Origin of the sequence: Sphingomonas sp. NFR15 (assembly GCF_900103265.1) — a bacterium.
In the GTDB taxonomy this organism is placed as follows: Bacteria; Pseudomonadota; Alphaproteobacteria; order Sphingomonadales; family Sphingomonadaceae; genus Sphingomonas; species Sphingomonas pollutisoli.
In genome coordinates this window covers 226,851-283,420 of sequence record NZ_FMWX01000007.1, presented here as the reverse complement: position 1 = coordinate 283,420, position 56,570 = coordinate 226,851, and the positions used below count along the sequence as shown (strand labels likewise).

51 protein-coding genes (2 of these 51 cut by a window edge) are annotated in these 56,570 nt (G+C 67.6%); 23 read left to right on the top strand and 28 right to left on the bottom strand.

Going from position 1 to position 56,570, the window contains the following annotated elements; all coding sequences use genetic code 11:
* Together BLS81_RS16445 and BLS81_RS16440 are read right to left on the bottom strand one after the other, a co-directional pair.
* Positions 1–1,668 carry the 5' portion of a serine hydrolase domain-containing protein gene (locus BLS81_RS16445; RefSeq protein WP_093225460.1) on the bottom strand. Its footprint begins 336 nt before the window's first position, so the window shows 1,668 of its 2,004 coding nt (coding positions 1–1,668); its start codon is at positions 1,666–1,668; its stop codon lies off the left edge, out of view.
* The gene (locus BLS81_RS16440; RefSeq protein ID WP_093225524.1) at positions 1,668–4,004 is read right to left on the bottom strand and encodes a TonB-dependent receptor; all 2,337 of its coding nucleotides are present in this window, start codon (positions 4,002–4,004) and stop codon (positions 1,668–1,670) included. Before BLS81_RS16440 ends, BLS81_RS16445 begins: the two co-directional genes overlap by 1 nt.
* Before the next feature lie 123 nt (positions 4,005–4,127).
* Between BLS81_RS16440 and BLS81_RS16435 the strand changes: the two genes are divergently transcribed.
* Together BLS81_RS16435 and BLS81_RS16430 are read left to right on the top strand one after the other, a co-directional pair.
* Positions 4,128–4,784, top strand: coding sequence for a helix-turn-helix domain-containing protein (locus tag BLS81_RS16435; protein WP_093225458.1), 657 nt, complete (start codon positions 4,128–4,130; stop codon positions 4,782–4,784).
* A 51-nt stretch (positions 4,785–4,835) separates the two neighbouring features.
* Positions 4,836–5,834: a dipeptide epimerase gene (locus BLS81_RS16430; RefSeq protein WP_176787205.1), complete on the top strand. Its 999-nt coding sequence runs from the start codon at positions 4,836–4,838 to the stop codon at positions 5,832–5,834.
* A gap of 23 nt (positions 5,835–5,857) precedes the next feature.
* Here the strand turns inward: BLS81_RS16430 and BLS81_RS16425 are convergent, their stop codons facing one another.
* Together BLS81_RS16425 and BLS81_RS16420 are read right to left on the bottom strand one after the other, a co-directional pair.
* Positions 5,858–7,108 carry an arsenic transporter gene (locus BLS81_RS16425; protein WP_093225457.1) on the bottom strand — a complete coding sequence of 417 codons (1,251 nt, stop codon included), beginning with the start codon at positions 7,106–7,108 and terminating at the stop codon, positions 5,858–5,860.
* Between the two features lie 28 nt (positions 7,109–7,136).
* Entirely contained in the window at positions 7,137–8,423 is a 1,287-nt protein-coding gene (locus tag BLS81_RS16420) for an MFS transporter (protein ID WP_093225455.1), read from the bottom strand.
* A gap of 200 nt (positions 8,424–8,623) precedes the next feature.
* On the opposite strand from BLS81_RS16420, the gene BLS81_RS16415 reads away from it, so the two are divergent.
* Positions 8,624–9,556: a VOC family protein gene (locus tag BLS81_RS16415; protein ID WP_093225454.1), complete on the top strand. Its 933-nt coding sequence runs from the start codon at positions 8,624–8,626 to the stop codon at positions 9,554–9,556.
* Entirely contained in the window at positions 9,553–10,386 is an 834-nt protein-coding gene (locus BLS81_RS20980; RefSeq protein WP_218123139.1) for a hypothetical protein, read from the top strand. Before BLS81_RS16415 ends, BLS81_RS20980 begins: the two co-directional genes overlap by 4 nt.
* An 18-nt stretch (positions 10,387–10,404) precedes the next feature.
* Here BLS81_RS20980 and BLS81_RS16405 read toward each other — a convergent pair whose 3' ends face one another.
* The gene (locus BLS81_RS16405) at positions 10,405–11,937 is read right to left on the bottom strand and encodes a carboxylesterase/lipase family protein (RefSeq protein ID WP_176787204.1); all 1,533 of its coding nucleotides are present in this window, start codon (positions 11,935–11,937) and stop codon (positions 10,405–10,407) included.
* Between the two features lie 167 nt (positions 11,938–12,104).
* On the opposite strand from BLS81_RS16405, the gene BLS81_RS16400 reads away from it, so the two are divergent.
* Together BLS81_RS16400 and BLS81_RS16395 are read left to right on the top strand one after the other, a co-directional pair.
* The gene (locus BLS81_RS16400; protein WP_093225451.1) at positions 12,105–12,428 is read left to right on the top strand and encodes a DUF485 domain-containing protein; all 324 of its coding nucleotides are present in this window, start codon (positions 12,105–12,107) and stop codon (positions 12,426–12,428) included.
* On the top strand, positions 12,425–14,128 hold the full coding sequence (locus tag BLS81_RS16395; RefSeq protein WP_093225449.1) for a cation acetate symporter: 1,704 nt from the start codon (positions 12,425–12,427) through the stop codon (positions 14,126–14,128). Before BLS81_RS16400 ends, BLS81_RS16395 begins: the two co-directional genes overlap by 4 nt.
* A 5-nt stretch (positions 14,129–14,133) precedes the next feature.
* Here the strand turns inward: BLS81_RS16395 and BLS81_RS16390 are convergent, their stop codons facing one another.
* Genes BLS81_RS16390 through BLS81_RS16380 form a run of 3 tightly spaced genes read right to left on the bottom strand, consistent with a single transcriptional unit; the run spans position 14,134 to position 15,229 of the window.
* Positions 14,134–14,394, bottom strand: a complete 261-nt coding sequence (locus BLS81_RS16390) for a hypothetical protein (protein WP_143023377.1) — start codon at positions 14,392–14,394, stop codon at positions 14,134–14,136.
* A gap of 23 nt (positions 14,395–14,417) precedes the next feature.
* On the bottom strand, positions 14,418–14,672 hold the full coding sequence (locus BLS81_RS16385) for a hypothetical protein (protein ID WP_143023376.1): 255 nt from the start codon (positions 14,670–14,672) through the stop codon (positions 14,418–14,420).
* Positions 14,672–15,229: a hypothetical protein gene (locus BLS81_RS16380; RefSeq protein WP_093225445.1), complete on the bottom strand. Its 558-nt coding sequence runs from the start codon at positions 15,227–15,229 to the stop codon at positions 14,672–14,674. The genes BLS81_RS16385 and BLS81_RS16380 overlap by 1 nt, the downstream gene beginning before the upstream one ends.
* A gap of 210 nt (positions 15,230–15,439) precedes the next feature.
* On the opposite strand from BLS81_RS16380, the gene BLS81_RS16375 reads away from it, so the two are divergent.
* Positions 15,440–16,333, top strand: coding sequence for a diacylglycerol kinase family protein (locus BLS81_RS16375; protein ID WP_093225443.1), 894 nt, complete (start codon positions 15,440–15,442; stop codon positions 16,331–16,333).
* Positions 16,334–16,336: 3 nt separating this feature from the next.
* On the opposite strand, the gene BLS81_RS16370 is transcribed toward BLS81_RS16375, so the two are convergent.
* Both BLS81_RS16370 and BLS81_RS16365 read right to left on the bottom strand, forming a co-directional pair.
* Entirely contained in the window at positions 16,337–17,242 is a 906-nt protein-coding gene (locus BLS81_RS16370) for an alpha/beta hydrolase (RefSeq protein WP_176787203.1), read from the bottom strand.
* 197 nt (positions 17,243–17,439) lie between these two features.
* Positions 17,440–19,836, bottom strand: a complete 2,397-nt coding sequence (locus BLS81_RS16365) for a DUF3772 domain-containing protein (RefSeq protein ID WP_176787202.1) — start codon at positions 19,834–19,836, stop codon at positions 17,440–17,442.
* Between the two features lie 114 nt (positions 19,837–19,950).
* Here BLS81_RS16365 and BLS81_RS16360 point away from each other — a divergent pair, with 114 nt between their 5' ends.
* Entirely contained in the window at positions 19,951–20,208 is a 258-nt protein-coding gene (locus tag BLS81_RS16360; RefSeq protein WP_093225518.1) for a hypothetical protein, read from the top strand.
* A 70-nt stretch (positions 20,209–20,278) separates the two neighbouring features.
* Here BLS81_RS16360 and BLS81_RS16355 read toward each other — a convergent pair whose 3' ends face one another.
* Positions 20,279–20,917 carry an outer membrane protein gene (locus tag BLS81_RS16355; RefSeq protein WP_093225440.1) on the bottom strand — a complete coding sequence of 213 codons (639 nt, stop codon included), beginning with the start codon at positions 20,915–20,917 and terminating at the stop codon, positions 20,279–20,281.
* Between the two features lie 359 nt (positions 20,918–21,276).
* On the opposite strand from BLS81_RS16355, the gene BLS81_RS16350 reads away from it, so the two are divergent.
* Complete coding sequence (locus BLS81_RS16350; RefSeq protein ID WP_093225439.1) at positions 21,277–22,017, top strand: DUF72 domain-containing protein; 741 nt, start codon at positions 21,277–21,279, stop codon at positions 22,015–22,017.
* On the opposite strand, the gene BLS81_RS16345 is transcribed toward BLS81_RS16350, so the two are convergent.
* Positions 21,987–25,103, bottom strand: a complete 3,117-nt coding sequence (locus BLS81_RS16345) for a helicase-related protein (protein WP_093225437.1) — start codon at positions 25,101–25,103, stop codon at positions 21,987–21,989. The genes BLS81_RS16350 and BLS81_RS16345 overlap by 31 nt on opposite strands.
* Positions 25,104–25,297: 194 nt before the next feature.
* Here BLS81_RS16345 and BLS81_RS16340 point away from each other — a divergent pair, with 194 nt between their 5' ends.
* The 3 genes from BLS81_RS16340 (at position 25,298) to BLS81_RS16330 (ending at position 29,291) form a co-directional block, all read left to right on the top strand.
* Positions 25,298–27,685 (top strand): membrane-bound PQQ-dependent dehydrogenase, glucose/quinate/shikimate family, encoded by a 2,388-nt coding sequence (locus tag BLS81_RS16340; protein WP_093225436.1) that lies wholly within the window; start codon positions 25,298–25,300, stop codon positions 27,683–27,685.
* Between the two features lie 72 nt (positions 27,686–27,757).
* Positions 27,758–27,955: a hypothetical protein gene (locus BLS81_RS16335; protein WP_093225434.1), complete on the top strand. Its 198-nt coding sequence runs from the start codon at positions 27,758–27,760 to the stop codon at positions 27,953–27,955.
* Positions 27,956–28,040: 85 nt separating this feature from the next.
* Complete coding sequence (locus tag BLS81_RS16330; protein ID WP_093225433.1) at positions 28,041–29,291, top strand: dicarboxylate/amino acid:cation symporter; 1,251 nt, start codon at positions 28,041–28,043, stop codon at positions 29,289–29,291.
* Between the two features lie 58 nt (positions 29,292–29,349).
* Here the strand turns inward: BLS81_RS16330 and BLS81_RS16325 are convergent, their stop codons facing one another.
* Genes BLS81_RS16325 through BLS81_RS16315 form a run of 3 tightly spaced genes read right to left on the bottom strand, consistent with a single transcriptional unit; the run spans position 29,350 to position 31,488 of the window.
* On the bottom strand, positions 29,350–30,264 hold the full coding sequence (locus BLS81_RS16325) for a methyltransferase (RefSeq protein WP_256326299.1): 915 nt from the start codon (positions 30,262–30,264) through the stop codon (positions 29,350–29,352).
* A gap of 56 nt (positions 30,265–30,320) precedes the next feature.
* Positions 30,321–31,238 (bottom strand): iron-containing redox enzyme family protein, encoded by a 918-nt coding sequence (locus BLS81_RS16320; RefSeq protein WP_371128297.1) that lies wholly within the window; start codon positions 31,236–31,238, stop codon positions 30,321–30,323.
* 13 nt (positions 31,239–31,251) lie between these two features.
* The gene (locus tag BLS81_RS16315) at positions 31,252–31,488 is read right to left on the bottom strand and encodes a hypothetical protein (protein ID WP_176787201.1); all 237 of its coding nucleotides are present in this window, start codon (positions 31,486–31,488) and stop codon (positions 31,252–31,254) included.
* A 104-nt stretch (positions 31,489–31,592) separates the two neighbouring features.
* Here BLS81_RS16315 and BLS81_RS16310 point away from each other — a divergent pair, with 104 nt between their 5' ends.
* The 6 genes from BLS81_RS16310 (at position 31,593) to BLS81_RS16285 (ending at position 38,882) form a co-directional block, all read left to right on the top strand.
* Positions 31,593–33,506 carry a CocE/NonD family hydrolase gene (locus BLS81_RS16310; RefSeq protein WP_093225430.1) on the top strand — a complete coding sequence of 638 codons (1,914 nt, stop codon included), beginning with the start codon at positions 31,593–31,595 and terminating at the stop codon, positions 33,504–33,506.
* A 63-nt stretch (positions 33,507–33,569) separates the two neighbouring features.
* Complete coding sequence (locus tag BLS81_RS16305) at positions 33,570–35,363, top strand: diguanylate cyclase (RefSeq protein WP_093225428.1); 1,794 nt, start codon at positions 33,570–33,572, stop codon at positions 35,361–35,363.
* 32 nt (positions 35,364–35,395) lie between these two features.
* Positions 35,396–36,073 (top strand): HAD-IA family hydrolase, encoded by a 678-nt coding sequence (locus tag BLS81_RS16300; RefSeq protein WP_093225513.1) that lies wholly within the window; start codon positions 35,396–35,398, stop codon positions 36,071–36,073.
* A 177-nt stretch (positions 36,074–36,250) separates the two neighbouring features.
* Positions 36,251–37,387, top strand: a complete 1,137-nt coding sequence (locus BLS81_RS16295; protein ID WP_093225427.1) for a Gfo/Idh/MocA family protein — start codon at positions 36,251–36,253, stop codon at positions 37,385–37,387.
* Positions 37,384–37,872, top strand: coding sequence for a cupin domain-containing protein (locus BLS81_RS16290; RefSeq protein ID WP_143023374.1), 489 nt, complete (start codon positions 37,384–37,386; stop codon positions 37,870–37,872). Before BLS81_RS16295 ends, BLS81_RS16290 begins: the two co-directional genes overlap by 4 nt.
* Positions 37,869–38,882, top strand: a complete 1,014-nt coding sequence (locus BLS81_RS16285; protein ID WP_093225425.1) for an SMP-30/gluconolactonase/LRE family protein — start codon at positions 37,869–37,871, stop codon at positions 38,880–38,882. The genes BLS81_RS16290 and BLS81_RS16285 overlap by 4 nt, the downstream gene beginning before the upstream one ends.
* Before the next feature lie 177 nt (positions 38,883–39,059).
* Here the strand turns inward: BLS81_RS16285 and BLS81_RS16280 are convergent, their stop codons facing one another.
* Entirely contained in the window at positions 39,060–40,298 is a 1,239-nt protein-coding gene (locus BLS81_RS16280) for a capsule biosynthesis protein (RefSeq protein ID WP_093225510.1), read from the bottom strand.
* A gap of 309 nt (positions 40,299–40,607) precedes the next feature.
* Between BLS81_RS16280 and BLS81_RS16275 the strand changes: the two genes are divergently transcribed.
* Positions 40,608–42,035 (top strand): LTA synthase family protein, encoded by a 1,428-nt coding sequence (locus BLS81_RS16275; RefSeq protein WP_093225424.1) that lies wholly within the window; start codon positions 40,608–40,610, stop codon positions 42,033–42,035.
* Positions 42,036–42,038: 3 nt separating this feature from the next.
* Here BLS81_RS16275 and BLS81_RS16270 read toward each other — a convergent pair whose 3' ends face one another.
* On the bottom strand, positions 42,039–42,809 hold the full coding sequence (locus BLS81_RS16270; protein WP_093225422.1) for an SDR family NAD(P)-dependent oxidoreductase: 771 nt from the start codon (positions 42,807–42,809) through the stop codon (positions 42,039–42,041).
* Between the two features lie 168 nt (positions 42,810–42,977).
* Here BLS81_RS16270 and BLS81_RS16265 point away from each other — a divergent pair, with 168 nt between their 5' ends.
* Positions 42,978–43,586: a sterol desaturase family protein gene (locus BLS81_RS16265; RefSeq protein ID WP_256326297.1), complete on the top strand. Its 609-nt coding sequence runs from the start codon at positions 42,978–42,980 to the stop codon at positions 43,584–43,586.
* On the opposite strand, the gene BLS81_RS16260 is transcribed toward BLS81_RS16265, so the two are convergent.
* From BLS81_RS16260 to BLS81_RS16220, 9 genes are all read right to left on the bottom strand, one after another.
* Entirely contained in the window at positions 43,583–44,773 is a 1,191-nt protein-coding gene (locus BLS81_RS16260) for a glycosyltransferase family 4 protein (protein WP_093225509.1), read from the bottom strand. The genes BLS81_RS16265 and BLS81_RS16260 overlap by 4 nt on opposite strands.
* Positions 44,770–46,278: a capsular polysaccharide export protein, LipB/KpsS family gene (locus BLS81_RS16255; RefSeq protein ID WP_256326295.1), complete on the bottom strand. Its 1,509-nt coding sequence runs from the start codon at positions 46,276–46,278 to the stop codon at positions 44,770–44,772. Before BLS81_RS16255 ends, BLS81_RS16260 begins: the two co-directional genes overlap by 4 nt.
* A gap of 135 nt (positions 46,279–46,413) precedes the next feature.
* Complete coding sequence (gene rfbB, locus BLS81_RS16250; protein WP_093225418.1) at positions 46,414–47,466, bottom strand: dTDP-glucose 4,6-dehydratase; 1,053 nt, start codon at positions 47,464–47,466, stop codon at positions 46,414–46,416.
* Positions 47,459–48,316, bottom strand: a complete 858-nt coding sequence (gene rfbD / locus BLS81_RS16245) for a dTDP-4-dehydrorhamnose reductase (RefSeq protein WP_093225417.1) — start codon at positions 48,314–48,316, stop codon at positions 47,459–47,461. The genes rfbB and rfbD overlap by 8 nt, the downstream gene beginning before the upstream one ends.
* On the bottom strand, positions 48,313–48,858 hold the full coding sequence (gene rfbC, locus BLS81_RS16240) for a dTDP-4-dehydrorhamnose 3,5-epimerase (protein WP_093225415.1): 546 nt from the start codon (positions 48,856–48,858) through the stop codon (positions 48,313–48,315). Before rfbC ends, rfbD begins: the two co-directional genes overlap by 4 nt.
* Entirely contained in the window at positions 48,855–49,736 is an 882-nt protein-coding gene (gene rfbA, locus BLS81_RS16235; RefSeq protein ID WP_093225414.1) for a glucose-1-phosphate thymidylyltransferase RfbA, read from the bottom strand. Before rfbA ends, rfbC begins: the two co-directional genes overlap by 4 nt.
* Before the next feature lie 95 nt (positions 49,737–49,831).
* Positions 49,832–50,428, bottom strand: coding sequence for a histidine phosphatase family protein (locus tag BLS81_RS16230; RefSeq protein WP_176787200.1), 597 nt, complete (start codon positions 50,426–50,428; stop codon positions 49,832–49,834).
* A complete protein-coding gene (locus BLS81_RS16225; protein ID WP_256326294.1) occupies positions 50,419–51,264 on the bottom strand; it encodes a 3-deoxy-manno-octulosonate cytidylyltransferase in 846 nt (281 codons plus the stop codon). Before BLS81_RS16225 ends, BLS81_RS16230 begins: the two co-directional genes overlap by 10 nt.
* Positions 51,257–52,252, bottom strand: a complete 996-nt coding sequence (locus BLS81_RS16220) for a KpsF/GutQ family sugar-phosphate isomerase (RefSeq protein ID WP_093225412.1) — start codon at positions 52,250–52,252, stop codon at positions 51,257–51,259. Before BLS81_RS16220 ends, BLS81_RS16225 begins: the two co-directional genes overlap by 8 nt.
* Before the next feature lie 156 nt (positions 52,253–52,408).
* Between BLS81_RS16220 and kdsA the strand changes: the two genes are divergently transcribed.
* Together kdsA and BLS81_RS16210 are read left to right on the top strand one after the other, a co-directional pair.
* Positions 52,409–53,263, top strand: coding sequence for a 3-deoxy-8-phosphooctulonate synthase (gene kdsA / locus BLS81_RS16215; protein ID WP_093225411.1), 855 nt, complete (start codon positions 52,409–52,411; stop codon positions 53,261–53,263).
* 32 nt (positions 53,264–53,295) lie between these two features.
* Positions 53,296–53,604 (top strand): hypothetical protein, encoded by a 309-nt coding sequence (locus tag BLS81_RS16210; protein ID WP_093225410.1) that lies wholly within the window; start codon positions 53,296–53,298, stop codon positions 53,602–53,604.
* Between the two features lie 7 nt (positions 53,605–53,611).
* Here BLS81_RS16210 and BLS81_RS16205 read toward each other — a convergent pair whose 3' ends face one another.
* Positions 53,612–54,130 (bottom strand): phosphoribosyltransferase, encoded by a 519-nt coding sequence (locus BLS81_RS16205; RefSeq protein WP_093225408.1) that lies wholly within the window; start codon positions 54,128–54,130, stop codon positions 53,612–53,614.
* A gap of 68 nt (positions 54,131–54,198) precedes the next feature.
* A complete protein-coding gene (locus BLS81_RS16200) occupies positions 54,199–55,137 on the bottom strand; it encodes a LysR family transcriptional regulator (RefSeq protein ID WP_093225407.1) in 939 nt (312 codons plus the stop codon).
* A 332-nt stretch (positions 55,138–55,469) separates the two neighbouring features.
* Here BLS81_RS16200 and BLS81_RS16195 point away from each other — a divergent pair, with 332 nt between their 5' ends.
* Positions 55,470–56,570: the 5' portion of a TonB-dependent siderophore receptor gene (locus BLS81_RS16195; protein ID WP_093225405.1), read on the top strand. It continues 1,362 nt past the right edge of the window; only the first 1,101 of its 2,463 coding nucleotides appear in the window; it begins with the start codon at positions 55,470–55,472; its stop codon lies off the right edge, out of view.

The window sequence follows — 56,570 nt, the reverse complement described above, 5'->3', positions numbered from 1 at the left end:
CAGCGGCGAGCGATAGCCGTAACGCCGGCGGGCGAGCGCAACGATCGGCCAGTTCAGCGCAACCACCAGCATCACCGCCAGCGCGGCGAGCAGCACCGGCACGATCCACACCGCGTTCATGCCCGTGCTTGCCGGCACGAACAGGAAGATCGGGGCGAAACCCTGCGGCGCGAACGCGAGTACGCGACCGTCGCGCACCTTGGCGCCGAGCCGATCGGAGCCGCCGACCTCCTGCCATTGCCACGGCGCCACTTCGCGCCAGCGCTTCGGCACCCCGGCCGGATCGGTCAGCGCCGAGACCGTGATCGTGCCGTCCGCGTTCAGCGCCACGGTCGGCTGGCCGATCAGATTCGCGATGCGCAGCCAATTGGTCGTCGAACCGCGACTGCTGACATAATTGCCCGCCATCGCGCGGCCATGTTCGGCCGCGGTGTCGAGTGTCGGCTGCGCGGCAGGCTTGGCGGGGAAGTAACGGTCGGTGAAACTGTCGAACACGCGCTGGCGCAGGACGTGCGCGGCGCCGTCCTTACCCGCGCTGTTGAACGACATGTACAGCCCTACGCCCTTGTCGAGATAGAGGTGCAGGTCGGAGTGGAACCAGTCGGTATCACCGCCGTGGCCGATGATGTTCAGCCCGTTCCGATCTTCGTGATAGAAGCCGAGCGCCATACCCGGCATGCCCGGGATCGGCGTGTTGGCGGTGGCGTACATCAGCCGGGCGGTCTTCGCGTCGAGCAACGGATTCGCCGACGAGAGATGGGCGATCATGAACTTCGCCATGTCCGCGCCGGTCGCGGACAGCGCACCCGCCGGCGATAGCGGAATGATCTCATAAGGCTTGGGATCGTCGGACGCGGTGACATAGCCTTTCGACAGCAGCGGCGCGAGATCGGCCGGCAGGGGCTGTACGAAACTCGACCGGGTCATGCCGAGCGGCGCGAAGATGTGGCGCTGCACATAGGCCTCGAACGCCTCGCCGGAGACGCGCTGGACGATATACCCCGCCAGCGACGCACCGTAATTCGAATAGGCCGGCATGGTGCCGGGCGCGTAGATGCGCGCGGGGATCGAGCGTTTGAGCGCGACATCCAGCGGACGATTGTCGCGCGGATCGGTCGCGATCAGATATTTCGCGGTCTCCTCGAATCCGCCGGTATGCGTCATCAAATTGCGCAGCGTGACCGGCTTGCCGTACGCGGCCGGAATCTTGAAATCGAGATAGGTGTTGATGTCGCGGTCGAGGTCGAGTTTGCCCGCCTGGACCTGCTGCATCACCGCGGTCCAGGTGAACAGCTTCGAGATCGAGCCCGGGCGGAACAGCGTGGTGTCGGGATCGACCCGTTTGCCCGCCTTGCGGTCGGCATAGCCATAGCCGCGCTCGGTCACGACCTGCCCGTCCTTCACCACCACCACGACAGCGCCAGCGATGTTGCCGGTGTCGAGACCGTACGGGAACAGCCCGTCGAGCCAGGCGTCGACATCGGCCTTGGTCAGCGCCGGCACGCCGGTCGCCGCCGTCGCGGCGGGGGCGGTTTGGGTCGCCGCCGCCGGCTTCGCGGGAACGAGGGTCGCGGGTACCTGCGCGGCGATCGGCCCTCCGATCAACAGCAGGGACGGCATGACCAGCCCGAGCAAGCGGGCAACGGCTTGGGTGAGTTGCTTGCGCATCAGAATTCGAATCCCGCTGTGAGGCCGATCGTTCGTGGGCGGATGAGCGCGACGTCGCTCAAGCCCGCATAGCGTGTGCCGTAGGCGCCGGCGTAGGTCTGCCCGCCGGCATTGGCGAGGTTCCTGGCATAGACGCTGAGCGTGAACGGCTTCATCTCGAGGCCGGCGCGCAGATCGATCGTCTCATAGCCATCGAGGATGAGCCGATGCCCGAACGTGGTCTGATAGCCGGTGTCGAAATCCGCCGGACGGTCACTGATCATCGCGATGGTGCCGCCGACGAACGCCTTCACCTTGCCGCCGATCGCCCAGTCGTAATCGGCGGAGAGCGTCGCGGTCCAGCGCGGCGCATAGGGCAGTTGATCGCCGTCCGCGCCGCCGACCAGGATGTCGCCCTTGAGCGCGGTGTAATTGTACGCGGCCGAACCGACGACGAGGAACCCGCGCGTCGGCCGCAGGGTCGCGGTCACTTCGCCGCCGTAGCTCTTCGCCCCCTCGCCGTTGCCGTCGGCGCTGACCGGTCCGATCGAGGTTTGGAAGGTCGTCGTGACCTGCGTGTCCTTCCAGTCGAGATAATAGACGGACGCATCCACGCCGAAGGTGCGGTCGGGGGTTTCGGCACGGACGCCGGCTTCATAGCTGATCAGCGTATCGGCGCGGAACCGTGCGGGGTAGTCCGCTGGTGCGCCGGGTGGAACGACGTTTGGGCCGCCGGGGCGATAGCCCTTGGCGACGCGCGCATATACGGCGACCCGCCGGTTGAGTTCGTAGCGCGGCGAGAATGACCACGTCCACACGCCTTCGGACGATCGCCCCAGCGAGGTTACGTCCGCGCCCTGCACCACCGCGAACGCGCCGCCGAGCGTCTGCGCGGTGTCCTGCTCATTGTGGCTGTAGCGGACTCCGCCGGTGATGTCGAAGGCATGCGTCAGATGCAGCGTGGCGCTGCCGAACCCGGCATATTCCTTATAGGTGGAATCGAGCTGTGCGACGAGGAACTGGCTGAACGGCAGGGGCGCGGCCGGAACACCGGGGCCGAGCAGATCGGCCGGGATCGTCCCCGCCTGCGGCAGAAGCGCGCCGGTCGTCGGATCGAACGGACGATAGAGTTGGAAGATGCGGCCCGGTTCGCGCGTGTAATAGCCGCCGATCAGCCACTCGAACCGGGAGGATTTGGCGGAGGTGAGCCGGATCTCCTGTGAAAACTTCTTCTGACGGATGTCGGAGGGCTGATTGGTGCCGAACGGCGTCGCCGCGCCGTAGAAAGGGCCGATGTCGCCGAGCAACGGGGTCGCATCGATGTCTTCGTGCTGGCGCAGCGTGGCGTAACTCGTGATCGACGTCAGGCTCACCGGCCCGAAATCATAAGCGACCGTCCCCGAATAAAGCCGGTAATCGACGCGGTTTCCTTCCCGCAGCGTCTGGTAGCGCAGCAGGCCCTTGCCCGGTTCGCCGGTGAACGGATCGGCGGTGATCGGCTTGAGCGTCGCCGGATCGACATCGACGGTGTCGCGTCCGTGCGCGCGGATATTCTGCGCGAGCGCGGTCAACCGGATCGAAAACCGCTCGCTGGGCCGGAACAGCAGCGACGCCCGCCCACCGTAATTCGCAGTGTGGTTTATGTCCGAGGCGCGGATGCCGACACTGTCGATATAGCCTGGAATCTCGCGATAAAAGCCGCTCGCGCGCACCGCCAGCGTATCGCTCAGCGGCACGTTGACGACGCCGTTCCCCGACCAGCCGACGCCGCCGCCATCTACGGTCTCGACGCCCCCCTGCCCCCGCACCGAAATCCGGTCGAATTTGGGCTCGGCGGTGACGTATTTGACGAGGCCGCCGAGCGAATTGGCGCCGTACAGCGTGCCCTGCGGCCCGCGCAGCACTTCGATCCGCTCGATGTCGAAGGGATCGATATCGCCGGCCAGATGCGCGGCGTTGGTTTGGCCCGTGCTCGATCCAAACGGCGTGTCGTCGATATAGACCGCCACGGTCGGGCTCGAGCCGCCGGTGTTGATGCCGCGCAGGATGATGCGGCTCTCGCCAGCGTTCTGCTGCTGGATGCCCAGCCCGGGCACAAGCGACGCATAATCGATCAGGCTGGTGGCGTGGCGCTGTTCGAGCACGTCGCCCGACACGACCGAGATCGACTGCGGGATTTCGATCAGCGTTTGCGCCCGCTTCTGCGCGGTGACGACGATATCGTCGATGGTGTCGGAATCGGCAGCCGTCCGATCAATGACCAGCGGCGGACTCGCTTGCTGCGCGTACGCGCCCGAGGCGGTGAGCAACGCCGCGGAGGACAGCCAGCACGCTCTCGCTCGAAATCCGGACGTCATCGCCATACTCCCCTGGATTTGGCCGCATCATGCCGCATGTTTCATTTAAAGCAACATTTTTCTCCTGCGCGCACGACAGTTCCCCACATCCAGGCTTTGCGCTAGGCTGCGCGCGGAGAAGCAATGACGAAACCGGCCCCCATTCCCCATCCCGGCCGCGTGCTGCGCGCCGCCCGCCTCGAAAAAGGGCTGACGCTGAGGGCGCTCGCGGCACGTCTCGACATGCCTTTTTCGACGCTGTCGAAGCTCGAGAACGGCAAGATGGCGATGACCTACGACAAGCTCGTGCGGTTGGCGCAGGGGCTGGAAATCGACATCGCCGGCCTCATCGCCGCCGCGGCTCCCGAGGAGAAGCCCCCTGCCGCGCTGGGCCGCCGCAGCGTCGCGCGCGCCGGAGATCGCCAGGGTGCCACGACGGACCGCTACGCCCATCTCTACCCGGCCGGTGATTTGCTCGACAAGATGATGGTGCCGATCATCATCGATGTGAAGGCGTGCAGCGTTGAGGAGATCGGCGGGCTCGTCCGGCATTCGGGCGAGGAATATCTCTACGTCCTTTCGGGCACGATGGAATTGCACTCCGACTTATACGCTCCGCTGCGGCTGAGCGCGGGCGACTCGGTCTATTTCGATAGCGGGATGGCGCATTGCTACGTCCGGGTCGGCGAATCGCCCTGCCGCGTGCTGTCGGTCTGCGCGGGACCGGGCATGCAGCGCTTCGCCACGCTCGCCCGACAGAGCGCGAGCGCCGACGAAGCGGAAAAATCGGCCGGCCACTGAAACGCTGTTTCTTATATTGAAACATAGCTGCATCCGTGGGATGGAACGGCCATGACCAGCGCCCTCATCCTCGCTCACCGCCGCGACGCCATGCTGTTTCGCGAGCCGTTCCGGATCTCCGGCTATCTGTTCGAATCGATGCCGGCGGTGATCGCGACAGTGTCGGACGGCACCTTCACCGGACGCGGCGAGGCGGCGGGCGTCTATTACCTTGGCGACGATCCCGATCATATCGAACGCGAACTCGAACGATGCCGAAGCGCGGTGGAGACGGGGATCGACCGGCAGGCGCTCCGCACGCTGCTGCCGCCGGGGGGCGCCCGGAACGCGCTCGATTGCGCGCTATGGGAACTCGAATCGCTTCGGACGGGTACCCCCGTCTGGCGGCTCGCCGGCGTTTCTGCGCCGCTGCCGCGCGTTACCACCTTCACGCTGCCGGCGGAGGATCCCGCGGAAATCCTTCGCCGCCTTGCCGGCTTTCCGATGGTGGCGGCGCTCAAGCTCAAGCTCGACGGCGATCTTGCCGCGGATGCCGAGCGCGTTCGCGCGGTGCGCGCCGCGCGGCCGGACGTCTGGCTCGGCGTGGACGCCAATCAGGGCTATGGCGCGACGGACCTGGATGCGCTGGCGGCGATGCTGGTCGACCAGGACGTGTCGCTGCTCGAACAGCCGGTGCCACGCGGGGCGGAGGCGCTGCTCGAGGGTTGGCGGTCGCCCGTTCCGGTCGCCGCCGACGAAAGCATCCTCGACTTGGCCGAACTCGAAACGCGCCACCATCTCTTCCAGGTTCTCAACATCAAGCTCGATAAATGCGGCGGCTTGACCGAGGCGCTGATGATGGTGGAGCGCGCGCGTCACCTCGGTCTCAAGGTCATGGTCGGCAACATGGCTGGCGCAACGCTCTCGGCCGCGCCCGCTTTCGTCCTCGCCCAGCTCTGCGACATCGTCGACCTCGACGGCCCGTGGTTCGTGGCGGACGATCCGCTCGCCGAGGGACTCTATGAGGATGGCAAAATCATGGTGCCGGAACGCCTCTGGGGCGCTGGCTGATCGCCGCCGGCGCGTTCGATGCGTCAGCCAAGCGCGAGACGCACGCCGAGCGCCGCGACCAGAGCCAACGGCATCGTCACCGCGCCGACCTTGAGGAACGCGCGGAACCCGACATCCTCCCCCTCGCGCCGGATCACCTGAAGCCACAAGATCGTCGCGAGCGACCCCGTCACCGACAGATTGGGGCCGAGATCGACCCCGATCAGCAGGGCGTCCGTGACGACGGCGGGTGGATGCGCCTGCGCCACCGCCGTGCTGGCGATCAGCCCGGCCGGCAGGTTGTTCATGAGGTTCGAGGCCAGCGCCACGATCGCGCCCGAGGCCGCGGCGCCGCCGCGTGGATCGCCCGTGGTCCCGCGAAGCGCGGCCGCGACCAGCCCGATCACACCGGTACGGTCGAGCGCTTCGACCAGCACGAACAGTCCCGCGACCAGCGGCAGCACGCCCCACGACACCCCGCGCACCAGGATCATCGGTGAGCGGCGGGCGAGCCCCGACACGCTCGCGGCCGTGACGATTCCGGCGAGTGCTGCGGGCAGGCCGAGTTGCCGGTCGAGCGCCGAGACCGTCACGAGGAGCGCGGCCGTCGACAGGATGCCGGCCGCGGCGACTTTCCCGCCGATCGACAGCGCCGGCCGCGCGACGTCGCTCTCGCAATCGCCCGCCAGCCGTTCGCGCTCGATCACGCGCAGCGCGACGAACGTCACCGCGACCGACGCGAGCGAGGGCAGCGCGAACGATCGCAGCCACTGCGCCAGCGGCGGCATATGTCCGCCGTATAGAACGAGATTGGCCGGGTTCGAGATCGGCAACACGAAGCTCGCGGCATTGGCAATCAGCGCGCAGGCGAACAGCAGCGGCAACGGGTCCGCCTTCGCCTTCCTGGCGGCGGCGAATACGGCCGGGGTCAACACCACGGCCGTCGCGTCGTTGGACATGAAGGTCGTGACGACGACGCCGGTCCCATAGACCAGGGCGAACAGCCGCGCGCGTGATCGCCCGGCGTGGTTGACCGCCGTCGCCGCCACCCAGTGGAACACGCCATGTTCGCGCGCGGCTTCGCTGAGCAGCATCATGCCGATCAGGAACAGATAGACATCCAGCCCCTTGGCAACGGCCATGCCCGCCGCCGCCGCCGGCATCAGCCCGAGCAGGATCAGCAGCGCCGCGCCCGCCAACGCCCAGATCCACTCGGGCCAGCGCATCGGACGCGCGATCACGCCCGCCGTGGCGAGGCCCGCGATCGCCCAGGTCGTGAACGTCCCCACCGTCATCGATCGCGACCGTGCTTTCGAGGGACGTTCATCGTGCGGCGGCCGCCCGCATGCCGGAACAGGCCGGGCGCAGCGTGCCGGCGAAGCCGAGCCACAACGCGAGGCTGGCGAAGGCGAAGCTGCCGAGAATGAAGAACGCGGCGTGATAGCCGAGAAGCTGCGCGAGCCATCCGCCGATCGCTGGCGACAGGCTCGCGCCGATCCCCTGAACGGTCATCACCGCGCCCTGCCCGACGTTCACGCGCCCGGTACCGTCGAGGAGACAGGCGACGAGGCCGGGCACGGCGACGCTCTGCAGGCCGGCGCCGATCCCGTCGAGCGCCTGCACCGGCCACACGCCCCAATGTTCGATGAACGATCCCGCGAGGAACCCGCGCAGCGGCAACGCTGCGAACGAGATCAGCAGCACCAGCCAATAGCCGCGCCCGGCGGCGACCTTCATCGCGACGAGGCTCGCGACGATCATCACCGCCTGCGCAACCATCACCGTCGTCGCCGTGAACATCGCCGCATTTCCCTTGCCCGCCCCGACCACCGCCATGCCATAGAGCGGCAGCATCGCACCATTGCCGAGGTGGAAGCAGGCCAATGCGGCGGCGAGGATCAGCATCGGCCTGTTGCCGAGCAGAGTCCTGAAGCCCTCGGCCTGGCCGCGATGCGTGCCGTCGCCATCCTTCTCCGTCTCGAGCCCACGCGCCGCGCGGTGATCGATCGCGCGCTCGGGGATCGAAAGCACGGTGACGATCGCGAGCACGCCGAAAGCGGCGGCGAGATAGAAGATCGCCGGCATCCCATATTTCCAGCCGAGCCAGCCGGACAATCCCGCGCCGACCATGTTCCCGGCGTGGTTCCAGGCCTGGTTGCGGCCGTTCTGAGCGTTGAAGCCGCTCTGCCGCACGACGCCGAGCGTCATGCCGGTGACGGCGGGGCCGATCGCCGCGCCGGCGACCGCCGTCGCCACCTGGCTTACCGTCACCACCGCCCAGGAATGCGACCATAAGATCAGGAACGACGCCAGCACCGTGCAGATGCCTGTGATGACGACGACCCAACGTTTCTTCTCGGTATGATCGATGAAGGCGCCCGCCGGGACGGTCATGACCATGCCGGCCACGCCGCCGATCGTCATCACCGTTCCGATCGGGCCGGTCGCCCAGCCACGCTGCTGGAGAAACACGCCGAGGAACGGGCCGATCCCTGCCTGCATGTCGGCCATGAAGAAGTTGAGCGCCTGAAGCGCCCCGGTCGCGCGCTTCCGCTCCGCTCCCGCGGACCCTTGCGGGGTGCCGATTCGCGAAAAGGCCGTCGCCGTCATGCTCTTCCCCCTGCTGGTCAGCGCCCAACTCCGGGGATGGGGGAAATATCCGGTCCGAACCTTATCTCGATCAATTTTGGCAAGGCCCACCTTGCCATTTGCAGCCGCCCCGTTCGATCGGCTGCGCCGCTATTCGGGCGACAGCGCAGACGGAACGCGGTACGGGAACGCTAACGACAAGACAAATCAGGAGAGGGTTCATGAGACCGAGGATCCACTGGAGCGCCGTATTGGTAGCGCTCGCGCTGCCGGCATCGGCGATCGCGCGGGCGCCGGCGCGCCCGCCGCTCGCCAGCGTGTCGCACATCGCGGTCTATTCGAGCGACGTCGCAAAAAGCGAGCGGTTCTACGTCCATGATCTGGGGGCGGTGAAACTGCCCGATCCCGAAGACACGACGGGCGCACGCTATCATTTCGCACCCACCCAGTTCGTCGAGGTGCTGCCGCTGCCACCCGGCTATCGCTCGATCAACCGGCTCGCGCATATCGCGTTCGATACGCCCGACGCCGAGGGTATGCGAAAATACCTCTCGGCGAAGGGCGTCAAGGTTCCCGCGCGGCTCACCACCGCGCCCGACGGCGGCCGCTGGTTCGCCGTGACCGATCCGGAGGGAACGACGGTTCAATTCATGCAGCCGCCGGCGACGCCGCCCGCCGTGCCGGCCAACCCGCTGTCGAGCCATGTCATGCACGCCGGCTTCGTCATCCACAATCGCCCGAACGAGGACAGGTTCTACAAACAGATCCTCGGGTTCAAGCCCTATTGGGAAGGCGGGATGCGCGACGATCACCCGACCTGGATCTCGCTCCAGCTTCCCGACGGGCGCGACTGGATCGAATATATGGTGATCGGCACCCCGGACGCCACCGGCATCCCCGCCGACATGAGCGCGGCGAATTTGGGCGTGCTCAACCATTTCGCGCTCGGCGTGCCCGATATCCGCGCGGCCTATACCTTGCTGTGGAACGGCGAACGGCTCGACGGCCAGCAACAGACGCCCAAGATCGGCCGCGACGCCAAATGGCAGCTCAACCTGCTCGATCCCGACGGCACCCGCGCCGAGATCATGGAGTTGCACGCCATCGGCAAGCCCTGCTGCTCGCCGTTCGTGGCGGCGGACCCGGAGAAATGAGGGCCGGAACGCGCATTCGGCTGATCGCCCTCGCCGCCCTCGCCGTGCCGGTATCGGCGCAGGAACACGCCGATGTGCCGGGCAGTTCGCTTCAGAACAGTCCGCCCGGCGCGCCGATCGCGCCCGATTGGGCCTATCCGCAATCGACCACACACACGCAAGTCGGCCCCCCGCCCGGCTTCCACCGCGACAGCCGCGTCGAGGCCACGCCGGTCGGCGTGTTCGAGGGGCAAGCCGATGTCGGCGCGGCGGTCGCGCCCGGCAGCGCGAGCTTCGCGAACGGCACCTACACGATCCACTCGGCGGGCTATAACGTCTGGTACACGCGCGACGAATTCCGCTTTCTGTTCAAAAAGATGTCGGGCGATGTCTCGATGGCGGCGGACATCGCCTATCCGGCGGGCGGGTTCGGCGACCACAAGGCGCTGCTGGTGATCCGCCAGTCGCTGGAAGACGATGCCAAGGAGGCGTTCGTCGCGCTGCACGGTGACGGCATGATCCACCTCGCGCAGCGCGCCGCCCCCGGCAAGCGGATCAGCGACATGGAATATCGCATCGGCAGCCGTGGCGGGTTGCCGGGTGGCAAGTCGCCCGACAGCCTGGTGACGCTGCACGTCAAGCGCATCGGCATCGAGAAGCGCGGCGACCAGTTTACGCTCTGGGTGAGCGAGCAAGGCGAGCCGATGCACCAATATGGCGCGCCGATCACGCTCTCCGTTGCGGCAACCTTCTACGTCGGGATCGGCTTCGCCTCGCACCTTCCGGGCGTGGTCGAGACGGCGACGCTGTCGAACGTCGCGCTGGAGAACCGCGCCGGGCGAGTACGCTGAGGCACGCCCGATCTCGGCTCAGCGGCGGGGATTGTCTTCGTTATGAAGCACCTGATCGAGCGCGCGGAGTGTGGCCGCGCGCAGCGGCCGCGCGTTCTTCAGGCCCGCCGGGCGGAACCACAGTGCCGTTCGTCCACCCGCATAGGGCGCCCAGCGCGGCAGGCCGGGGCCGTTCGGATCGCCGTTTCGCATGAAGGTAACCCAGTAACGCTGCATCACGCCGGCCAGCGCGGTGTCCGCCGCGGTCCAGCGCCGTGCCGGATCGTGATTGCCCCAGACATAATCGAGCTCGTCGGAATGCACCGCGCCGTCGCTGCGCGATCCGTCCGCGCGAGGCGGCGGATTGTCGAACTGATACAGGAACACCGGCGCCGTCCCTCCGATCGCGCGCGCCTCGGCGATGCTCCAGCTCCGCCAGCCGAAGCTGATATCGCTCATCAGGTTCCGCGCGGCGCGCGGCGCCGTCGCATCGCTGTTCGCGGGATACAGCCGCAACAGTTCGGGCGCGATGACCGGATAGGTTTGGCGGGTGTCGGCGAGGTAGTCGGCCAGCGTGCCGCCATCCCGGAAGCGCGCCGCTTCGTTGCTGTTCCAGCCGAGCAGGACCGGCACGCCGGCATCGCGGCGGCTCCGATAGGCTGCCGTGATGTCCAGGGGCACGATCTTGCCGTCGCGGATCGGCGCGGTGGCGATGCGCGGCGCGACCGTCGCGATCAGCGCCGCCGCCGGCATCGCGCGAAGCTGCGCGATCGTGCCGGCGTGAAGCCGCTGCGCAAACGCCACGCCGGCCTGCTCGGCCGAGGCGAGGCCGACGTCGCTCCCTGCCCCCGGTATGCCAAGCGCCGCGCCGCTTTCGAAGATCGCTTTGCGGAACAGCCCGCGCGCCAGCGGAGACACCGTCACCAGCATCGCCGAGCCGCCGCCCGCCGACTGGCCCGACACGGTCACGTTCGCCGGATCTCCTCCGAATTTGGCGATGTTCGCGCGCACCCAGCGCAGCGCCGCGATCTGATCGAGCAGCCCGTAATTGCCCGACCTGGCGTAAGGTGATTCCTTGCTCAGCGCCGGATGCGCTAGATAGCCGAACACGCCGAGCCGATAGTTGATGGTGACGATCACCACGCCCTGCCGCGCCAGCGTGGAGCCTTCATAGGTCCGCTGCGAGCCGGCGCCGGCGGTGTATCCGCCGCCATGAAACCACACCAGCACCGGCAGGCGGGCAACGGTCGCCATGCGCGGGGTCCACACGTTCAGCGTGAGGCAATCCTCGCTCGTGCGATCGAGATCATGCCCGGCCCATCCCACCGGCGCCTGTGGACATACCGGCCCGAACGCGGTCGCCGCCCGCACGCCGGGCCAAGTGCGTGGCGGCTGCGGCGCGCGCCAGCGCAGGTCGCCCACGGGGGGCGCGGCATAGGGGATCGCCTTGAACACCGACACCCCTCGCGTCGTGGTGCCCTCCAGCCGGCCTTGCGCGATGTTCACGACCGGGGCGGCCGATGCGGCGGAGCCGACGAAGCCAGCCAGCAGAGTCAGCAAGCGCACCTTCATCGGTCGATCTCTCCATTTCGCGGCGTGCGGCGCCCGCATGCCATCCGTTGCGACGAGCTTGCCCCAGCAGACACATTCACGCCAGAGATTTCAGAGGCTTAGCACGGCAAATCGACCGTTATCCCGGCAGGCGTTGCCATCGCGGCCGTCCTCGCCGATGATGCGGCATGACGCCACACTCCGTCCCCGACACCGCCCGCGAAGCGCGGATCACAACCGACCCACGCTACCGCGCGCTGGTGCGTGACCGACAACGCTTCTCCTGGACGCTGACGGCGATCACCGTGATCGTCTATACCAGCTTCATTTCGCTGATCGCGTTCGACAAGCCGCTGATGGCACAACCCATCGCCGGCGGCGCGACCAGCATCGCGGTCGTGCTCGGCGTGGCGATGCTGGTGGGAACGGTCGTGATCTGCGCGGTATATGTCTGGCGCGCCAACGGCAGCTACGACGCGCGGCTCGCCGCCTTGTTGGAGAGTATCGCGTGACGGCGCGGCTCGCACGGGGCGCCCTCGCGTTCGCGCTGCTCGGCTGGGCCTCGGTCGCGAACGCGGCGCTCTCGGGCGCGGTGGTGGCGCGATCGACCAACTGGACGGCGATCCTGATGTTCCTCGGCTTCGTCGGGATCACCTTGTGGGTCACCGCCGCCGCCGCGCGACGCACGCGCACCGTATCCGATTTCTACACCGGCGGCGGCATCACCGGCTTCCAGAACGGGCTAGCGATGGCGGGCGACTATTGCTCGGCGGCGTCGTTCCTCGGTATCACCTCGCAGATTTTCAACGACGGCTATGACGGGCTGATCTACGCGATCGGCTTCCTCGTCGGCTGGCCGATCGTGCTGTTCCTCGTCGCGGAGAAGCTTCGCAACCTCGGCCGCTTCACCTTCGCCGATGTCGCCTCATACCGTTTCCTGCAAGGGCCGGTGCGCAGCTTCTCGGCGGTGAGCACGTTGCTGGTCGTGTCCTTCTACCTGATCGCGCAGATGGTCGGCGCGGGGCAGTTGATCCAGTTGCTGTTCGGCCTGCCCTATCTCTACGCGATCATCGTCGTGGGCGGGCTGATGATGGTTTACGTGTTGTTCGGCGGCATGCGCGCGACCTCCTGGGTGCAGATCATCAAGGCGGTGATGCTGTTGTGCGGCGCGACCTTCCTCGTGCTCGGCGTGATGTCGCACGTCGGCTTCTCGTTCGAGACGCTGTTCGCGCGCGCGGTCGCGGTGAAAACCCGGCTCGCGCTGGAAACCGGGCTGTCGCCGGCCGACGCCGCAGCGAAAGGCCGCGCGATCATGGGGCCGGGCGGGTTCATCAAAGACCCGATCTCGGCATTGTCGTTCGGCTTTGCGCTGATGCTCGGCACGGCGGGTCTGCCGCATATCCTGATGCGCTTCTTCACCGTTCCCGACGCGCGCGAGGCGCGCAAGTCGATCCTGTGGGCGACGGTGTGGATCGGCTATTTCTACGCGCTGACCTTCATCCTGGGCTTCGGCGCGATCGTGCTGATCTCGTTCAACCCGGCCTATGTCGATGGCGCGGGCGCGCTGCTCGGCGGCAACAACATGGCGGTGATGCACCTCGCCCATGCGATCGGCGGCAACCTGTTCCTCGGATTCATCTCCGCGGTCGCGTTCGCGACGATCCTCGCGGTGGTCGCCGGGCTGACGCTGTCGGCCGCCTCGGCGATCTCGCACGACATCTACGCCAGCGTTATCCGGAAGGGGCATGCCGAGCCGGCCAAGGAGCTGCGCGTGTCGCGGATCACCACCGTGCTGCTTGGCATCGCCGCCATCATCCTCGGCATCATCTTCCAGAAGCAGAACGTCGCATTCATGGTCAGCCTCGCGTTCGCGCTGGCGGCGTCGGGCAATTTCCCGGTGCTGGTGATGTCGCTGCTGTGGAAGGGCTGCACAACGCAAGGAGCCGCCTGGGGCGGCGCGATCGGGCTGCTCAGCGCGTTCGGGCTGACCGTGCTGTCACCGGTGATCTGGGTCGCGGTGTTCGGGTTCGAACACGCGATCTTCCCGTACAGCTCGCCCGCGCTGTTTTCGGTGCCGGCCGGCTTCGTTGCGATCTGGCTGATCTCGACGCTCGATCGCTCGCCGCGCGCCGCGATCGACCGCGCCGGCTACCCGGCGCAGCGCGTGCGCTCCGAGACGGGCATCGACGTCCACCGCCCGGCGGATCACTGAGCACGCTAGACGCGACGATCAGGCGGTGGCGTCGATCGCTGCCGCCGCCACCGATCGCTGACAGCCACTCGATCGAAGACATGATCGCCGAGCCAAAGCAGCGCGCTGCCGAGGCTGCCGCATAGGAAGCCGATCGCGGCCAGTGCGAGCCGAGGCGCGGCGGCATCGACCCGCGCCACCGCGCCGATCGCGAAATACGCCGCCAGACAGCCCGCAACCCCGCCGCCCCGCACCGCCAGCGCACGCGCGTGGAGAAGGCGCGTCATGCGAGGTCGACGATCGGTCGCGGTCATCGATGCGGGCGCGCGGCACGCCGGCGCGCGCGGATCGCCGAGGCGAGCAGGCGGTGACGGCTGCGCTCGATCCGGACCAGCAGCGCGACACGCTTGCCCTGGAGCATCAGCACGATCGCAAAAATGGCGAGTACGAAGCGAACCACGCCATCCACCCCGCCGTTGCTCTGGCGATCGACCAGCGCATTCGCGCACGCGAGTCCGAACAGGACAGCGCCGCCGCAGCGCCACGCGAGATCACGGCGAGTCATCAGCGCGCTCCGCACCGCGCCGGCGCATCGGTGATGATCCGATGGGCAGCGGCGGCGACGGCGCGGACCACGACCGGCTGCTCGATCCCGGCGGCGTGGCCATGCCAGAGCAGGATGTCCGCCGGGAAGTCGTGCTCGGCGACGAGCGCGGTCATCAGGTCTGCGGTCTCGAAGCTGATGCCGATCGCCGGATCGATCAGCGCGGCGGCGGCGGCGCGGGCGCGGCCGATCAGCGCCGGCACGCCATCGACGCCGCGCGCCTCGATCGCGGTGAAGCCGAGCGCGCGGGCGTGACGGACCGCGTGCAGCAGCACGCTGCCGGCGCCGCAGTCCATGTCGAGGATGCGGATGCTGTGGCGGTTGGCGTGCCGCAGCTCGGCGAGCGCGGCGAGCACTGCAGGCCAGCGCGCGTCCTCGCAGACCGGCGGCGGCGCGAGGCGTGCGGCGCGCCGACCGCTGTCCTGAACCAGCCAGTGCCCGGCGGCATCCTGCCCGACCTGGCGAGTCTCAGGGTCGGGCTCCGGCGTGCAAACCAACGCCACGGCGATGTTCCTCATGCTGTTGCTGAGCGAAGACGCACGACGCCGCCGGACACCGTGGAAACAGCGCGATGAAGGCGGGCGCTCGGTCATGCGTGCAACGAATTATGCGTCGCCGCATAGCAATTCGAGAGCGATTCCGGGCCGCGCCATAGCATTTGCGTAAGGATTGCAGATTCCCTCGCGTCGCCGCCGGGAGCCGGTGCGCACGTCTCGCGTTGTTGCAGCATGGAAATGAAACCGCTGCCGCGCGAGGCCACGCTGATCGTCAACACGCATTCGCGCAAAGGGCAGGATCTCTACGATGCCGCGCGTACCAAGCTCGCGGCGGCGGGCGTGACGCTCCTCGCGACGCACGCCATCGAGGAGCCGAAGGAACTCGCCGCGGTCACGCGCGCGGCGGTGGCGAAGGGCACGCCGATGGTGATCGTGGGCGGCGGCGACGGCACTTTGGCAGGCGTGGTCGATGAACTGGTCGGCAAGGATTGCGTGTTCGGCGTTCTTCCGCTCGGTACGGCGAACAGCTTCGCGCGCTCGCTCGATCTGCCGCTCGACCTCGATGCCGCGATACATGTGATCGCCACGGGTCGCAGGAAGCGAGTCGATCTCGGCATGATCGACCAGGATTATTTCGTGAACGGCGCGTCGATCGGCCTGTCGACGATGATCGGCGAGACGGTGCCGCACAAGCTCAAGAAATATGCCGGTCGTGCCGGCTATCTGGCCTGGGCACTCAAGTCCGCAGTGAGCTTCAAGGCGTTCCGGCTGGAACTCGACGACGGTTCCCGGACGCACAGGCTGTGGGCGACCGACGTCCGCATCCTGAACGGCACGCACCACGGCGGTGTGGAGCTTTCGGACAAAGGCGGGGTGGTTTCACGCGACCTGTTGATTCAGGCCGTCGTGGGGGAGAGCAAGCTGGCGCTGGCGCAGGACTGGTTCGCCAAATTCTTCAAGCTGCGCAATCGGGACGCATGCAGCCGGGATTTCCGGGGCAAGTGCTTCCGCATCACGACGCGGCCGCCACAACGCATCTCGATCGACGGCGAAGTCCTCGCCTGCACCCCCATCGTGGCGAAGGTCGCCCCGGCCGCGATCGAAGTGGCCGTGGCCGCCTCCTGATCCTCAGCGCGGATAGCCGCGCCACAGCCATTCGAGCGCGCCGGGCAAGGTCTGTGCGATCACGTCGCCATCGACATGCACCGCGCCGGCGGCGGTCACGTACCGATAGTCATACCGTTTGGCGCGGAGCGCCGCCGCCATGCGATCATTGGCCATCGGCCAATTGTGATAGGTGGTTTCCGGGTCTTGCCAGTGCAGGTCGCGCTCGCCCACCTCCATCCAGATGCGGATCGGCTTCGCCGGCGCCGCCGGGATCAGCCGGTCATGATAATCCCAGGCACCGTGCGGTGTCGTGGGATCGGCGGGCGACGCCTGATTCACGAACGTTCCCGAATAGGACAGCACCTTGCCGAACCACTCGGGATGGAACCAGGCCATCGTGAATGCGGCCGCAGCACCCGAGCTGCCGCCCATCGCCGCGCGGCCGGCAGGATCGTCGGTGAAGCGAACGCCGTAGAGGTGTTCCACACGCGGCAGCACCTCGGTCTGGACGAACCGCGCGTAACGGTCCGACACGGTATCATATTCCAGCCCGCGCTCGGACCCTTGCGCGTCGCCACCGCCGGACTGGATCATCACCGCCACCATCGCGGGCACGCGATGCCGCGCGATCAAGCCGTCGAGCGCCGCCGCCACCCGTGCCGCATAGTCGCGCCCGTCCTGCACCACCAGCAGCGGCGCCTTGGTGCCCGGCCGATACCCGGCGGGAACATAGACGAAAACCTCGCGTCGATACGGCGCCGGTTCGGACTGCGCCGCTTCGGGCGCGGCGAGCCGGTTGCCATATGGGTCGCGCCGGCGCGTCGCCTCGGTGTCGCGCTGGCGAATGCCCGGATAGATCCGGCTCTCGCGCGAGGTCATGATGAAACTTCGCAACGTTCCCTTGGACTCGCCCGCGCGTGCCGTCATTTCCGGCGCATCCCGATAGGGTGGCGCGATATGAACGTCATCGGCTCGCGCTGGGCCAGCGGCAGCGAGCATCATGGCGATCAGGGTCGACGATCGGGTCCGCATGCATCTCTCCGCTTCTTCGCCCGTTAATCTTGGGTCTGAACACGGATTTGCGCGATTTCGCGCCCGGTGCCAACGCCGAAGTCGGCGCGCGCCTACGGCGTTCCGCCCGTTCCGCCGATCACGCCCTGCGCGCCGGTCGGCTGCGCGCCGATCCATTGCACCTGCTGCGGCATGGTGCCCAGCTCGATGCCGGCTTCCGGCAGCTTGGTAAGCAGTTCGAACCAGATGTCACTGCGCGTCGGATACACCGCGCGTGGCGAGTTCACATAGGCGAAGCTGTTGAAATTGATGCGGCCATCGACGAGCGAGTCGATGAACAGCACCGGCTTGGGATCGTCTAGCACCGCCGGCTGCGCGTCGTAGATCGCCATCAGCATCGCGCGCACCTGCGCGATGTCGCTCCCCATCGGCACCGAGAATTGCAACTGGATCCGCCCGATCGGATCGGACAGCGTCTTGTTGACGATCGACTTGGTGATGAGCTCGGAATTGGGCACGATCAGGGTCGAGCGGTCGGCGATCTGGATTTCGGTGGCGCGCACGCTGATCCGCTTCACGTCGCCCTCCTGATCGCCGATCCGCACCCAGTCACCGATCTTCACCGGGCGCTCGGCGAGCAGGATCAGGCCGGAGACGAAATTCTGCGTGATCGCCTGCAGACCGAAGCCGATGCCGACCGACAGCGCCGAGAGCAGCAGCGCGATCCGCTCCACGCCTATGCCGAGCGATGCCAGCGACCACAGCACGACGAGGATCAGCCCGATATAGCGCGCGACCATCGCGATCGAGTTGCGCGCGCCCGCGTCGAGCTCGGTCGCCGGCAAATAACGCGTGGTCAGCCACTTCTGGATGCCGCGCATCACGAACAGCCCCACCGCGAGCACCGCCGCCGCGCGCAGGATCGCACTCGGCGAGATCGTCACCTGGCCGATCGTGATACCCTGCGCGATCCGGCTGATCTGCCCGAACAGAGTCGGGATGTCCGATCCGAACGGAAACAGCACGAGGCCCATCGCCAGCAGGATCATCACCAGCCGGAGCAGCGCGGACAGGGCCACACCGAACTGGTCGATCAGGCTGCGGCGCACCCCGAAACCGTGATGGACCGCGTCGGCGAGCTTGCCGTCGCGGCGGAACACCGTCGAACAAATGTCGTCGATGCCCACCAACAGCAGATATAATGCCGCCGCGACCACCGCGATCCAGACCGTGAACCGCGCGAGGAAATAGGCAAACGCCACATATCCGGTGGCGAGCGACACCGCGGATACCGCCAGCACCACCCAGGTGGTGAGCGAGAGGAAGGCGACGATCGACTGATCGCCACGCTCCTCGTCCGCCGTCCGCGCTGCGGTCGCGCGCATGCGCGCGCCGGTCAGCAGGATGCCGAGCACGAGCATGAGATAGAGGACCGTGGCGAAGGCTTCGGTCACCGCCTGCACCGGGCCGCTCGCGCCCACGCCGCTGCGCACCGCGAGCAGCAGCACGCTCAGCATCGTCACCGCCGCCGCCGCGAAAGTCCACGGGCGCAGGCGGTTGGCGCTTTCGTCGGTGAGATCGACCAAACGCCACGATGCCTGGCGGCGCTGGAGCAGCGCGCCGCCCAGCGCCGCGATCAGCGCGGCGACGAAGCTGGTCTGTTCGAAGTTCGCGGCCAGCTTGTCCCAGGCCGGCGCGATCATGCCGCCCGCGCGCAGCCCGCTCACCACCGCGACCGAAGCCAGCCACGGCACCAGCGTGCCAACGAACGTAAGCCACAGCGCGAGACCCGAACGTCGGATCCGATTGCCGGGCACCCGCTCGATGACGTAGCGCCGCCCCGCCGCGCGCAGCCCGATCCGCACCGGCCAGATCAGCGCGATGCCGACGATCAGGCCGAACAGCGCCGCCGGCAGGCCACCGCGCAGCGCGCGGGTCCTGATCGCGTCGGCCTCGGCGCCGACGAAGGCGCTCAGCCGCCGCCCGTCACGCGGGAGCGAGCGAATCAAAGGCCCCCAGAAATCCGGCGTCAGCGGCGAGGCGACCTGCACCGACATCCGCTCCGAAAAGGCTTCGGTGCGGCTGCGGCCGATCTCGGCGGAAAGCTGATCCGCCTCGGTGCCGAGCAACTTGCCGCGCTTGATCGCCGAATCGACGACCGAGCGCTGGCGGGTGAGCAACTTGCGCTGCGCCTGGATGTCCGGCGTCTCGATCACGCCGGGCGTGACCGGCCCGAGCTGCGCGACGCGCGCGTCGATGAGCTGGAGCTGTGCCGACAGCGCGGCGACCTGCATCGCGCTATCCTGCTTCACCGCGATCGCCCGGTCCTGCAACGCCTCGGCCTCGACCGGATCGGTATGGCCGTTGAAGGCGGAATCGACCGCGTCGAATTCGCGACCGTCATTGTCGAGCGCGCGGGTGGCGGCGATGATCGGATCGACATCCTGCGCGACGGCGGGGGTGATCGCCAGCAGCATGGACAGCAGCGGCACGAGGAAGCGCGAAATCATGCCGCTCCCTATCGCCTGCCAAACGCCAAGCCCAGATGGAACGCGCATCGCGTTATGGCTCGATCCGCGCCGATCCGGTAGGCGGTGCGGTGACGCGTGTGATGGAGGTGCCTGATGTCCGACGATTACGCGCATGGCCAGCGGGACGGCCTGCGCCTCGCGCTCGCGATCCTGGCGGCGGAGGAGGCCAAATGGGCCGCTTTGCTCGGCGAAAGCCGGTCGTGGCGCACCAACGCGATCCGCGATGTGCGACACAAGACGCTGCAGGTCGCGCAGAAACGGGTCCAGACCGCGCTCAACCGCCTGACACCCAAGGGCGGTACCGAGATCGACGTCGAACTCGCGTCCGCACTTGAGAAGGTCGGCCTCTGAGACCGGGCATGATAAAGGGGCGGGGAATGTCGCATCCCCCGCCCCTTCCAGGCACACCAAGCCGGACGGCTTAGAAGTGCGTGATGACGCCCATCATCGGGCGGAAGCTGTGGAAATCGCCATAGGTGTTGACCTCCGCGCGGATACGGAAGCCCGCGTTGCCGGTGATGCCCTTCAGGCCGATGTCCTTGGGGCCGAACTCGGTGCCGATCCCGTAGGTCATGTCGTTATAGTTCTTCTTGTTCCGGTTGCCGGTCGAATAGGTCGAATAATGGTCGAAATCGACCCACTGATAGCCGACCTTGCCGTAGAACATGCCGCTATCGCCGGCGCGGACACCGAAGCGGCCGGCGGCGCCATATTCCCAGTCGATGTTGCCGGAAACGCCCTTGGCGACGCTACCTTCCACACCGACGAACACCGGCCCGAGCGGAACGTTGACGCCCGCGACGCCCTGCACCAGCGCGCCGGCGAGGCGATAGTTGTTCCGCAGCGAACCATTGGCGTTCAGCGCGCGCGGGATGCCGTGATTCGGCTCGTTGTCGAACTGCTCCCAGCCGCCCATCACGCCGACATACGGCTCGATCCCGAACGCCTTGGTGCCGTCGGGCGCGGTCTCGGTCCCGGCCGGAGCCGCCGTATCCTGAGCGACAGCCGGAGCGGCTGCGAAGACGGCCAGAGCGGCGGCGGCGAGTTTAAGTTTCAGCATCTTTATGACCTTTTAATCTGACACGTCGGGCTGGCCGCCGAGGCGTCCGGTGTCCCGAGGCCCACTGAACTAGGTTCGACCGCGGTTGTTGCACTGCAACGGCGATTAATCGGCAACCGCCGAATTTGTCACATTTCTGCAACGGTTTCTTGCGGCAGGATGAACGAAAGGCGGCGACTTTGTGGCCTGCGTACGCTCAGGCGCCTCAGGACGAAAGTGTGGCGCAGAGACCGGATGCCGGTTTCGGCCGGCAAGCAACGCATTGGAACACGCAACCCCCGGCGTCCGCCCGCCGTTCCAGCAGCAACAGGAACTTTGCGTTATTCCAATATGATGCAAGGTATTGCGGATATGGTGCAATGGTGACGGGAACGGCTTTCAGGATCGGCACGGCAGGTTGGGCGATCTCGGCCGCGACACGCGGCGACTTTCCTGCCCAAGGCAGCGGGCTTGAACGCTATGCCGCGCGACTTGGCGCGGTCGAGATCAACAGCACGTTCTACCGCCCGCATCGCCCATCGACTTTCGCGCGTTGGGCGGCGAGCGTTCCGGCCGATTTCCGTTTCGCCGTGAAACTGCCCAAGACGATCACCCACGGCGCCCGGCTGGTCGGGTGCGACGACCTGCTGAGCGCGTTCGCCGGACAGATCGCACCGCTCGCGGAGCATCTCGGTCCGCTGCTAGTCCAGCTTCCGCCGAGCCTCGTGTTCGACCGGGCGGTCGCGGTTGATTTCTTCGCGACGCTGGCACGGACGATTCCCGCGCGAGCCGTGTGTGAGCCGCGGCATCCATCCTGGTTCGAACCCGAAGCCGACGCTTTGCTCGCCGAACACCACATCGCCCGTGTCGCCGCCGATCCGGCTTTGTGCGAGGCCGCCGCACGCCCCGGCGGGTGGTGCGGTCTCGCCTATCACCGCCTCCATGGCAGTCCGCGAATGTATCGCTCGCCCTATTCGGACGAGCAGGTGCGGACACTCGCCGCGCGGATCGCACACGGCCAAGCGGCGGAAAGCTGGGTGATCTTCGACAACACCGCTTCGGGCGCGGCGCTGCCGAACGCGCTCGCACTTCAGGCCGCGAGGTCTTCCAGCAAAGCGTGAACGCGCTCACTACGGGCGGGGTCGTCGGCGGGCTCGCGCAGCAGCAGCCGCCCGTTCTTCTCGTCCAGCCCCGCCGCCTTCGCATCGGCATCGAACCCGCGCCTGGGCGTGAGCGCGATCGCCGCCGTGCCGGCATCGATCCGCTCGATCCTGAGCGCATGCGCGGCGATCCGGATGCGCGCGCGCAGCATCAGAGCGGCGGCGGCGGGCGGCAGCGGCCCGAAGCGATCGAGCAATTCCTCCTCGAACGCGTCGAGCGCGGCATCGTCCTCGATCCGCGCGTAGCGAACGTAGAGCGCCAGCCGCACGTCGGGTTCGGGTATCCAGCTTTCGGGGAACGCGCCCGCTTCGCCGAGATTGAGTTCGGGCGTCCAGTGCTCCACCGTTTCGCCCCGCGCCTCGCGCAAAGCGCCGCCGAGCAGATGCTGGTACAGATCGGTGCCGATCAGCTTCATATGCCCGGTCTGATCGTCGCCGAGCAGATCGCCCGCACCGCGCATGTCGAGATCGCGCGCGCTGATCTCGAAGCCGGCGCCGAGCCGGTCGAACGTCGCCAGCGTGCGCAGCCGCTTGAGCGTGCGCTCGCCGATCGCATCCTCGGTCTTGGTGAGCAGGATCACCTGCCCGCGCCGGTTGCCCCGCCCGACGCGGCCGCGCAACTGGTGGAGCTGCGCCAGCCCGAAGCGGTCGGCGCGCCAGACGATCATCGTATTGGCGCGCGGCACGTCGAGCCCGGCCTCGATGATGTTGGTGGCGAGCAGGATGTCGCCCTCGCCTTCCGCGAAGCCGACCATCACCGCGTCGATCTCGGCGGCCGGCAGCTTGCCGTGCGCCTGTACCAGCGCGAGGTCGGGCGCGGCGCGGCGCAGTTTCTCCGCGAGCGGCGCCATGTCCTCGATCCGCGGCACCACGACGAAGCTCTGCCCGCCCCGGCTTTTCTCGCGCAACAAGGCGGTGCGCAGCCGCGCGTCGTCATAATGGTCCACGCTGGTGCGGATCGGCTGGCGCCGCGCCGGCGGGGTGCCGATGACCGAGATTTGCTGGAGCCCGACCAGCGCCATCTGCAGCGTGCGCGGGATCGGCGTGGCGCTGAGCGCGAGCAGATGCGTCTCGCCCGATCCGCGCAGCCGCGCCTTGTCAGCCGCGCCGAAGCGCTGCTCCTCGTCGATCACCACCAGCCCTAGCTTGGCATAGCGCACGCCCTTGCCCATCACCGCGCCGGTTCCGACGACAATCTGGATCGATCCGTCGGCGAGCCCGGCCTTGACCGTCTTCTTCTCCGCCGCGCTCGACAAGCGCGAGAGCCCGGCGACGGTGATGCCAGATGCCGCGAAGCGACGGCGGAAGCTTTCGAGATGCTGGCGGACCAGCACGGTGGTCGGCGCGGCGACGATGACCTGATAGCCAGCGAGCGCGGCAAGCGCCGCGGCGCGCAGCGCGACCTCGGTCTTGCCATAGCCCACGTCGCCGACGACGAGCCGGTCCATCGGTTTGCCGCTGGCGAGATCGGCGCGCACCGCATGGATCGCGCGCGCCTGGTCGGCGGTCTCGTTGAACGGGAAGCCGTGGACGAACCGCTCATAGGCGGCGGGATCGGGTTCGATCACCGGCGCGGTGAGCGTCTCGCGCGCGGCCGCCAGCTTGGCCAATTGCCTGGCGCTTTCCGCGATCGCCGCCTGGATCGTGCCGCGCCGCTTCTGCCACGAGGAGCCGTCGAGCTTGTCGAGCGTGACCGCATCGGCATCCGCGCCATAGCGCCAGATCCGGTCGGCATCGTCGATCTCGACCAGCCGGCGCGCGCCGTCGGCATATTCGAGCGCGATCATCTCGCGGCCCGCGCCACTCGCCTCGGGCGCGGGTTCGAGGCCGGCGACGCGCGCCGCGCCGTGATCCTCGTGGATGACGACGTCGCCGATGCGAATGTCGCCGACACCGCCGTTCCAGCGCTCCGACGCCAACGCCGGTACATCATCGAGCACCGCGCGGCTGCCGAGCAGGTCGCCGGCAGCGATCACGATCCGCTGCGCGTCGACAAACCCGCACTCGACCGGCATCACGATCGCGCTCGCCGCGCCGGGCGTGAGCGCGGCAAGGTCGGCGAGACTGTCAGCCTCGCCGATCTCGATGCCGAGCCGCTTGGCGATCTTGCCGCGCAAGAAGCGCAGGTCGCGCCGGCTGCCGGCCAGCACCAGCGCGCGCGTATCGAGGCGTGGCGTCGCGAACTTGGCGAGCGCGGCCAGCGCGCCGCGCTTTTCCGCGAAACGCGGCACAGGCTCGAACTCCTCACCGATTTCGGCGATCTTCCAGTCCGCCAGCGCCGCCGTCCAATCCGCCTCCGCGATGGCATCGACCGCGCCGCCGCCGCGCTCCGCAGCATCCGACGCCAGTTGCAGGAACCGCGCGCGCCGCCGGTCGGCCTTGTCAGCCAGCACGATCGCGCCGGTGGTCAGGTGCGACAGGATCGGCACCGCCTGGCCGAGCGGCGGCTCGGCGGCGCGACCGATTTCGAGCGCGTCGAGCGTTTCGACGGTGCGCTGGGTGGCGGGATCGTACGATCGGATTTCGGTGATCCGCCCGTCGGCGATGTCGATCCGCGCCGGCAGCCCGGCATCGGCAGGATAGATGTCGATCACGGCGTCGCGGATCGCCATCTCGCCCGGCTCATCGACGCGATCGTCGGCGAAATAGCCGAGACCTTCGGCCAGCGCGGCGAAAGCCTGCGCGTCGATCGACGCGCCCGCGCGCAGTTCGGGCGGCGCGCTGTCGAACGCCTCGGCGGGCGGATAGCGCCGCGCCGCCGCCTCGCCACTCAGGACCAGCGCGACATGCGCGCGGTCCTGCCGCTGTTGCGCCAGCCGCAGCCGCCGCAGCGCCGCGACGCGCTTACCGGTATTGGCCGGGGACGCTGGCGAGCTGTCCCCCGGCAACGCATCACTCGACGGCACGAAGATGACGCGATCGTCCGACAGCAGCGCGCCGAGCGCGGCGGCGAGCGCCTCGGCCTGTTGCTCATCGTCGGCGAGGAACACGACATCCGGCTCGGCCAGCATTTCGGCGAGACGAAATGCGGTGAAGGCGAGGTTCACGCGCGGGCGTCCGCGTAAATTTCCGCGACACAACGCTTTTTCGGGGAATCGGCCATTATCTCTCCACTTCAGGCAGGCAAGAACAGGAGAGCGCGAACGGTGTTCCACGCGGGAGATGCGCTAACCTGAATCGCATGGCGGAACCATCGCGCCGCCGCGATGGTATTGCGGCAGTCGCTTCGCGGAGTCTCCCCATGCCCCATACCAGCCATCCTGCCCGGCTGCCGCATATCCTCGCCGTGCTGATCGGCACGGTCGGGGCGCTCAATCTGGTCGGCGGCGGGTGGCTGATCCTGCTTGGCGGAAGCCTGTTTTACGCGGTCGCCGGTCTCGCGATGCTGGCGACGGCGGTGCTGCTGTGGTGCCGGCACGTCGCGGCGCTCCATCTGTTCGCCGCGCTGGTGCTCGGTACGGTGGTCTGGGCATGGGCCGAAATCGGCGCGGACTGGTGGCCGCTGGTGCCGCGCGGCGACCTGATCTTCCTCTTCGGCATACTGCTCGTGCTGCCGTGGACGGTGAAGCGCCTCACGCCGCGTACCGGCTGGCTGCGCGGCGCGGGGCCGCTGGCGGCGATGCTGGCGCTCGCCGCGCTGTTCGGCGGCGTATCGCTGGCGCGCGATGTGCATGACCTCGAAGGCACGCTGCCCGGCCCGCGCAACGCGCTCGCCGCGAACCTGCACGGGGTTCCCGACGACGACTGGCAAGCCTATGCGCGAAGCTGGTACGGCGACAAATTCTCGCCGCTCACGCAGATCACGCCCGCCAACGTCGGCAAGCTCAAGGTCGCATGGCAGCTCGAGACCGGCGACCGCAAGCGCGATACCGATCCGGGCGAGACCACGTATGAGATGACGCCGATCAAGGTCGGCGACACCGTCTATCTGTGTACACCGCACGACTGGGTAATCGCGGTCGATGCCGAGACCGGCAAGGAGCGTTGGCGCTTCGATCCCAAGATCGCGACCTCGAAGACGAACATGCAGCACCTCACCTGTCGTGGCGTGTCTTATTGGGACGGGGCGAAAACCGGGGCGCGTGTGGACGATTGCCCGCAGCGTATCTTCCTCGCCACCAACGACAGCCGGCTGATCGCGCTCGATCCGCGCACCGGCGCGCCGTGCCGCAGCTTCGGGCGGAACGGCACGGTCAGCCTGCTGCCCGGCCAGACCGACTATAATCAGGGCTGGTATCAGGTCACGTCCGCGCCACTGGTCGCGCGCGGCTTGGTCGTTACCGGCGGCGCGGTGTTCGACAACATTTCCACCAAAGTGCCCTCGGGCGTGATCCGCGGCTATGACGCCGCGACCGGGCGGCTGGTGTGGAACTTCGATCCCGGCAACCCTGACGACACCGCACCGCTCGGCGCCGGCAAGCATTATACTCCGTCGTCGCCGAATAGCTGGAGCACCCCGGCCGCCGACGAAACGCTCGGCCTCGTCTATCTGCCGATGGGGATGGGCGCGGTCGACCAATGGGGCGGCAACCGCCCGGCGACCACCGAGAAGTTCGCGACTTCGGTGCTGGCGCTCGACATCGCCACCGGCAAGCCGCGCTGGATCTACCAGACCGTCCACCACGACCTGTGGGACATGGACGTGCCCGCGCAGCCCGCCCTGGTCGATCTCAACCTGCCAGGGCGCGGCGCCGTTCCGGCGCTGGTACAATCAACCAAGACCGGCAATCTGTTCGTGCTCGACCGGCGCACCGGCGTGCCGATCTTCCCCGCGCCCGAACGCCCGGTGCCCGGCGGCGCCGCGCCGGGCGACCACACCGCGCCGACGCAGCCCTTCTCCGCCGTGTCGCTGATGCCGCAGCGCGCGCACGAGACCGATATGTGGGGCACGACGATGCTCGATCAGCTCTGGTGCCGGATCCGCTTCAAGTCGCTCGATTATCAAGGCCCGTTCACGCCGCCCTCGCTCAAGGGATCGCTCGTGTTCCCCGGCAATTTCGGGGTGATGGACTGGGGCGGCATCTCGATCGATCCGGTGCGTCAGGCGATCTTCGCCCATCCCAATTACGTCGCCTTCGTCGACCGGCTGGTGCCGCGCAAGGACGATAGCGGCGGCCCGAACGAACGCGGTCCGGCGGGTGGATCGGATCGCAAGGGCTCCAACGAGCAGGGCTATAATCCGAATACCGGCGCTCCGTTCGCGGTCGACATGAACCCGTTCCTGTCGTTCGCCGGCCTGCCCTGCCAGGCGCCGCCCTGGGGCTATGTCGCCGGGATCGATCTGACCACCGGCAAGACGGTGTGGAAGCACAAGAACGGCACGATCCGCGACGAGACGATCCTGCCGCTTCCGTTCAAGCTCGGCGTTCCCTCGCTGGGCGGACCGATCACGACCGCGGGCGGCGTCGCCTTCATGGCGGCGGCGATCGACGATTACGTCCGCGCCTATGACACGCGCACCGGCAAGGTGCTGTGGCGCGCGCGTCTGCCCGCTGGCGGTCAGGCGACGCCGATGTCGTATCGCTCGGCGGCGAGCGGGCGGCAGTTCGTCGTCGTCGTCGCGGGCGGACACGGTTCGCTCGGCACCAAACTCGGCGATCACGTGATCGCTTACGCTCTGCCGAAATAGACGGCACCGACACGCCGCCCGGGCGTTCACCGCACAGCGGCGTACCCCCGCGCCGCGCATCAGGAGGATCTCATGGCCGACGAAACCGCCGCCCCGACCAGCAACGGCAAGACCGCGCTGACCGACGCATTCCGCGAGCACTTCTCGGGTGACGCACCCCTTACCGAGAAAGCCAAGAGCTTCGCCAAGGCCCGTCCGTGGACGAGTGCCGCCTTCCTCGGCATCGCCGCCATCGCGGTACTGAACTCGATCCGCGGCGTCCGTCGCTAACCGACCAGCGCGGCGCGGCGGGCCACCGCAGCCGCCCGCCGCGCCGCTCGCAGCGGCTTTCCCACCCGCCACCCGCGAGCCCGCCATGAACCTTCGTTCGATTCTGATTCTCGCGGGCCTCGTGCTCGGCCTCGGCGTGGGCGCGCTGCTCGGCGACTCAGCGACCGGGATAACGGTCGTGGCGGTGGCACGGCCGATCGGGACGCTGTGGCTCAACGCCTTGACGATGACGGTCGTGCCGCTCGTGTTCTCGCTGCTGGTGACCGGGATCGTCGCCGCCGGACGTGAAGCGGGCGGCAGCCGGATCGGCATACGCGCGTTGATCTGGTTCGCGATCCTGCTCGTCGCGGCATGCCTGCTCAGCGTGGTGGTGACGACGGCGCTGCTCGATGTCTGGCCCGTTCCCGCCAGTGCGGCGGCCCTGCGCACCGGTGCCGACGCCGCACCCGCGATCGGATCGACCAGCGACTGGCTGACCGGCTTCATCCCCACCAACCCGATCAAGGCGGCGAGCGACACCGCGATGACGCCGCTGGTGGTCTTCGCGCTGCTGTTCGGCTTCGCGATCAGCCGGATCGAGCCGGAGCTTCAGCGCCAGCTCGACCTGGTGTTCAAGGCGATCGTCCAGGCGATGCTCGTCATCGTGCAATGGATCCTGTGGCTCGCGCCGATCGGCGTCTGCGCGCTCGCGATCGGCGTGGGCGCGAAGATGGGCGCCGGAGCGGCGGGGGCGCTCGGCCATTATGTCATCGTCATCGCGATCGCCTGCATCGCCACCGCGCTCGCCTGCTACGTCGCCGGCCCGCTGCTGGGGCGTGTTTCGCCGCTGGCGTTCGCACGCGCGGTGTTGCCCGCGCAGGTGGTCGCGCTCAGCACGCAGTCCTCGCTCGCCTCGCTCCCGGCGATGATCGATGCGGCGAATGCGCTCGGCGTCCGCAAGGCGGAGGCGGGCGTGGTGCTGCCGCTGGCGGTGTCGATCTTCCGCGCGGCCAGTGCCGCCGCCAATGTCGGCGTGGCGATCTACCTCGCGCACCTGCTCGACATCCCGCTCGGCGCCGGGGTGCTGCTGCTCGGCGCGTGCGTCGCCGCCGTGGTGAGCCTCGCGGCGGTCGGCCTGCCCGCGCAGGTTTCGTTCTTCGCGACGATCGGCCCGGTCTGCCTCGCGATGGGCGTGCCGATCGGCATCCTGCCGCTGCTGCTCGCAGTCGAAACCTTCCCCGACATCTTCCGCACCGTCGGGAACGTCACTGCCGATCTCGCGGTCGCGCGGATCGTGGGGAGCCGCCAGCCGCGTTCGGATGGGCAGGACGCGGTGCTGGAGGCGGGGCGCGCGTGATGCGAAGGACAGGCCCAGCGCGCAGCGATCGCCTACCCGCAGCCCGCAGGAAGGACCATCAGACCGGCCGGGTCAGAACCGCTGCAACCAATGCGATCCGCTCGACATCGGCATAGCCCGGCTGATCGAGTTCCTCGCCGAACACGTCGGGGTCCAGTTCGCGATAGTCGAGGCCGAATCCTCCTGCCGATGCTGCATCGGCGAGCGCACGCTTGAGCGCATCGTCACCCTCGACGATCGCGCTGCCGGTGTACAGGATCACCCTGCCACCCGGCGCAAGCCGGTCGAGCGCCATGCGCGTCATGTCGAGCGAGAGTTGCGCGCCGTGCATGCCGCCGCCGTCGCGGTACAGGCGGCTATCCGCATCGATGATATAGGGCGGATTGGCCGTGATGACGTCGAACGCGCCCTCGACCGTGTCGAGCGTCGGTGCGTGATGCGCGTCCATCGTCACCCCGGCGGCCGTGGCGTTGATGCGCGCGAAGCGCAGCGCGCGTGGATTGATGTCGGTCGCGCAGACCTGCGCACCGCGACAGGCCGACGCCGCGACGATCGCCCCGACGCCCGAGCCGGTGCCGATATCGAGGATGCGCAGCCGCGCACGAACGGCAATTGAAGCCAGTTCCACGCGGATCAGATCGGCGAACCGGTAACTGTCCGGGCCGAAGAACACCGCATCGGTATCATGAGTCGGATAGGCCGAATGCAGGAACAGCCGGTCGTGCAGCGACGACACGCGAACGCGAGATCGCGACAGCGCGGCGTCGGTGTGCAACATTCCCGCCCGGTCGAGCAGCATCTCGATTTCGGCGTCGATCTCGCCGCGCTCGAACGGCAATGACCAGCCCAGCACATCGCGGACACAGCGCGCCCGTTGCCGGTCCGCCCGCGCCACGACGCGCGCATGGGTCAGCGGCGTCGGTGTGACGAACGCATAGCCACCTTCATCCAGCCGCCGGAGCAGCGCCAGCAACGCCGCGTCTTCAGATCCCGAGGCAACCGTATCGGCCTCCCCGGCATGCGCCGCAATCACCCCCGCGACCGGTCGCCGCCGTTCCACAACGACGCGCGATACTGATCGAAACAACGCTCGCCGCAGCGCAGCCGGATCAGCGCGCCTTCGGCGATCGCGGTCGCGCGCCGCGGGTCTTCCGCCACTGCCGGGCGCAGCGCCTCGCGGTTCCAGTCCTCGCTATGCTTGATGTCGAGCACGGCGTGGAGCTGGAAGTAGCGGCGCTCGCGATCGGACAGGCCGATGCGGCGCAGACCTTGCGCGACGTAGGCGGCGCGCGCCGGTGCGGTGAGTTCGATGACACCGAGCGCACCCACCGAATGCCACGCATAGCGCCGCGTCGTCGCCATCGCAGTCATCGCATTGGCGAGCGAGAGGCTCTGCCACACGGTGTTCTCGATCACCGGATTGACCTCCAGCGTCTCGACCAGCGCATCGAGCATCGGGCCGTGCATGCCCTTGGCGTTGCCGCGTCCCATCTCGTCCCAATAGTTGCGGGCGAGCTCCATCTTGGGGGCGGTCGGCAGCTTGACCTGCGTATAGGCGACGAGATCATCGAACCCGGCCTCGCCGGCGGCCTCCTGCTCGAAGAACCAGCGCAGTTCGTCGCGCGTGGCATGTTCGGCAAGCCACGGGAAAAGCGGATCGCCCTGCCCCGGTCCAGTCGCCTTCAGCTCTTCGAACCAGGCGATGAACCCTTCGACATCGGTCGGCGCGGCGGCCGCCTCGTCGCGGATTTCGGCGCGCAGTTCCTCCAGGAACGCACCTTCCAGCCGCAACATGCGGCTGTCGCGCTCGAACTGGCCCTGCCAGTCCGCGCTCGGAAAGCCGGGCTGGAGCCGCTCCCGGTTCCAGCGGGCGAGACCGCGCTGGAAACTGTCGGTCAGGAACTGCGACGTGCTGGCGGGCACGCCTTGATCTAGAGTATGAAGCAAGGGATCGATCCTCTCAGTCTTGCCGCTCCAACGAACCGACTTCGCCGAAGTTGCTTTCAGGGGCGGAGTCCCGCGCCACAATCGCGTTGATATACGTCAAGCCATCGGCGCGGCGGGGCGGGTCGCGAACCTCCCGATCTCTGAAAACCACACGCCCGCCTCGCCAACCGGCGGTGGGTCCGCGGCCTGTCGATCGCCCACCGCCGGAATGCATGTCCTGCGCGCGCACGATCCGGTCGAGTTCGAGCATGCCGTCCGGGGCGACTTGCTCTAGCGGCATCGCCGTGCCGAAATCCGCCTGTGCGAAACCCGCGCGCTGTGGCACGTCGGGACGAGACTGAGGACAGGACGCATATGAAGACTTTCGGGAAGCTGCTGGCCGGCGCGGCCTTGACGATGGCGACTGCGAGTGGCGCGCAGACCCTGCCCAACGGCATCCCGGCCAAGTTCACGCCGGTCCGGACCACGTTCGACTACGACCGCCGCGAAGTCGACGTGAAGATGCGCGACGGTGTCACGCTGCACATGGTGCTGATCGTCCCCAAAGGCACGCGCGACGCGCCGATCCTGCTCGAGCGCACCCCCTATGGCGCCGAGAAGGCGACCAGCCGCGCCGAGAGCAGCCACGGCGTGATGCTGGTCGGTGCGGCCTTCGCCGAGTTCCTCAAGGCCGGTTACATCCTGGCGTTCGAGGACGTGCGGGGCAAACATGGTTCGAAGGGCCAGTATGTCAACGAACGCCCGCTGATCGGCCCGCTCAACGGCACAAAGGTCGATCATTCGACCGACGCCTATGACACGATCGACTGGCTGACCAAACATGTGCCCGAATCGAACGGCCGCGTCGGCATCCTCGGCACCAGCTATGACGGGATGATGGCGGCGATGGCGCTGGTCCACCCCCACCCCGCGCTGAAAGCCGCCGCGCCGATGAACCCGGTCATCAACACCTGGATGGGCGACGACGACTTCCACGGCGGCGCGTTCCGCCAGATCGGATATGATTACTATTTTAGCCAGGATACCGCGCGCGGCGAAGGCGATGATCTGTGGCGCGACGCGTACGACGACTATGACACCTTCCTGCGCGCCGGCTCCGCCAGCGGCTTCGTCAAGAGCCGCAGACTCGACCAGATCCAGGTCGTCAAGGATCTGCACGATCACCCCGCCTATGACGCGTACTGGCAAGCGCAGGCGCTCGAGACGATCCTGCCCAAGCAGCCCCAGACCGTGCCGACGCTGTGGATCGCCAGCCAATGGGATCAGGAGGATATGTACGGCGCGGTCGCGGCCTATGAAGCGGTCAGCAAGAACGATCCGAACCACGTCAACCATCTCGCTTTGGGGCCGTGGGCGCATGGCGGCTGGAGCGGCACCGGCGACAGCTTGGGCGCGATCCGCTTCGGCTCGGATACCGGCGCGTGGTTTCGCCACCACGTGCTGATCCCGTTCCTGGACGGCGCGCTCAAGACCGGCGGCACCCCCGCCGACATCGCGCCGGTCACCGCGTTCCAGACCGGCACCAACATCTGGCAACGGCTGCCCGGCTGGCCCTCGGCCTGTGCGACCGGCTGCGCGGCGCCGACGCGGAAATTGTATCTTCAGGCCGGCGGTGGGCTCGCCTTCAGCGCGCCCACCGCCGAGGGCGCGGACGATTATGTGTCGGACCCGGCCAAGCCGATCCCCTACCGGCTTCGCCCGATCCGCCCGACCTACGCGACCGGATCGACGTGGCGGCAATGGCTGGTCGACGACCAGCGCCCGTTCGCCGACCGCACCGACGTGCTGACCTATCAGACCGCACCGCTCGATGGCCCGGTCGCGCTGGCCGGCGCGCCGGTCGCAGATCTGATCGCCTCGACGACCGGCAGCGACGGCGATTTCGTCGTCAAGCTGATCGACGTCTACCCCGACGAATATGCCGAGAAGCCCGAACTCGGCGGCTACCAACTGCCGGTCGCGATGGACATCCTGCGCGGCCGCTACCGCGAGAGCTTCTCCGATCCCAAACCGATCACCCCGGGCGCGCCACTCGGCTACCGTTTCGCCCTGCCCAACGTGAACCACGTCTTCCTGCCCGGCCACCGCATCATGGTGCAGATCCAGTCGAGCTGGTTCCCGCTTTACGATCGCAACCCGCAAACCTTCGTGCCGAATATCTTCGATGCGAGGCCACAGGATTACCGCAAGGCGACGATCCGCGTAATCCATTCGCCGGCACAGGCCAGCGCGATCGAACTGCCGGTGGTGGACGCCCCCGCGAAATAGCGCTCCGCCATATCGCGAACCGCGCTTAACGCTTCATCATGATCCTCAGAGTATAAGACAGCCATGCGGCTCGCGACCATCACCAACTGGGCATATGGCATCACCGTGCTGCTGACCCTCGCCTCCGGCAGCACGATGCTGCTGGCCTCCTCCGCCCAGGAGCGCGAACGCGTCGCGATGGTCCAGCGCGCCGATCTCGACCAGGCGACCTCGACCATCGACGAGGACGTCGCGCAGTTGAGCAGCCTCGCCCGCCAGTTCGCGATCAGCGGCAGCCAGGCCGATCTGATCGCCTATCGCCGCGAGTCGGGATTGCTGAAAGCGGTGGAGACGCGCACCGCCGCGATCCGCGACGCCGGCGCGACCGCGCCCGAGCTGCGCGCGCTCCATGAGACGCTGCACTGGGCCGATGCGCTGCGCGGCGAACAAGCCACCGCGATCGAGGCGCGCGCGCGCGGGAATCAGCAGGCGGCGCTGGCGATCCTGTTTTCGCCAGAATATGAACGCGAACTCGACCGCATCCAGTCGAGCGTCGAGCATTTCCAGGACCGTATCGATCAGCGCACCGCTGCCGCCGTGGACCTCGCCGTCTCGGCGTCGCGCACGTGGCGCCGCGTTTCGGAGATCGTGCTCGGGCTCACCGGCCTCGTGTTTCTGTGCGTTTTGTTCTTCGTATTCCGCCAGCGCGTGCTGCGCCCGGTCGTGCGGCTGAGCGATGTCGTCACCCGGCTCGCCGCGCAGGACTATGCCACCGAATGGCCGCATTATCCGCAGGTCGACGAGATCGGCGACATGGCCCAAGCGCTGCGAGGCTTCCGCGAGAACGGCATCGTCCGGCAAAGGCTGGAGAAGGAGCGCGATGCCGATCGCGCCGTCCGCGATCTGCTGTCGCGGATGACGCAGCGGATGCAGCGCTGCGACAGCGTGGCGGACCTGACCGGCGTGATCGACCGGTTCGCGCCCGAAGTGGCGCCACGCCTCGCCGGCAGCTTCTACCTGTTCGATCCCGAGCGCAACGTGATGCAGGTCGCGGCGCATTGGCTCGGCCCGGTCCGCTCGCGCGACGAATTCGTGCCGATGGCGTGCTGGGGGCTGCGGCGCGGGCGGCAGCATCGGCCGGCGGGCAATCATATCGACGTGCCGTGCGATCATGTCGTGCAGGACGGCGACACGCTGGTCGACAGCATCTGCCTGCCGCTGATCGGCCAGAACGGCATACTCGGGCTGCTGTACTTCGAACGCCGCGGCGACACGGCGGAGATCGGCCCGGACGAGAATTACCTCAAGATGCTCGCCGAGAATGTCGGCCTCGCGCTCGACAATCTGCGGCTGCGCGACGCGTTGCGCGCGCTCGCGATGGTCGATCCGCTCACCGGCCTTTCCAACCGCCGCCAGCTTGACGACGCGTTCGAGGCCAGCCTGGCAGTCGCCACGCGGACCAACACGCCGGTCAGTTGCGCGATGATCGACGTCGATCATTTCAAGCGCTTCAACGACAAACACGGGCACGACGCGGGCGACGCCGTGTTGCGCGCGGTCGGCGAGGCGCTCAAGCGCTCCATCCGCAGCGAGGATCTCGCGTTCCGGTACGGCGGCGAGGAGTTCCTGCTGCTCATGCCGGGGCTCGGCGTCGCCGATGCGCGCGTGCGCGCCGAGGATATCCGCGCGCGCATCGCGAACCTGGCGGTGCGGCATGACGACCGCGATCTCGGCCCGGTCACCGCGTCGATCGGCGTCGCCAGTTGGCCCGAACAATGCGCTGCCGACCGCCTCGTGCAGGCCGCCGACGCTGCGCTGCTGCGGGCGAAGCGCGGCGGCCGCGATCAGGTCGCGACCGTGGTAGCACGCGACACTTGATCTCCGCGCCATTTCCGGGGAACGCGGGCGCGATGACCAAGCCCCCCATTCCCTATTCCGATCGCCGCTTCAAGGCGCTTCTGTTCGACATGGACGGCACCTTGCTGACCTCGATCGAATCCGCCGAGCGCGTGTGGTCGCGCTGGCTGACGCTCCACGGCTTCGATCCGATCGAGATCCTGCCGACCATCCACGGCGTCCAGACGCTTGAGACGATCCGCCGGCTCGGTATTCCCGGTATCGACCCTCGGCAGGAGGCGGACTGGATCGCCCGCGAGGAACTTGCCGATCTCGAAGGCGTCCGCGCGATCCAGGGTGCCGCCGAGTTCGTCGCCGGCCTGCCGCATGACGGTTGGGCGATCGTCACCTCGGCCACCCGTACGCTGGCGGAAGCGCGGCTGGCGGCGGCGGGACTGGTGCCGCCGCCCCTGTTCATCACCGCCGAGGACATCGCCAACGGCAAGCCCGCGCCCGATTGCTATATCGAGGCGGCACGGCGCCTCGATGTCGATGTGACGCAATGCCTCGTGTTCGAGGATGCACCGGCGGGCATCGCCTCCGGCCGCGCCGCCGGCGCGGACGTCGTCGTCATCACCGCCACGCACACGCATCCGCTCGCCACCGATTATCCCAGCATTCGCGACTATCGCGGTCTCACGACCGCGCACTCAGAAGGTATGGCCATGCTGCGGGCCGGCACGGCGCGCTGAGCGTCCCGGCGCCCCAACCGGCGCTTGTACTCCCCCGCATGTTCGCGCTACCAACGCCGCACACGCGTCCGGCCGGGGGTTCGCCCCGCGATCGGCGGCGTGTTCGCAGCAGGCCCGAGAGCTTGCGCAACGAGAGGGCCGGCGGACGCCCGGCGCGCCAGTGAGAGGATACGCCCGATGGATCTTGGACGCCGCGACTTCCTGCTTTCCGCCGCGATCGGCTCGATCGTTCCCGTCGCGCTCGCGCCGCACGCGCTTGCGCAGGGCGCGCCGGTGCCGCTGCCGGGCGGGCGCAAGCTCGGCTATGCCATCGTCGGGCTCGGCACCTATGGGCTCGGCGTCATCATCCCGCAGTTCGTGAATTGCACGCACAGCCGGCTCGCCGCGGTCGTCACCGGCGATGCCGCCAAGGGGCGCAAGGTCGCGGCCGAGCACGGGCTCAGCGACAGCGCGGTCTATTCCTACGCCACTTTCGACAGCATCCGCGACAATCCCGACGTCGATATCGTCTACGTCTGCCTGCCCAACTCGATGCATGCCGAATATACGATCCGCGCCGCCAAGGCCGGCAAGCATGTGATGTGCGAGAAGCCGATGGCGATCTCGGTTGCCGAATGCGAATCGATGATCGCGGCGTGCAAGGGCGCCAAGCGCAAGCTGATGATCGGCTATCGCTGCCATTTCGAGGCGTTCAACCTCGAAGCGATGCGGCTGGCGCGTGCCGGCGCAGCGGGCAAGATCCGCTATGTCCGCTCCGAACATGGTTTCGTCCAGCGCGATCCGTCGAAGTGGCGGCTCAAGCGCGCGCTGGCCGGCGGCGGCTCGCTGATGGACATGGGCGTCTATTCGCTCCAGGCCGCGCGCTACATGACCGGTGAAGAGCCGATCGCGGTGACCGCTCGCGAATCGACCGACCGCAACGATCCGCGCTTCCACGAGGTCGAGGACATGATCGAATGGACGCTCGAATTCCCCTCGGGCGCGATCGCCGGATGCCAATCAATGTACAGCGCCAACCAAAACCACATCCTGCTGATGGGCGACACCGGTCGGATCGAGCTCGAACCCGCGACCCGCTACGACGGCAACCATATGTGGACCGGGCGCCACGGGCGCGAACGCGAACTGACCCCGCCGCCGGGGCCGCGCGGGACCCAGTTCGCGGGCCAACTCGATCATCTCGCCGAGTGCATCCTCACCGACCGCGAACCGATCGTCTCGGGCGAGGAGGGGCTGCGCGATCTGCGGATCGTCGAGGCGATCTACCGCTCGGCGCGCGAAGGCCGCACGATCCGTCTGGACGGCCGCGCATGAGGGCGCTCCGCTACATCGCGGCGCTCGCGCTGGTAGCGACCGCCGCGCCAGCGCTCGCCCAGACGGCGCCTGCCGATCCGACCGGCCTCGCCAGCGCCGCCGACATTCGGGCGCAAGTCGCGACGATGGCGCGCGAGATGAAGCCGGACCAGCATTTCGCCTGGCGCCCGCTGCTGCGTGACGGGCAGACGATCGCCGCGCTCGAATATTGGACGGCGCCGGGCAAGCCCGCGACCCACCCGACCGATGCGGAATATACCACCGTCATCGAAGGCGCGGGAACGCTCGTCTCCGGCGGCCGGATGGTTGATCCCGTCACCACCAAGTCCGGGATGATCGAAGGCAGCCGGATTGAGGGCGGCACCACCCGCGATCTCAAGCCGGGCGACGTCATCCTGATCCCCGCCGGCACGCCGCACTGGTTCGGCATTACCGGCGGCAAGCTGGTGCTGCTCGGCATGAAGCTGCCGCGGGCGGCGAAATGAGCGGCTATCCGATCGGCCGCCGCGGCTTCATCGCCGCCGGCGCGGCGCTGGTCGCGACGCCGGGCTTCGCCGCCGCTCCCACCCCGCACGTGCGACGGCTGTCCCCCGCCCTCGACCGGATCATCGCGCCCGACAGCACGATCGAGACGATCGCCACCGGCATCCGCTGGGCGGAGGGGCCGCTGTGGGTGCCGGGCACGGGATTGCTGTTCTCCGACCCGCCCGCCAACCTGATGCGTCTCTGGACGCGCAACGGCGGCGTGACGCCGTTCCTGTCGCCTTCGGGTGCGGCGGGCACCGATCCCAAACTGGTGCGCGAGCCGGGATCAAACGGGCTCGCGCTCGCGCATGACGGCGCGCTGCTGATCGCCAACAGCGGCGGCCGCAGCATCGATCGCTTCGACCTCAAGACGCGGCGGCGTCGCGTCCTTGTCGATCGTTTCGAAGGCGCGCGCTTCAACAGCCCGAACGATCTGCATGTCGCCAGAAGCGGCGCGATCTATTTTACCGATCCGCCCTATGGCTTTGCCGATGGCGATACTTCGCCGCTCAAGGAAGCCAAGCAGAACGGCGTCTATATGTGGTCGCCGGGCGGCAAGGTCGCGCTGATCGATGGCACGCTCACCCGTCCCAACGGCGTCGCGCTGTCGCCCGACCAACGCCGGCTCTATGTGTCCGTCTCGGACGAGACCGCGCCCAGGATCATGGTCTATGATCTCGACGCACGCGGCACGCCCACCGCAGCGCGTGTCTGGCTCGACGCCGCACCGTTACGGACGGGCGACGCCCCCGGCCTACCCGATGGGATGAAGGTAGCCCGAAACGGCATTTTGTTCTGCTCGGTGCCCGGCGGCATGATGGTGCTGAGCCCGCAAGCCGAGCCGCTGGGGCTGATCGTGTCGGGCAAGGCGATCGCCAATTGCGCGTTCGGCGAGGATGGCGCGACGCTGTTCATGACCGCCAGCGACCGGGTGCTGCGCCTGAGGTTGCGTGGCGGCAACGGCGCGTGACCGGAACCGCCGGTGGGCCGCACGGGCTTTAGGCGCCCGGTCTCGGCATTTGATGGGGCGGGAACGGGAGAAACCCTGTGCGACCGTGGCGGCTCCTTCGTCAACGCCTTCCCGCCGCAAAGATGCTCGAACGCCCTCGGTCGTGCGAACCATGCTGCCGTCTGATCGCAACCCGCTCTAGCTTTCCGCCGCAGGGATTTTGGTTTGTCCGTAGGTCAGTCGGCTTTGCGGCGCCGCCACCTTCAGCGGACTCCCGGCTTCAAAACGGGCGAGCACCCCCTGCGTTACCTTGTCCAACGCCTCGTCCGAGAAGAACCCCCCGGCCACCAGGCAGCGGTCGATCAGCACCCGGCAGAACGCGGCGAACGTCTCGGCATCGGGCTTGCCGGGGTCGCGCCAGAAATCGTCGAGCCGGCCCTGGAAGGTCACGTCCTCGATATCGTACACCGCCTGCCCGAGCGCGATCACCGGCACGTCGAGCGCCAGCGCGAGGGTGCCGCTGGTGCTGTTGATCGTCACCACGCCTTCCGAATCGCGCGCGATCGGCACGATATCGCCGGCTTCAAGATAATCGACCCGGTCGCCGACGCCATACAACTTGGCGAGAGCGGCGGTCTCCATACGCCAATCGCGTACGCCGTTGTCGAGCGGATGCTCCTTCACCACCAGCCGCATGTCGGAAGGCGCGTGAGCGGCGAACGAGGCGATCACCATGCGCAGCGCATCGGCGATGCCGGCGAAGGAAGAATGCAACCGAATCTGCGCGTCCGAATCGAGTTGAAGCGGAAACAGCATGTAGCGCGGCTTGCCCGCAGCGAGTTTCGCCAGCACCTCCTGCGCCCGCGCCGCCGCCGCTTTGCGGCGCAGCAGCCGGCGAGCCCAGCCCATTCCCTCGACCAAGGGGTGCCAGGGGCGGTGATTCTCCCAAAAGGGATAGTACCAGCGCGTCAACACATCGGCGGCGTTATAGGCGAGGCCCTCCAGCGCGCGCCGCTGGAACGAGGACGGCACCGGGTGATGCTGGGCCACCGGCGGCAGCGCGGCGGCCTCGGCACGGTACCAGGCCGGATCGCGCGGCAGCGATGAATGACCGTTCACGCCGCCGAGTTCGAGCGTGACCCAGTCGGGCCGGATATAGCCTTCCTCGAAGACGTGGACCGGAACGTGCAGATCGCGGCACAGCGCGATCGCTGCCATATGCAGCGGGCGACAATCGCCGAACAGCACGACGTCGGTGATCTGGCGCTCGGCGATGATCCGCCGGAGCGCCTCCGGCCAGCCCTCCGCGCTGCCGCGATACTCAATCCCGTTCGGCAGGCGCCAGAACAGCCGGTCTCCACCATTGAAATTGACCTTGTGGACGCCGTAGCCCGCGCGGCTGAGCGCCTGCCCGAGCCGCCGGAACAATGGCCCCATCAGCCCCTGCAACAGCAGGATATTGCGTTGCGCGAGCGGCTGCGGGACGCCGGGCGCGGCGACCTGCGGAATCAGCGCCGGTGCTTGGACGGGCAGTTCGGGCAATCAAACATTCCTTCTTCGTGCCCGGCACTTCCCTGGAATTGTCGCCGGTGCGCGCGGCCATATAGATCGCGCTTGGTCTTTCAAGTCACGGCGCGGTGACAGCCACAAGGACCGCCGCTATAGCCGCCGCGTCGTTCTCTCTTTTGGGCGCGCGGCGTGGCATAATCGAGGCTGGCAACGCGACCAATTGTGGCAAAGGCTGTGATGTATTTGCTGGCGACGCTGGTCGGGTCGTTGCTGCTCGACTCGATAGTGCGTCCGCGCCCGATTCGCGGGCGCCACGGTCTCGGCGTGGCGCTGCACCTTCTGGTGGTGACGGCGACATTCGGGCTGTTCCTCACCTTGGCGGGGAACGCGGCGGTGGCGGCGGTGCTTGGCTGCGCGCTGATGGCGCTGTTCACGGTGGCATCGAACGCCAAATACAAGATGCTCGGCGAGCCCCTGGTCTTCACCGATCTGGCGCTGCTCGCGGCGGTGGTGCGCCACCCGCGCTTCTATTTCACGGCGATTTCGGTCCGACAGCGCGTGTTGATGGCGTTTGGTGCGGCGGCGGCGCTGGTCGCGCTGATCTCGCTAATCTCGCTGGAGGCGTCGCCGCATGTGACGGGCGCGGTGATGTTGCTGGCGGCCAGCGGCGGATTGTGGCTGATGCTGCGCGAGGGTGCGCTCGGCGACGCGATGCGCGTACCCGACCTGGAACGCGACCTGCTGCGCTTCGGCCTGATCGCGACGTTGGTGAGCTATTGGCGGCGCTGGCGTGACACCGCCGACCCGCCGCCCTGCCCGCCCCGTGCCGCGACCGCCCCCGCCGCGCCCGAACTGATCGTGATCGTGCAGTGCGAATCCTTTGTCGACCCGGTCGAGATCGGCGGCGACGCGAGCCTCGCCCTGCCGGGCCTGACGCGCGCGCGCGTCGGCGCATGGCAACATGGCGATCTCGCGGTGAGCGGATTCGGCGCCTACACGATGCGAACCGAATATGGCGTGCTGTTCGGCCGCAGCGAGGCCGAGCTCGGCTTCCGCCGCTACGATCCGTTCCTGACCGCGCACGGCGAGACGACGCTCGCGCTGCCGGCGCGGTTGGGCGCGGCGGGGTATCGCGGCATTTTCGTCCACCCGCACGATCTGGGCTTCTACGGGCGCGACCGGCTGATGCCCGCGATCGGGTTCGACCGGGTGATCGGCGAGGACGGCTTCGCCCCGATACCGCCGGGCGCCGGCCGCTATGTCGACGATCGTACTCTCGGCGCGAAACTCGGCGACCTCGCCGAGACGGCGGAGGCGCCGACCCTGCTCTACGCGGTGACGATGGAGAATCACGGCCCGTGGGACGCCGGTCGCGTACCGGGGTCGCCGGGTGGGCTCGACGCCTATCTCCAGCATGCGCGCAGCAGCGACACGATGCTGAGCGACCTCGTCGAACGGCTCGCCGCCGACGGCCGCCCCGCGCTGCTCGTGTTCTTCGGCGATCATCGGCCGAGCATCCCCGGCGTCAGCATGCCCGGAGGCGCGCGACATACGCCCTATGTGATGATGCGCTTCGCCGCCGGTGGCGTACCGATGCGGGGGCCGGGCCGGATCGACCTGACGCCCGACGAACTGCACCACGCGGTCTTGCGCAGCGTCTTGTGAGGCTCACACCTCGGGCGGTGTGAGGCTGAGCAGCAGGCGGTCGCGCAAGGCGCGGGGCAGCAGGCGGTCGAACCAGCGCAGCCACACGAAGGGCCATGGCAGGATCGCGTGCGCTTGCCCCCGCGCCGCCGCCCGTGCGATCCGCGCGGCCGCATCGGCCGGGCGCATCAGGAACGGTTTGGGGCCGGGCGTGCGCCGTGCCGCCGCAGTATCGATAAAGCCTGGCGAAACGAGGGTGACCCGGACCCCGTGCGGCTTCACCCCGATCCGCAGGGCCTCGGCGAAGCGCGCCAGCCCCGCCTTCGATCCGGCATAGCCCGCCGCGAAGGGCAAGGCATGGAAGGCCGCCGCCGATCCGATCAGGACGATCCCGCCCCCGCCGCGACGTGCCATGCGATCCGCCAGCGCCGCCGCCAACGCCGCCGGCGCGACGAAATCGACGAGAGCGAGCCGCGCCACCTGCGCCGCGTCCTCGACCAGCGCGCCGGGTGCGCGGGTATCGCCGAGTCCCGCCGCGAAGATCGCGAGGTCGATCGCATTCGTGGCGTCGTCCTCGTCCAATGCGCTGATGGCGGCGCCGCTGTCCGAAAGGTCGAGCATGCGGATCACGACGCGCGCGCCCGCCGCGCGGCAGGCGGCGGCGACCCCCTCCAGCCGCGCCGCGTCTCGCCCCCATAGCAGCAGGCTGCGGCTTGGCGCGGCATACTGTCGCGCTAGCGCGCCACCCAAGCCACCCGACGCGCCGGTGATGAGGATATGGTTCGGGGGCGTCATTGGCCCGTCATGCTAGCGACATTGAAAGTGTTGCTCTTATGCATTCGGTCCCAGTCTTATGCACATTGGCGGGTTTCTGCTGCGTCGCAACTTGACAGCGGGCGCGCGGCAGTGCCCATACGATCCGAACGTGTACGCGTCGATCCGGGAAGAGCGAAGCAATCCATGATGAAGTCCGGGTCCAGGCCCCACCGCATAAGGCTGTTCCAGAACAATCTGCTCGAGCGCTTCACGTTGATCTCGCCGCTCGCCTTTGCCGCGACATGGGCGGTATTTCTTGCGATCACGGTGCGCGCGAGCTGGGGCGCGGTGAGCTTTCTGCCCTCGCTCGCGCTCGTCGCGGCGGGGCTGCTGATCTGGTCACTGTTCGAATATGCGATGCACCGCTTCATCTTCCACCTCAAGCTGCGCTCCAAGTTCGGCCAATGGCTGATCTTCCTGACCCACGGCAATCACCACGTCATGCCGAACGACGAGATGCGCAACATCATGCCCCCGATCGTCAGCGTGACGATCTCATGCGGGGTCTGGGCGTTGTTGTACGCGGCGTTCGGGCCAGCCGGATCGGTGATCTTCCTTGGATTCGCCATCGGCTATGTCGTGTACGACAGCGTGCATTATGCTTGCCACCAGTTCCCGATGCGCGCGCCGGTGCTGCGGCAGTTGCGCAAACACCATATTCGGCATCATTACGCCAAGCAGGAAGGCAATTTCGCGATCACCGCGATCTTTTGGGATCGGGTGTTCGGCACCGAGGTTCCCATCAAGAAGCGCTAGGCGCACAGCGCTTCGATCGCATCGCACAGGATGGCGATGTGATCCTCCCAGCTTGGCGCCCGCCACGCCGCAAGCCGCGCATGTTGGGCGACATGGAGCGGCCCGCCGCGGAAATGATCGAGGATCGCCGCGCGCCAGCCAGGGCCGTCGAGCGGGTCGATGAAGTCGGGCGCGTCGCCACCGGCTTCGCGCAAGGCCGGCAGATCGCTGCAAATCACCGGCGTGCCGACCGATAAAGCCTCCGTCACCGGCATGCCGAACCCCTCGGCGAAAGACGGCAGCAGCAGCGCGCGCGCGCCGCGGAGCAGATCGCGCAGAGCGCCATCGGAGCAGCCGTTGCGTTCCTCGACATGGCCGACGAGCGCCGGGCAGCGTTCGAGCATGTCGATCACCTGTTCGTTCTCCCAACCGCGCCGACCGACGATGACGAGGCGCGGCACCGCGGCGGCCTGCAGCGATTCGGCCATCGCACGCCACAGGTTGAGCAGCAGCAGGTGATTCTTGCGCGGTTCGATCGTACCGACGCAGAGGAAATAGGGTTGCTCGGGGATCGGCTCGCAAGCCTCCACCCGGGGCATGTCATGCGTGCCGAGCAACGCGACGTGAGTCGGGATATCGCGCCCCGCCCGCTCCAGCCATGGCCTCAGCGATTCGCCGGTCGCGGCGGAGTTGACGATGACGCCGTCGGCAAGCGCGGCGACCGTTTCTATCCGCCGGCGGTGGAGCGCCGCGCCGTTGGGGCGGGCATATTCGGGATAGTCGATCGGGATCAGATCATGGACGAGGCACAGGAAGCGCGCCTGTTCACGCGTCAGGATCTGTCGCACCAGATCGGGTTTGGTGAGGTGATGCGGCGAGGCCTGCACGTAAACGCTGCTCGTCGCCCCGCGCGGCGCTATCGGCAGCAGGTCGAGCAGCGCGGGCAAAACGGTCGCGATCGAACGGGGTTTGGCGTCGCCATCCTCGAGCGCCCAGCGCGCCTCCAGCATATCGAGAAACCGCAGCGCCTTGGCGGCGGGCAGCCGGCCATAGCGCCCGAACGGATGGACGATCGCGAAGCCCAGCCGATCACCGTATCGCGCGTGCAATCCGCGCGCATAGGCCATTTCGACCCGGTCGACGCCGGACGGCGTATGATGCCGCACGCGCGACACCAGCCGGGACAGATCGAGAATCACCGCGCTCATCGCCGCCACGTCACCAACCGCCCTTGTACTTGCTTGAGCCGGGTCACCCAGCCGAGCCGATTGCGCGCCGCGCCCGCTTCCATGCGGCCGATCAGCACCTCGGGCGTACAGGGTAGCCCCGTCACGGGATCGAGATAGCGCGGATAGGCGATCAGCACCCCCGCGACGAGCGCGTCGAGCGTCAGCGCGCGCGCGCGCCGGGCGGGCACGGCGGCGAGATCGCGCGTCAGGCCCCAACCCGCGTAAAAGGGCACGCCGTGACAGGTTACCTCACGTCCGCGCAGCAGCGCCTCGAACCCGGTCAGCGAGGTGAGAACATGCACTGCGTCGACGGTGTCGAGCAACGGCGCCATCCCGCCGCCGCGCACGATCCGGTCGGCATGGAGCAGAGCATCGGCATCGCGCACCGCGCCGACACGGTGCCCGGCATCGACATCAGGATGGGGGCGGAACCAGATCTCCGCATCCGGCTCGAGCGCACGCGCGCGCCGCAACACCTCGAGATTGCTGGCCAGCCCCGCCCCGCCCAGCCGCACCGACATGTCATCCTCGACCTGTCCCGCCACCAGCACGAGCCGGCGGCCCGTATCCCGGATCAGGGCCGGCTGCGCGGCGTCCTGGCCATATTTGCTGATCCCGGCCGAGACGATCGTCTCGCGAAGCCGCGCGGCGCGGGTGAGCATCGCGGGTGGGAAATCCTCGTGCGCGAGCAAGGTTTCGAGGTCGCTCGGATGCGCGGGATCATAATGGATGCCGAGCCGGTCCACCGCGATCGAAGACGGCGGCACGAGATTGCTGCCCAGCCCGACCGAGCGCACGAAGCCATCCTCGACCCGCACCAGCGGCACCCCGCGGGCCGCCGCGTCCGCGATCAGCGCCGCCGAGACCCGCGACGGCCACACCGCCAGCGCGCCGCGCTGCCGCTCGGCATGGGCCAGCGCGGCGCGTTCGGAACGGAAGAAGCGCATCGGGTGTGCGGGCGTCCACAGGAAGCGCGCGATCTCACGCCGCTTCCACCAACTGAAGCCGCAACCGGCGACGATATTGCGATTGGCGGCGAAGATCCGCCGCCACTCGCCGAGCAGCGCCACCGTCGCGTCGAGAGTCGCATCCTCGCCGGTGAACGGATCGCGGTAGCGCGTCGCCGCCAGGTCGTCCGCCACGCGGCGGCGCAGCGCGATGGCATCATCGCCGGGCGCACCAAATCTGCCGGGGCTGAGGACGCGGACCGGGTCGCCAGAGATGATTGCCAGCCCCAGCCATTCGTCGTCACCATCCGCGACCAGCGTCGCACCGCCGCCGAGCAGCGACCACGGATCGACCGCCGCCGCCGGATCGACCAACAGCGCATCCGGCACGTCGGCCTGCGCGGCGCGGGCGCGCACGATCGCGGTTTCGCCATCCCGCTCCACCGGCCGCGCCCAGAACGTGCCGCCGACGCGGGCCTGTCGAACGCTCGTGAACAACCGCTCAGCCGCCGCAGGGGCAAGCGTCCGCGACGGCATCGGATCGAGCCGGGTGACGCACGCATCAATTCCGGGAAATGGCGGAGAACGAAGCAACGGAGCACCCATCCTCGCGCTCTTCCGCAATGGCCCGATGGATGCAAGCGAAGGTTCGGCGGCGGTACGTGCCGCGCACTATAGTGTCAGCGGCTTCCACCAGTCCTCGCGGTCGAGATACCAGCGCAACGTCTCCGAAAAGCCCTGCGCGAAATCGCGTTTCGGCGCATAGCCGAGTTCGGAGCGCGCCTTGGTTTCGTCGATCGCATAGCGGCGATCATGTCCCTTGCGGTCGATGACGAAGGTCTTGAGCTCGGCGCTCGGGCGCCCACGCGCGGCGGGGGCGTCCGGATAGCGACCCGCAAGCGTCGGATCGCTCGCGAACGCCGCGTCGACGGCGTCGCATATCTCCTGAACCACCCGGAGATTCGGCAGTTCCTGCCCACCCCCGATATTATATGTCTCGCCCGGTCGGCCGGCGCGAATCGCCAGTTCGATCCCGCGGCAATGATCTTCGACGTGAAGCCAGTCGCGTACGTTCATGCCGTCGCCATAGATCGGCAGGGGCCGGCCGCTGAGTGCGTTGATCAGGAACAGCGGGATCAGCTTTTCCGGAAATTGGTACGGCCCGTAATTGTTCGAGCAGTTGCTGATCGTCGTTTCGAGGCCGTAGGTATGGTGATAGGCGCGAACGAGGTGGTCGGACCCGGCCTTGGACGCCGCATACGGAGAGTTGGGCGCATAGGGCGTATCCTCCCGAAACGTGGGATCATCGGGACCGAGTGATCCATAGACCTCGTCGGTCGAAACATGGTGAAAACGGTGCGGGCGCCCCGTTCCCTCGTCGAGCCAAACAGTTCGCGCGGCCTTCAACAAACTGTGCGTACCGACGACGTTGGTCGTGACGAAAGCGTCGGGGCCGGCGATCGAGCGATCGACGTGGCTTTCGGCGGCGAAATGAACGATCGTGTCGATCCCGCGACCACGCAGCAGCGCCTTCACCAGATCGTCGTCGCAAATGTCCCCGACGACGAGTTCCACGCCCGGCAGGCCACCGAGGTTGGCCGGGTTGCCAGCATACGTGAGCGCATCGAGCACCACGATCGCATCATCGGGCGCGACCTTGCGCCAATAATGGACGAAATTGGCGCCAATAAAGCCGGCGCCCCCGGTCACGAGGAGGTCAGCCATCAGCCTTGATCGCTTCGATCATGACACGCAGTTGTACGCGCCAATGCGGTGCGGGATCACCAAGCATCGCAGAGGTCGATTGCGTGTCGAGCACCGAATATGGTGGCCGCTCGGCGAGGGTCGGATAATCCGCGGTCTTGATCGGAACGATCGGGACCGCCCGCTCGAGCAGGCCCGCGGCCAGTGCCTCTTCCTGGATCGCGACCGCGAAATCATACCAACTCGCCACACCGCTGTCGGTATAATGGAAAATCCCTCTCGCGCCCCGCGCCGCCAATTTCCACAAAGCGTGGGCCAGCCCAATCGCATAGGTCGGCGTACCGACTTGGTCGGCAACCACACGCACTTGGGACCGCTCGCGCATCGCGCGAAGCATTGTCCGCACGAAATTATGGCCTGTCGGCGCATAGAGCCAGGCGGTCCGCACGATCAGCGCCTCGGGCCCGGCGGCGTGTTCCCCGGCGAGCTTGGTACGGCCATACTGGCCAAGCGGCCCCGTCGGCGCGTCGGGAGCATAGGGTACGCCGGAGTGGCCGCCGAATACGAAATCGGTGGAAACGTGGACGAAATGCGCGGTCACGTCTCGCGCCGCGTCGGCGAGATGGCGAACCGCGGTCGTATTGATCGCATGCGCTTGCGCCGCCTCGCGCTCGGCCTCGTCGACCGCGGTGTAGGCGGCCGCGTTGAACACCACGTCCGGCGCCTCGGCCGCGACCACGGCCGCCACGCGCGCCCTGTCGCAGATGTCGAGCGCGCCGCGATCGAAGGACGCGACCACCGCCCCCGGTGGCACGGTCATCAGCAACGATCGGCCGAGTTGTCCGCCGGCTCCGACGATGACGGCCTTCACGGATAGCCCTGGATATCGGCGAAGGCGCCGCCGAGCGTGTCCTTGCCCGAGAGTCGCGGCTCGAAGCCGTCGATCGGCCATTCGATGGCAAGATCGGGGTCGTTCCACATCAGCACTCGCTCCGATGCGGGATCATAAAAGCTGGTGCACTTGTAGAGGACGTCGGTGTCCTCCGCCAAGCTCAGGAAGCCATGCGCGAAACCGGGGGGCACCCAAAACATGCGCTTGTTCGCCGCCGATAGCTCGAGTCCGAACCATTTGCCGAAATGGGTCGATGAGCGGCGTAGGTCCACCGCCACATCCCATGCCCGCCCGGCGGTGACGCGAACGAGCTTCCCTTGCGCATTCGGGTCCTGATAGTGGAGCCCGCGCAGCACGGCGCGCGCGGACCGGCTGTGATTGTCCTGAACGAACATCGAACCGAGACCCAGCTCGGTAAATCGCGCGGCGTTCCAGCTTTCGAAGAAAAAACCGCGATCGTCATCGAAGACCACTGGCTCCACGATCAACAGGTCGGGAATGCCGGTTGCGATGATCTTCACGCGAAAACCTTCCCGTCGAGCAGGCTCATCAGATACTCGCCATAGCCGCTCTTGCGCAGCGGCGCGGCGATTCTTTCGAGCGCCGAGTCATCGATAAATCCCATGCGCCAGGCGACTTCTTCAGGGCAGCAGATCTTCAATCCCTGCCGTTCCTCGGTTATCCGCACGAACTGGGCGGCGTCGATCAGGGAATTGTGCGTGCCGGTATCGAGCCAGGCATAACCACGCCCCATCAACTCGACCGAAAGTTTCCCCGCCGTGAGATACAGCCGGTTCAGATCGGTGATCTCCAGCTCGCCGCGCGGCGACGGCCTCAGCGTGCGGGCGCGATCCGCCGCCGTGCCGTCGTAGAAATACAGGCCAGTCACCGCATAATTGGATCGTGGATCGGCGGGCTTCTCCTCGATCGTCTCGGCGTGCCCCTCCGCATCGAAGGAGACAACACCGTAAGCGGTGGGATCGGCGACGTAATAGCCGAAGACGGTGGCGCCATCGGCGCGTGCATCGGCGCGGCGGAGTATATCCTGCAAGCCGTGCCCATAGAAGATGTTGTCGCCGAGGATGAGCGCGGACGGCTGATCGCCAACGAAATCGGCACCGATGTGATATGCTTGCGCCAGCCCCGCCGGCACAGGCTGCACCGCATAACTGAACGCGACGCCGAAGTCGCCGCCATCGCCCAGCAAGCGCTGGAACGCGGTCTGGTCTGCCGGAGTCGTGATGATGAGGATGTCGCGGATGCCCGTCATCATCAGCACCGACAGCGGATAGTAGATCATCGGTTTATCATAGATGGGCATTAACTGTTTCGAGACGCCGCGGGTCAGCGGATAGAGCCGCGTTCCCGATCCGCCCGCCAGGATGATTCCCTTCCGCATTCAGCCCCCATCTTATCGCGCGATTGTTCCGGCGTGCCGCGTTCCTGGCAAGCGATACCGCTATATCGAGGAATGAAAACGTCAAACCGGCGGCGTCACGGCCGCCGGTCCCAATCGATAAGGCGTGGCCCGTCCGCATCGCATGCGATCACCCCGTACGCCCCGGTGCGCAGCTTCAGCGAGGGCAGCGCCTCCGCCTGCCGCCTTAGCGACTCGTCGGAGCGGAGCGCGAAGCGCGCGGCGCCGTTGCTGGTGACGACCAGCACGCGCCCGGCCCCTTGCCTCCACAGATCGCGCCAGCCCGCCAGGCGGCGCTCCGCATCGACGATCCACCCGTCGGGCACGCGCGCCTCGGCGTCCCAGGCGGCGAGCGCGGCGTGGCCGATCCGGGCGAGCACCGCGTCCTCGGCCGCGTCCTCGTCGGGGCCGTGATCGATTTCGGTGAGCCAATCGGCGTCTTCGATCGTCGGTGCATCGGCCCGCGTCGCGAGGATCGCTTCGGCGGTCGCGCGCGTGCGCAGCAGCGGTGCCGCCAAGACGCGGTCGAATCCCGGCAAAGCTGCGCCCAGTGCGCGCGCCTGCGCCTGCCCGCTCGCGACGAGCGGCAGATCGGTGCGCGCGCCGATCCGGCGAGGCGGCTCACCAGTTTCGAACGTGTTGCCGTGTCGGACGATCGTGACGATCAGGCCCATGAGAGATGCGGTTCGCCATGTTCGGCGATCAACGCTTCCGCCATCGCGACGTCCTCGGGCGTATCGATGCCCGACATCGCATGGCGCGGCGGCGCGACCGCGACGGTCAGGATGTCCTCGCCGGTTTCGAGGAAGCGCAACTGCTCCAAACCCTCCAGCACTTCATAGGGGGTCGGCTCGGTTTCTTCGAAACGCCGCAGCGCCGCGAAACGATAGGCGTACAGGCCGATATGGCGGAAAATCGGCGACAGGTCGCTCGCCCCGCGCAACCGTCCCTCGTTGCGGATCGCCGGGATGACGGCTTTCGAAAACCACAAGGCGCGATCGTCCGCGCGCCGCGCGCAGGTCGTGCCGCTGAACGGCGACGCCAGCTTGTGCGCGCGCAACGCATCGAGCGCGCGCCAATCGAGCCGCACCACCGGCGTCGCGACCCCGCACGGGGAGGCGCGTAACGCCGTGATCAACGCGGCGATCATGTCGGGTGCGGCGAACGGCGCATCGCCCTGCAAGTTCACGACGATTGGCGGCGGAACCAACCGCTCGCGCGCGACCGCCCAGGCGCGGCCCGACCCCGAGGTGATCGCGGGATCGGTCATCACCGCGGCGCATCCGAGTTCGCGAGCATGGTCCAGGATGCGCGGATCGTCGGTCGCGACCACCACCTCGGCATTGCCGACGCGGCGCGCGCCCTCGCGTGCGATCGCGACGACACGCGACAACAAGGTGCGCCCGGCGATCGAGACCAGCGGCTTGCCCGGCAGCCGGGTCGAGCCGTACCGCGCGGGGATGACGATCAGGTCGGGCGGCGCGTCTCCGGCCCCGCGTGTGTCAGGCAACGCCGGCCCGCAGCATGTCGTGGAGGTGAACCACGCCGACCAGCCGCTCGTCCTCGCAGACGAACAGCACCGACACCGCCTTTTCATTGAGGATGCGCAGGGCGTCCGAGCTCAGCGTCTCGGGCGCGACCACGATCGGCGTCTGCGTCATATGGTGGCGAATGTCGTCACCGAGATGCTTGTTGGCGAAACTGCGGCGAAGATCGCCATCGGTGAATGCGCCGACCAACCGGTCCGCCTCATCGACGACGGCGGTGCAACCGTAGCGCTTCTGGCTCATCTCGATGGTCGCGTCCTGGAGCGACGCGCCGATCCGCACCACCGGCACTTCCGCGCCGCGCGCCATCAGTTGCGCGACGGTGGCGAGTTGCGCGCCGAGCCTGCCGCCGGGGTGGAAGGTGAGGAAATCGGAGCGGGTGAAACCCCGCCGCTCGATCAGCGCGACCGCGAGCGCGTCGCCGAGCACGACCTGTACCGTCGTCGAGGATGTCGGCGCGAGCTGGTTCGGACACGCTTCCTGCACCATCGGCAGCGCCAGGCAGATGTCGGCGGCGCGGCCGGCGGTGCTGTCGGGGCACGCGGTCGCGACGATCAGCTTCACGCCGAAACGCCGGCAATAAGCGATGATGTCACCAAGCTCGGTCGTCTCGCCCGACCAGCTCAGCGCCATGACGATATCGTCGCGCCCAATCGTGCCGAGGTCGCCGTGGCTCGCGTCGCCGGGGTGGAGGAACAGCGCCGGCGTGCCCGTCGATGTCATCGTCGCGGCGATCTTGCGCGCGACGAGCCCGCTCTTGCCCATGCCGGTGACGATCAGCCGGCCGGCATGTCCGCTGATCGCGCTGACGGCGGCGGTGAAGCTCTGTCGAAGCGGCCCGACATGCAGTGCTTCCGAAAGCGCGCGGAGCGCGTCCATCTCGATTCGCGTGGTGCGCAGCGCGGACAGCAGGCCGGGTTCGTCCGCGCCTTTGGTGGCAATCGCCGGCATAACATTCCCCAATGGCGGCGCTTTAGCGTCTGCCGCCGTGTCTATAAGGCCATCGCATTGACTTCCAGCGCTTTTGCGGCGCAGGGAACCGATACGCGACCGTCTGTTGTTCCTAAGAGACAGGTTCCCGCGCGTGGCAAGTCTAACGAGGTCGTGATGCGTCTGTTTGGGCAGGAAATTGGTCCGAATCAGAAGATGTTCTTCATCGCCGGGCCTTGCGTGATCGAAAGCGAATCGTTCGCGCTCGCGACCGCGACGCGGCTGCGCGCGATCGCCGACCGGCTCGGCGTGCTGCTGATCTACAAGAGTTCGTTCGACAAGGCGAACCGCAGTTCGGGCACGTCGTTCCGTGGCCCCGGTATCGACGAGGGCCTGCGCATTCTCGAGAAGGTCCGTGCCGAAACCGGACTACCGGTGCTGACCGACGTGCATGGCGAGGACCAGGTGCGCGCCGTCGCCGAGGTGGTCGATGTGCTGCAAACCCCCGCCTTCCTCGCGCGGCAGACCGATTTCATCGCGGCGGTGGCGGCGTCGGGCAAGCCGGTCAACATCAAGAAGGCGCAGTTCATGGCGCCCGGTGACATGGTGCATGTCGTCGCCAAAGCGCGCGCGGCGGCCGAAGGCGCGGGCGTCCCCGCCGACTTCATGGTGTGCGAACGCGGCGCGAGCTTCGGTTACAACAATCTCGTGTCGGACATGCGCGGCCTCGCGATCATGCGGGAAACCGGCTGCCCGGTGGTGTATGACGCGACGCATTCGGTGCAATTGCCCGGCGGACGCGGCACCACCTCGGGCGGGCAGCGCGAGCATGTGCCCGTGCTGGCGCGTGCCGCCGTCGCGGCGGGCATCTCGGGCCTGTTCATGGAAACCCATCCCGATCCCGACAATGCGATGTCGGACGGCCCCAACAGTTGGCCGCTCGACCGGCTCGAATCCCTGCTGACCCGGCTGCTCGCGATCGACGCGATCGTGAAAGACGGCGGCTTTGAGGAGCAGGCGCTGGTCGCGTGAGGCGGAACACGAATCCCGCGCGTTGAAGCACGATGTTCGCGCACGTTCCCGTCTCGCTCGGCATCCAGCTCGCCTGCTGGGCGCTGGGACGCAGACTCGGTGCCTCGACCAAGGCGTCGCTGTGGCTCGGCTGCTTCGCGGGGGCGGCGGTGTGCATCATGCGCGAGATCACGCAGCGCGAATATCAATGGATCGAGCAGTTCGGCGACGGCCGGCGCGCCAACATGCCGGGCTATGCCGGCCTTGAGGTGTGGGAATGGAACGCGCATTCGCTGAGCGAAACGGCGGTCGCGATATCCGCTTCGATCGCGTTCGCGGCGTTCGTGACGCGGCGGCGTTAGCCGCGGGTCAGGCAAACCGCTCCGGCACCGACATGGCTTCCTCGACGATCGTCGCGCTCATGCCCACCGCTTCCCACGGGAATACGAACCAGCGCTTGTCCTGGTCGCGGTCGATCGTCTCCGCGCGGTAATCGACCCGCGCCTGCGAGCGAATATTGTCCAGCACCACCGCGAAGCGCAGATTGCCGCTGTCGCAGCCGGTCTCGGCAAGCAGTTTGCGAATATAGGCGATCGTGCCGCCGCTGTCGTTGATGTCATCGACGAACAGCAGCCGTTCGCCTGCGGCGCTTTTCTCGGCCACCTTGCGCAGCAGCTCGTCGGCGAAGCCCGGCACCTTGGACGAATGATCGACTGATAGCATCGGCAGGTTGAGCTGGTGCGAGATGAACACCGCCGGCACCAGCCCGCCGCGCCCGATGCCGATCACGAAATCGGGTCTCCAGTCGTCCGCCGAAACGCTCGCGGCGACGGTGCGGACATCGGCGAGAAACGCCTCATAGGGGATGTAATAGAGGTCCGGGCTCATGATCGGGCGAATCCAGAATGCTGGGAGGAAGCGCCCCGGATATCGTCTCGGCGCGCGGGCGGCAATCGTTACACCTCGGGAGCGACGGTCGGGGCCGCACCGGCATAGCCGAGTTGGGCGAAATCATTCTCGATCTCGGCCAGCACGATGCTCGCAGCATAAGACGGTGTGCGCGCGGTCGCGGTGCCGAGCGCCAGCGTCATCGGCCGCAGGATCGAATCGGAAATGCGCGTGAAATTGAGCAGCCCGCGCTTGATCTCGGTGAAAACGTCGATCGAGGTGAGGATGCCGATGCCCACACCCTCCAGCACCAGCGACACGATCATCTGGATATTGTCCGAGGTGACGGTTCGATCGAGCACGACGCCGGTGATCCCCTCCAGCACCGCGATCTGCTGGCTGACCGCGAGCGGCTCGGCGGGCACGATCAGCGCCGAGCCGGTCACCGCCGAGAAACGCGCTTCCTTGCGCTGCCCGAGCGGGTGATCGGGTGGCGTTATCAGCCCCAGCACCACCTCGACGAAGGCGCGCACGGTGATGCCGCGATAGGATTGCGGCTCGAAGAAGATGCCGAAATCGACCTCTCCGTTCATGATCGCGGCGCGCACCTTGTCGTTCTCGACCACGCGCACGCCGATCGTGATGCCCGGATAGCGGCTCTGGAGCGAGCGGACGATGCCCGGCAGATACCCCTTCGCGAGCGCGTCGATCACGGCGATATCGACATGCCCGCGCTTGAGGCCGCGCAGATCCTCGATCTGCGCGCGAACATCGCTGAGGTTCTTCTGCCACCGGCCCCCCGCCGCCATCATGATCTCGCCCGCCGCGGTGAGGCGTAGGCCGGTCGGCAGCCGCTCGAACAGCGGCATGCCCAAATCGGCCTCGACGTTGAGGATCTGCCGGTCGATCGCCGACGCCGAGACGTTGAGCACCTCGGCCGCCTTGCGGATCGAGCCGAGCCGGCCGACCGCCATGAAGTACCGCAGGAAACGCGAAAAGGCCGGCATCGAAGCCCCTCTATTTTTTGCAACGCTCTGTGGGATTCATTGCGTTTGATGGCGCGACGTCAAGCCCCTACGCAAAGAGAATGCTGCGATGCCGCACGTGAGCGTCGGCGGACACATCCGAAAAATCAGAGGGAGCATGCCGCGCGCGGCTAACCGAATAGCATTGAAGGCACCGTAAAAAGAATAGTATTTTCTTTACAATATGATGAACGCGTATCTACGATGACGCACCGCAACATTCGTCCGGCGGTGCGTGGGCGGGGCAAGGACACAAACGGGTCGGCGACGGGCGAGCCACAAGCCGCCCGTCGCGAATGGGGGAAAGTTCACCGATGGCACAAACATATCTTCTTGAATTCAAGGCCGATTTCGCACGGCACTGTCACACCCGCACATCGCTGACCGCGCTCGCGGCGGCGCTGCTGACGTGCCCGGTGATCGTCGCCCCGGCTTGGGCGACGGACGCGCCGGCACCAGCGCCGGCACCCGATGCGGCGCCCGACGAGGACAACGACATCGTCGTCACTGGCGCGCTGAACGCGCTGCCGAACCAGGATGTCAGCTCGATCTTCGGCTTCAACAAGAGCGTGCTCGAAACGCCGCGTTCGGTCTCAACGATCAGTTCCGAGCAGATGGAGCGCTACGGCGTCACCGACATCTACGATCTCGTCGCGCAATCGCCCGGCACCTTCACCAACTCGTTCTTCGGCGTGGGCGGCGCGCTCGATATCCGCGGCACGCCGGGCGAAGTGTTCTTCCGCGGCATGCGCCGGCTCGACAACCCCGGCAATTACCCGACGCCGATCGCCGCCGCCGATCGGATCGACATCGTGCGCGGCCCGTCCTCGCCGATCTACGGCCCGTCCAAGACGGGCGGTTACATGAACTTCGTGCCCAAATCGGCGCGCGTGAAAGGCGGCGCGCTGCTCGATCATGCCGAGGGTCAGGTCAGCTACACCGGCGGCAGTTGGTCGTACAACGACATCAAGGCCGAGCTGCGCGGGCCGCTGCGCTTCGGCGGCACGGAGTTCGGCTACAGCCTGTACGGCGAGGTCGAGGATTCCGGGAGCTATTACCGCAACATATCGACCCGCAACGTCGTCCTGCAGGCGGCGTTCGACAACCAGATCACCGATACGCTGCGCGTCGAATTCGGCGGCATGTACCAGAAATACGACGGCCAGCAGAACGGCGGCTGGAACCGCCTGACGCAGGATCTGGTCGATAACGGCACGTACATCACCGGGACGCCGCCCTCGCTCGACACCAACGGCGATGGGCAGATGTCACCCGCCGAAATCAAGGCCGCCGGCGGTACCGCCGTGTTCAACCCGTTCCGCCCGTCGGGCAGCGCCTATACCGACGCCAGCTTCTCGCCCCTGCTCGCGCTCACCAACCCCGGCACGACCAAGCTCAGCCGCCGCGACGTGCTC

Coding starts and splice junctions, on each gene's coding strand:
- rfbA (WP_093225414.1), bottom strand. CDS start 49,736: ATGCGGAAGGGAATCATCCTGGCGGGCGGATCGGGAACGCGGCTCTAT.
- BLS81_RS16300 (WP_093225513.1), top strand. CDS start 35,396: ATGACCAAGCCCCCCATTCCCTATTCCGATCGCCGCTTCAAGGCGCTT.
- BLS81_RS16405 (WP_176787204.1), bottom strand. CDS start 11,937: ATGAAGGTGCGCTTGCTGACTCTGCTGGCTGGCTTCGTCGGCTCCGCC.
- BLS81_RS16280 (WP_093225510.1), bottom strand. CDS start 40,298: ATGGGGCCATTGTTCCGGCGGCTCGGGCAGGCGCTCAGCCGCGCGGGC.
- rfbB (WP_093225418.1), bottom strand. CDS start 47,466: ATGGCTGACCTCCTCGTGACCGGGGGCGCCGGCTTTATTGGCGCCAAT.
- BLS81_RS16425 (WP_093225457.1), bottom strand. CDS start 7,108: ATGACGGTGGGGACGTTCACGACCTGGGCGATCGCGGGCCTCGCCACG.
- BLS81_RS16260 (WP_093225509.1), bottom strand. CDS start 44,773: ATGAGCGCGGTGATTCTCGATCTGTCCCGGCTGGTGTCGCGCGTGCGG.
- BLS81_RS16375 (WP_093225443.1), top strand. CDS start 15,440: ATGGAAATGAAACCGCTGCCGCGCGAGGCCACGCTGATCGTCAACACG.
- BLS81_RS16205 (WP_093225408.1), bottom strand. CDS start 54,130: ATGAGCCCGGACCTCTATTACATCCCCTATGAGGCGTTTCTCGCCGAT.
- BLS81_RS16230 (WP_176787200.1), bottom strand. CDS start 50,428: ATGGGCCTGATCGTCACGATCGTCCGACACGGCAACACGTTCGAAACT.
- BLS81_RS16220 (WP_093225412.1), bottom strand. CDS start 52,252: ATGCCGGCGATTGCCACCAAAGGCGCGGACGAACCCGGCCTGCTGTCC.
- BLS81_RS16330 (WP_093225433.1), top strand. CDS start 28,041: ATGAACCTTCGTTCGATTCTGATTCTCGCGGGCCTCGTGCTCGGCCTC.
- BLS81_RS16275 (WP_093225424.1), top strand. CDS start 40,608: ATGTATTTGCTGGCGACGCTGGTCGGGTCGTTGCTGCTCGACTCGATA.
- BLS81_RS16255 (WP_256326295.1), bottom strand. CDS start 46,278: ATGCCGTCGCGGACGCTTGCCCCTGCGGCGGCTGAGCGGTTGTTCACG.
- kdsA (WP_093225411.1), top strand. CDS start 52,409: ATGCGTCTGTTTGGGCAGGAAATTGGTCCGAATCAGAAGATGTTCTTC.
- BLS81_RS16315 (WP_176787201.1), bottom strand. CDS start 31,488: ATGCTCGAACTCGACCGGATCGTGCGCGCGCAGGACATGCATTCCGGC.
- BLS81_RS16440 (WP_093225524.1), bottom strand. CDS start 4,004: ATGACGTCCGGATTTCGAGCGAGAGCGTGCTGGCTGTCCTCCGCGGCG.
- BLS81_RS16295 (WP_093225427.1), top strand. CDS start 36,251: ATGGATCTTGGACGCCGCGACTTCCTGCTTTCCGCCGCGATCGGCTCG.
- BLS81_RS16340 (WP_093225436.1), top strand. CDS start 25,298: ATGCCCCATACCAGCCATCCTGCCCGGCTGCCGCATATCCTCGCCGTG.
- BLS81_RS16265 (WP_256326297.1), top strand. CDS start 42,978: ATGAAGTCCGGGTCCAGGCCCCACCGCATAAGGCTGTTCCAGAACAAT.
- BLS81_RS16415 (WP_093225454.1), top strand. CDS start 8,624: ATGAGACCGAGGATCCACTGGAGCGCCGTATTGGTAGCGCTCGCGCTG.
- BLS81_RS16365 (WP_176787202.1), bottom strand. CDS start 19,836: ATGATTTCGCGCTTCCTCGTGCCGCTGCTGTCCATGCTGCTGGCGATC.
- BLS81_RS16305 (WP_093225428.1), top strand. CDS start 33,570: ATGCGGCTCGCGACCATCACCAACTGGGCATATGGCATCACCGTGCTG.
- BLS81_RS16285 (WP_093225425.1), top strand. CDS start 37,869: ATGAGCGGCTATCCGATCGGCCGCCGCGGCTTCATCGCCGCCGGCGCG.
- BLS81_RS16380 (WP_093225445.1), bottom strand. CDS start 15,229: ATGAGGAACATCGCCGTGGCGTTGGTTTGCACGCCGGAGCCCGACCCT.
- BLS81_RS16385 (WP_143023376.1), bottom strand. CDS start 14,672: ATGACTCGCCGTGATCTCGCGTGGCGCTGCGGCGGCGCTGTCCTGTTC.
- BLS81_RS16420 (WP_093225455.1), bottom strand. CDS start 8,423: ATGACGGCGACGGCCTTTTCGCGAATCGGCACCCCGCAAGGGTCCGCG.
- BLS81_RS16400 (WP_093225451.1), top strand. CDS start 12,105: ATGACGCCACACTCCGTCCCCGACACCGCCCGCGAAGCGCGGATCACA.
- BLS81_RS16430 (WP_176787205.1), top strand. CDS start 4,836: ATGACCAGCGCCCTCATCCTCGCTCACCGCCGCGACGCCATGCTGTTT.
- BLS81_RS16350 (WP_093225439.1), top strand. CDS start 21,277: ATGGTGACGGGAACGGCTTTCAGGATCGGCACGGCAGGTTGGGCGATC.
- BLS81_RS16290 (WP_143023374.1), top strand. CDS start 37,384: ATGAGGGCGCTCCGCTACATCGCGGCGCTCGCGCTGGTAGCGACCGCC.
- BLS81_RS16200 (WP_093225407.1), bottom strand. CDS start 55,137: ATGCCGGCCTTTTCGCGTTTCCTGCGGTACTTCATGGCGGTCGGCCGG.
- BLS81_RS16335 (WP_093225434.1), top strand. CDS start 27,758: ATGGCCGACGAAACCGCCGCCCCGACCAGCAACGGCAAGACCGCGCTG.
- BLS81_RS16355 (WP_093225440.1), bottom strand. CDS start 20,917: ATGCTGAAACTTAAACTCGCCGCCGCCGCTCTGGCCGTCTTCGCAGCC.
- BLS81_RS16310 (WP_093225430.1), top strand. CDS start 31,593: ATGAAGACTTTCGGGAAGCTGCTGGCCGGCGCGGCCTTGACGATGGCG.
- BLS81_RS16370 (WP_176787203.1), bottom strand. CDS start 17,242: ATGACGGCACGCGCGGGCGAGTCCAAGGGAACGTTGCGAAGTTTCATC.
- BLS81_RS16390 (WP_143023377.1), bottom strand. CDS start 14,394: ATGACGCGCCTTCTCCACGCGCGTGCGCTGGCGGTGCGGGGCGGCGGG.
- BLS81_RS20980 (WP_218123139.1), top strand. CDS start 9,553: ATGAGGGCCGGAACGCGCATTCGGCTGATCGCCCTCGCCGCCCTCGCC.
- BLS81_RS16435 (WP_093225458.1), top strand. CDS start 4,128: ATGACGAAACCGGCCCCCATTCCCCATCCCGGCCGCGTGCTGCGCGCC.
- BLS81_RS16270 (WP_093225422.1), bottom strand. CDS start 42,809: ATGACGCCCCCGAACCATATCCTCATCACCGGCGCGTCGGGTGGCTTG.
- BLS81_RS16210 (WP_093225410.1), top strand. CDS start 53,296: ATGTTCGCGCACGTTCCCGTCTCGCTCGGCATCCAGCTCGCCTGCTGG.
- BLS81_RS16360 (WP_093225518.1), top strand. CDS start 19,951: ATGTCCGACGATTACGCGCATGGCCAGCGGGACGGCCTGCGCCTCGCG.